Origin of the sequence: Novosphingobium sp. FSW06-99 (assembly GCF_001519065.1) — a bacterium.
In the GTDB taxonomy this organism is placed as follows: Bacteria; Pseudomonadota; Alphaproteobacteria; order Sphingomonadales; family Sphingomonadaceae; genus Novosphingobium.
In genome coordinates this window covers 167205-223837 of record NZ_KQ954257.1, presented here as the reverse complement: position 1 = coordinate 223837, position 56633 = coordinate 167205, and the positions used below count along the sequence as shown (strand labels likewise).

The window sequence follows — 56633 nt, the reverse complement described above, 5'->3', positions numbered from 1 at the left end:
GATCAGCCTGTTCCAGATCAGTGCGTCGCTGTCCCAATGGGCCGCGGCGCTGCTTGCGCTTGCCTTGTCCAGCGCGCACCCGGCCCCGCACCATGCCGCCCAGCATCACCACCAGCCGGTGCGCCTGCCCGAACTGGCCAGTGCCCGATCTTGACTCTGCCTGCTTTGCTGCTATTGGCCCGGCCCTGACCGGGGCGGCCTGCCGCTGCGGTCTTCCGTCCGAGACAGTTGGCGCCATCAACCGGTGGCTTAATCGTCCAGCCTAGGCGGGGAAAAGAGTTTCAACGGCCCCATGGTCCTGCGCGATGCGGATCAAGGTGCCCGCGCCTATGGCGCTTCTCCTTCCCTTGTCGATACGGACCCGCCCGCAATGGCGCGCCTTTGGCGTGTCCGGCGCGGACAAACGTAGCCGGCCGCCACGGGCCTTTTCCCGTTGCGGCCACATGTGAAGGAGTAAGGCATGGATCGTTCGCAAAAAGCCGATTCGGTCGCCTATCTTCGTGGCGTTTTCAGCGAGGCCGGCGCGGTGGTGATCACCCGCAACCTCGGCATGACGGTGGCCCAGTCCACCGCCCTGCGCACGAAAATCCGTGAAGCCGGTGCGACTTACAAGGTTGCGAAGAACCGTCTTGCCAAGCTGGCCATCCAGGACACCGATTATGTCGGCATTGGTGACTTGTTCACCGGCCCGACTGCGGTTGCAGCCTCTGCCGATCCCGTCGCCGCCGCCAAGGCGATCGTCGAGTTCGCCAAGACCTGCGACAAGATCGAAATCCTGGGCGGCGGGATGGGTACGCACGTGCTCGACGCCAACGGGATCAAGGCGCTCGCCTCGATGCCGTCGCTCGACGAGCTGCGCGCAAAGCTCATCGGCCTCATTCAGGCTCCCGCGACCAAGATCGCCCAGGTTGTGACCGCTCCGGCGGCCAAGCTGGCGCGCGTCTTTGCCGCCTACGCCGAAAAAGATGCCGCTTAAGACTGGTTCCAACACCATTCGCCCAAGCGTTTGGGCACAATCCCATCAGGAGTAACCATCATGGCCGATATCGCCAATCTCGTTGCAGAACTTTCGAAGCTGACCGTTCTCGAAGCCGCTGACCTTGCCAAGGCTCTGGAAGAAGCATGGGGCGTTTCCGCCGCTGCTGCCGTTGCCGTGGCCGCTGCCCCGGTCGAAGCCGCTGCCGCGGTGGAAGAAAAGACCGAATTCGACGTCATCCTGACCGGTGACGGCGGCAAGAAGATCCAGGTGATCAAGGAAGTCCGCGCGATCACCCAGCTTGGCCTGACCGAAGCCAAGGCGCTGGTCGAAGCCGCGCCGAAGGCCGTCAAGGAAGGCATTTCGAAGACCGAAGCCGAAGAAATCAAGAAGAAGATCGAAGAAGCCGGCGGCACCGTCGAAATCAAGTAATCCGCTGTGGCCTGTCCTTTGCGGGCAGGCCTGGATTGCGCAAAAAAGGGCGGCTCCGGCAACGGGGTCGCTTTTTTTTGGCGCGGATCAGCGCCGCAGCTTGTGCAGATCGAACGCCGCGCTGATCCCCGCCACCACCCGGCGCCGGTCATACCCGATGTCGATTTGCACCGTGTCGTGCCCCGGGGGAACCCACGCGACATAGAACGCGCCGTGCGCTGTGGTGTCGTAATAGACGGTCGGACTGAGCGTCAGGCGCGGGGTCGGGGTCAGGTTGAATTCGGCGGCATAAGTCTGCGCCGCGCGGGTCCAGATCACATCGGTGGTGACATAGAACAGGCTGTTCAGGACAACGCTGACCGGCGCCTCGAAGCCCGCCTTGCCGTGGTCGTCGATCGCCGCCTTGACCGACAGCTTGAACGCGGGATGCGCCACCAGCGCCAGTTTCGCGCCCGTGCTGTCCTGATCACGATCGATCTCGAAACCGGGCAGCAGGCCCAGCCGCGCTTCCTGTGTGTCGGTGCCAACCTCGGCTTGCAGCGTGAATTGCGGCACCACGTCGGGATCGGACCCCACGCCGGGCCGGTCGGCGGTGATCATCTGTGCCTGGGCACTGGTGCCGATCAGCACGACCAGGCACCAGTGCCAGCGCATATCAGCCCGGCAACAGCATGCACACCGCCGCCCCACCCATCAGCACCGTGGTCACCCAGCCCAGGCCAACCAGCCAGCGATTGCCGGTATAGGCCCCCATCACCGCCGGTTTGCGGATCAGCAGGCAGATCACCGCCAGCAAGGGCACCGCGACCACACCGTTTATCACCGCGCTCCAGAACAGCGCCTTCATCGGGCTGATCGGCGAGAACTGGATGCCCAGCCCCAGCAGAACGCTGACCGCGATCACCCCGTAAAACCCCGGTTCGCGCGAAAAGCTGCGCTCCAGCCCGGATTTCCAGCCCATCGCTTCGGCAGCGGCATAGGCGCCCGACCCGGCCAGCACCGGCACCCCGATCAGCCCCACCCCGATCAGCCCGGTGGTGAACACCAGAAAGGCAAACTGCCCGGCCAGCGGACGCAACGCGGTGGCCGCCTGCGCCGCGGTGGTGATATCGGTAATACCCTTGACGTGGAGCGTGACGGCTGTTGCCAGGATCACGAAGAACGCCGCAAGGTCCGAATAGAACATGCCCGTCCAGGTATCCCAGCTCATCCGCCGCAGTTCGGTCCGCGCCACACCCGCATCATGGCCGATCAACGGGCGGCCGCGCGCGCGGCGCATGTCTTCGACTTCTTCGGATGCCTGCCAGAAAAACAGATAGGGGCTGATCGTGGTGCCGAACACGCCGACGATCATGGCTGCCGATGTCGCATCAAGCGTGAATTGCGGCCACAGCGTGCGCAAGGCCACCTGCCCCCATGGCACATGCACCGTGAACAGCACGGCGGCATAGGCGAGCAACGACAGCGTCAGCCATTTCAGATAGACCACATAGCGGTGATAGGCGACGCCGATCTGCAACCCGAGCGTCAGCGCGACGAAAAGCAGCGTCATCACATGGCGGTTGATCCCCGTCACCAGCTCGCCCGCTTCGCCCATCGCCGCGACATCGGCGGCGATGTTGAGCGTGTTGGCAATCAGCAGCAGCACGACCACCGCGCGCAGCACCACCGGTGGAAACGCGGTCTTGATATTGGCGGCCAGCCCTTTGCCGGTAACCCGCCCGATCTGCGCGCACATCAGTTGCACCGCCGACATCAACGGATAGCACAGCGGCATCGTCCACAGCATGTTGAGGCCATACTGGGCGCCGGCCTGCGAATAAGTCGCAATCCCGCTGGGGTCGTCATCGGCCACCCCGGTGATCAGCCCCGGCCCCAACCGCGCCAGCGGATGATCGCGGATGGTGTGCCACAGCCGTGCCATAGCGCTGCCGGTCGGGTCCGTGCTGTCATCGGGCTGGGTCATGGTGGGCACCCTAGCCTGCCCTGTCCCGCCAAGACAGCGGCACGGCCGGTTTATTTTGCCGCCGGTTCGACCCTGCCCGACCCGGTCGCCACGCAAAAATTCAGGGCACCGCGAACGCAAACACCGCTGCGCCCGCCGCGCTGACCACGGCGGCAAATGCAAAGGCGCCCGAAAAGCTGCCGGTGGCATCGACGATCAGGCCGGTCACGATCGGGCCGATGATGCCCGACACGCTGCCGATCGCGTTCTGCACCCCGATCCACCCCGCCGCGTCGCGGGCCCCGGCATGGAACTGGCCCAGCGCATAGACCATCGTCGGCAGGCACCCGAGAAACACCCCGGTGACGATCAGCGCGACAAACAGCAGCGCCGGTCCATGCGCCAGCGCGATCGCTGCAATCCCGGCCACCGAGCCAAGTTCGGCCACCACGCACAGCCAGCGTTTCACCGCCGAAGGCGCGCCCCCGCGCCGCACCAGCCGATCGGCGAGCCAGCCCCAGCCGAGCGATGCAACCGCCTGTGCCGCATACGTCGCGGTGGCAAACAGCGTCATGGTCGAAATCGACAGGCCGCGCGATTTGACCAGATAGAGCGGCAACCACGCCGCCACGAAGAAAAAGCCATAATTGGCCAGCGCGTGCGCCGCGCCCATGACCCATAGCGTGCGCCGCGCCAGCAACTGCCGGATCGGCGACGGGCGATCGGGCTGGCCGCGCACGACCGCGACCGGCAAGCGCGCCACCAGCAACGCCCAGGGCCCGGTCCACGCCAGCGTCACCACGCCAAACCCGAAAAACACCCAGCGCCAGCCATAGTGCGCCAGAATCACCCCGCCCGCCAACGTGCCCAACGCCGGTCCGAGCGCCAGCCCCACCGCAATCACCGCATTGGCAAGGCCACGCCGATCGACCGGGACATAGGCGGCGATCAGCTTTGACGTCGCCGGAAACAGCGCCGCCTCGCCCAGCCCCAGCGCCAGCCGCAGCGCGATCAGCATCGACAGGCTGGCGGCCAGGCTGGTCAACAGCGTGGCCGCAGCCCACAGCGCAACCGCCGCCGCCAGCACGAGGCCCGCGCGCCAGCGATCGGCGACCATGCCGACAAACGGCTGGGCCAGACCATATGTCCAGAAAAACGCCGAAACCGCGACGCCGAACCGCGTGGCCGACAGGCCCAGCGCCTTGCTCATCAACGGCGCGGCAATGCCGATGGCACCGCGATCGACAAAATTGAGCATGACCACCAGCGCCAGCATCGCCACCAGCAGGGCAACGAACGAACGCGATGGCTGTGCGCTGTGTGTGATCATCCGGTTTCCCCAACCCGCCCGACGGTCAGTGCAGTGTCTTGAGATAGGCGATGATCGCCGCGCGCCTGGCCGGATCGGGTTGTCCGGCGTAGCCCATGCGGGTGCCCGGCACCATCGCCACCGGACTGGTCAGCCATTTGTCGAGTGTGGCATCGTTCCACACCAGCCCGGATGCCTTCAGATCGGGGGTGAACGCATAGCCGGGTACATCGCCCGCACGCGTGCCGTAGACACCGAACAGGCTGGGGCCGACCACGGTCACGCCCGGCTTGACCGAATGGCACGACAGGCAGATGCCGAACGCGACGGGCGCGCCGCCCAACGGCGATTGTGTTGCGCCGCCCGGCGGAGAGACCGGCGCCTCGGGCTGCGCTTTGCCACAGGCCCCCAGCATCATCGTCAGCGCCGCCACCATCAACCCGTGTTTGAAAACCATCGTCATTCCCGTTCCGACACCTTTGCCCGGTTTGCCTTTCTTCCGCGCGCGAACCTCCTTATGGCGCTGCCATCATGTTCGAAAGCCCCCCTCGCACTCTCTATGCCGAATGGCGCGCCACGCTGGGGCTGGCGGGGCCGCTGGTGGCGGCCAACTTGCTGCAGATGGCGGTGTTTGCGCTCGACGTGGTGTTTGTGTCGCGGCTGGGGCAAGTGCCGCTGGCGGCTTCGTCGCTGTCGGTTTCGCTGTTCGGGCTGTTGATCTGGAGCCTGAGCGGACTGGTCGGCGCGGCCTCGCCGCTGATTGCCGCCGAACTCGGGCGCCGCAGCCATGCCGTGCGCGAAGTGCGCCGGTCGATGCGCATGGCGGGTTGGGCCGGGCTGGCCGCCAGCGTTGCGGCGATGGCGATTTGCACGATGATCGGCCCCGTGCTGCGCCTGACCGGGCAAGACCCGGCGATTGTCACGCTGGCCGTGCCGTTCATGCATGTGCTGATGTGGGCGGCGATCCCGGCGGTGATGGGTGCGCTGCTGCGCGGCACGGTGGCCACACTCGGCCGCCCTGGCGTGGGCACCGCGGTCACCGCTTTGGCGGTGCTGCTCAACGGCATGGGCAACTGGATACTGGTGTTCGGGCATCTGGGCATGCCCGCGCTCGGCCTGACCGGCGCGGCGCTGGCCAGCGTGATCACCAGCACGATAACGCTGCTGGTCTATGTGCTGATCATCCTGGCGGACCGCCGCCTGCGGCGTTATCACCTGTTTGGCCGGTGGTGGCGCGCGGATTGGCAGCGCCTGCGCGATGTGTTGCGCATCGGCCTGCCGATGATGGCGACCATCCTGGCCGAAGCCGGGCTGTTCAGCGGCGCGGCCTTTCTGATGGGGCGAATCGGCGCGCTGCCGCTGGCGGCGCACACGCTGGCGCTGCAATTTGCCGCGCTGACCTTTCAGGTGCCGTTCGGGATTGCCCAGGCCGCCACCATCCGCGTGGGCCGGGCCTATGGCGCGGGTGACCGGCATGGCATCGCGGTGGCGGGCAATGTCGCATTGCTGACCGGGATCGGTTTCATGTCGCTGGCTGCCGCGCTGCTGCTGTTTGCGCCGCGCACGATCATCGTGCTCTATCTCGACCCGACTCTGCCGGCCAACGCCGCGCTGGTCGCGCTGACCGTGCGGTACATGAGCGTGGCCGCCGCGTTCCAACTGTTCGATGGCGCGCAGACAGTGGGCGCGGGGCTGTTGCGCGGCCTGCAGGATACCCGCGTGCCGATGGCGATCGCGCTGTTCGGATACTGGGTGCCGGGGATCGGCACGGCGGTCTGGCTGGGCCTGTTCACCCCGCTGGGCGGGCTGGGCGTGTGGTTCGGGCTGCTGATCGGGCTGGTGGTGGTGGCGGTGCTGCTGATGTGGCGCTGGTTTCGCCGCGAAGCGCTGGGGCTGTTGCCCGAGAATGGAGCGATCGGCGAAGAATCTGTTGCCACTGCCTCTTGACGGCCCCTCGCCGCTTACCCATATCCCGCTCGCTGGCACTCTCGATGCGTGAGTGCCAGAAAATTTCGCAACATCGATCCGGCTGATTCCGGCCGATCGTCGAAATGAGAGGCAAGCAACCCATGTCATTCCGTCCGCTGCACGATCGCGTGCTGGTGCGCCGCGTCGAAGCCGAGGAAAAAACCGCCGGCGGGATCATCATCCCCGACAGCGCCAAGGAAAAGCCGGCTGAAGGCGAAGTTGTCGCCATTGGCTCGGGCGCTCGCGCCGAAAACGGCACGATCACCCCGCTTGATGTCAAGGTTGGCGATCGCGTGCTGTTCGGCAAGTGGTCGGGCACCGAAGTCAAGGTTTCGGGCGAAGACCTGCTGATCATGAAGGAATCGGACATCCTCGGCATCATCGGCTGAGTGATCGACGAACGTCCAACCCGGTTATCAAAGGAATAGGTACAATGGCTGCCAAGGAAGTCCGCTTTTCGCGCGACGCGCGCGAACGCATTCTCAAGGGTGTCGACATTCTCGCCGACGCGGTGAAAGTCACGCTCGGGCCCAAGGGCCGCAACGTCGTAATCGACAAGAGCTTTGGCGCGCCGCGCATCACCAAGGACGGTGTGACGGTTGCCAAGGAAATCGAACTGAAGGACAAGTTCGAAAACCTCGGCGCGCAGCTGCTGCGCGAAGTGGCGTCGAAGGCCAACGACAAGGCCGGTGACGGCACCACCACTGCCACCGTGCTGGCCCAGGCGATCGTTCGCGAAGGTCTGCGCTCGGTTGCCGCCGGGATCAACCCGATGGATCTGAAGCGCGGCATCGATCTGGCCGTCCACAAAGTGGTCGCCGATCTGAAGGCGCGTTCGACCCCGGTCAGCGGTTCGTCGGAAATCAGCCAGGTCGGCGTGATTTCGGCCAATGGCGACGTCGAAGTCGGCCAGAAGATCGCCGAAGCGATGGAAAAGGTCGGCAAGGAAGGCGTGATCACCGTCGAGGAAGCCAAGGGCCTCGAGTTTGAACTCGATGTCGTCGAAGGCATGCAGTTCGACCGTGGCTATCTGTCGCCCTACTTCATCACCAACGCCGAAAAGATGATCGTGGAACTGGAGAATCCTTATATTCTCATCCACGAAAAGAAGCTTTCGTCGCTCCAGTCGCTGCTGCCGATCCTTGAAGCGGTGGTGCAGACCGGTCGTCCGTTGCTGATCATCGCCGAAGACATCGAAGGCGAAGCGCTGGCCACCCTGGTGGTCAACAAGCTGCGCGGCGGCCTGAAGATCGCCGCCGTCAAGGCGCCGGGCTTTGGCGATCGTCGCAAGGCGATGCTGGGCGATATCGCCACGCTGACCGCTGGTGAAATGATCTCGGAAGATCTGGGCATCAAGCTGGAAACCGTTACGCTGGCGATGCTTGGCCAGGCCAAGAAGGTCACCATCGACAAGGACAACACCACGATCGTCGATGGCGCCGGTTCGGCCGACGACATCAAGGCCCGCGTCGACCAGATCAAGGCACAGGTCGAAGTGACCACCAGCGACTATGACCGTGAAAAGCTGCAGGAACGTCTGGCGAAGCTCGCCGGCGGGGTTGCCGTGATCAAGGTCGGCGGCGCTTCGGAAGTCGAAGTGAAGGAACGCAAGGACCGCGTCGACGACGCGCTCCACGCCACCCGCGCTGCGGTTGAAGAAGGCATCGTCCCCGGCGGCGGTACCGCGCTGCTCTATGCCACCCGCGCGCTCGAAGGCCTGCAGGGTGTCAACGAAGCGCAGACCCGCGGCATCGACATCATCCGTCGCGCAATCAGCGCGCCGGTGAAGCAGATCGCCGAAAACGCCGGCTTCGACGGCGCCGTGGTGGCTGGCAAGCTGCTCGATCAGAGCGACGAAGCGATCGGCTTCAACGCTTCGACCGACATCTATGAAAACCTCAAGGCTGCCGGCGTGATCGACCCGACCAAGGTCGTGCGCACCGCGCTGCAGGATGCTGCCTCGGTGGCCGGTCTGCTGATCACGACCGAAGCCGCGATCGTCGAAAAGCCCGAAGACAAGGCAGCCCCGGCGATGCCCGGCGGCGGCATGGGCGGCATGGGCGGCATGGACTTCTAAGGTCCGCGCCAACCCTGCCGATCGGCACAGACAACGGGGCCGGAAAGGGAGACCTTTCCGGCCCTTGTCGTTTCCTCTGCCCGATCAGCCCGCGTGCCTGAACAAACCGATGGCGACCGTGCGATCGGCCGCGATGGCGCTGGCCGGGGCAGGTTTGCCGGTCAGATAGCCCTGCACCTTGCGGCAGCCTTCGGCTTGCAGAATGGCCATCTGGCGTTCTGTTTCGACCCCTTCGACCAGGATCGGAATGGCGAGGCTCCGCCCCAGTTCCAGCATCGCGTGCAGGATCGCCAGCGATTGCGGGTTGGTTTCGATATCCTGGACAAAGCTGCGGTCGAGCTTGATCTTGTCGAAACTGACATGCCGCAGCACGTCCATCGATGAATAGCCCGTGCCGAAATCGTCGAGCGCAAGTTTGACCCCCAGTGCGCGGATCCGGCCCAGAATGCTGATCGCACTGACGCGGTCATCGATCAGCAGCGATTCGGTCAATTCGATTTCCAGCCGCCCCGGCGACAGGCCGCCGCTGACCAATGCATCGAGGATCTGTTCGGGCAGATCGGGTTGCCGCAATTGCAAGGGCGACAGGTTGACCGCCACGCGCTGGTCATCCGGCCAACCGCTCGCCTCACGGCAGGCCGATCGCAGCACCCACGCCCCGATGTCGACGATTGCCCCGGTCTGTTCCGCCAGGGGAATGAATTCGTTCGGCGAAATCAGCCCGAAGCGCGGATGGTTCCAGCGCAGCAGCGCCTCGTACCCGATCACCGAACGATCGGCGATCCACACTTGCGGCTGATAATAGACTTCGAATTCGCCGTTATCGAGCGCTGCCAACAGATTGTCCGCCAGCACATGATGACGCTCAGCCAGCGCATCGAACGTTTCATCATAGACGCAGACCGGCTCCAGCGGGCTTTTGCGCGCACGTGACAGCGCCAGTCGCGAATGCTGCACCACGTTTTCGGCGCTGCTGCCGTCAGGGGAGAAGCAGGCCACACCCAGACGCGGATCAAGGAATATCTCGTGCTCGCCGAAGACCATCGGCGCGGCCAGCATCGACCGCCACAGATGTGCCCGCGATCGGATATCCTCATGGTCGCCAATCGGGCCGATGGCGGAAAATTCCGATCGCCCGGTTCTGGCGACAAAAAAGCCCGGTTGCCGTGCCCGATCGATCCGGTCGGCAGTCAGACGTATCGCGAAATCGCCAGCTTCATCGCCATAAATATCAGTTATATCATTCAAATGGCACAATTTTGTGGTCACAATCAGATAACGTTGACCAGGCTTGGGGTTGTTCAGCAGCAAGGCGAGCTGTTTTTCAAACAGCGGGCGTCGGGGCAGCCCGGTCTGGTCGCAGATCGAGGCAAAGGCATCGATCCGTGCCGAGGCATCCAGGCTGGTGATAGTGTCGAGCGCATGGGCGAATATCCCTGCGGCGATGATCATGCCGCCCATCAGCGCGGTGGCCAGCGCCAGCGCCGCGCGTGCATCTTCGGCACCGGGCGACCAGGCGGTCAGCGGGATGACCTGCAGCGCTGCCATGCCGGTGAAATGGAGCGAGACGATCGCCGCCACGAACAGCGCGGGTGCAAATCCGGCCAGCCGCGTGCCAAGTTGCGACCGGGCGGCCGCGAGCGCCAGCGCCGACAGCCCAACCGCCAGCAGGACCGACGCGACAACCAAATCCGGCCGCCAGCGCACCACACCGCCGATGCGAAAGGCCAGCATGCCGACATAGTGCATCGCACTGATCGTCAGCCCGATCACACACCCCGCCACGGCGGGCCATGCGCCGCCACGCGCGCGCACAAACAGCGCAAAACCGCCAAAGCAGCCGCCAATCACAATCAGCAGCGACGCCATGGTCAGCGCCGGATCATACGTGACGGGCGCGCCTGCCTGATAGGCCAGGATCGCCACGAAATGCGTGCACCACACCGAGGCCCCGGCGACGGTCGCGGTCAGCAACACCCACACCAGGCCAAGCGGCCAGGGTGCCCGCGCCGAGCGGGCCAGCAATTGCATCGTGGCCCCCGCACCGACACAGCAGATCGCCGCGGCCAACAGGACCAGCCAGGGATTGTGGCGTGTGCCGAGACATGTGAGGACAGTGATCAGCGGGATGACCAATCAAACGGGGACGATGTAATTGCAGCCTATTTCATGCCGCCTCATAACTTAAGATATAATTGCGCGGGCAATAGGCCGAATGCGGCAGATCTGCCGAAAATCTGCACCGCAGTGACGCGAAAATGGCGCATTTATCGTGCCATACTGTCTTGCAAGTCACGCAAATCGCGTGAATATTTGCAAGCGGGACGGGGGCGGTCGGCGCCACCCGCCGGGGTTTGGGGGAACAATGCGGGGATCACTTGCGGGCATGGTGCTGGCCTTGGCCGGGCTTGGGCAAACGGCATGGGCCGACACAGCGGCGGCGCCCCAGACCGGCGCTGCAATCCCGCCGCGTATCCCCACCGCCGATTTTGCGGCGCGCGCAGAGATGGCCGATCTGAAATTGTCGCCCGACGGCACGCACATCGTGGCGCGGGCGATGGTCGCCGGGGCGGAAAAGGTGGTGGTGTTCGATCTCGAGGGCAAGGACAAGCCCTTTGTCCTGGCCGAAACCAAGGATATCGACACCAACTGGTATCGCTGGGCAGGCAATTCCATGATCCTGATCGGCCTTGGCAAGACCGTGCCATGGGAAGGTGATGAAGCTTATGCCACGCGCCTGATCGCCTATGACCTGACAACCCACAAGAGCAAACTGATCGGGCAAACCGACGAAGGCCTGATGGGCGATGATGTCTTGTGGGTCGATCCCGAAGGCAAGCACATCCTGCTGTCCTATCAGAAATCGATCTACGACTATCCTTCTGTTTCGAACATCGAACTGACCACCAACAAATCGACCCAGGTCGTGTCCGCGCACGACGATATCTGGGACTGGTCGGCCGACGACGATGGCGTGGTCCGCTATGGTTTTGGCCATACCGACAACCACCACTGGATCGCGCTCTATCGCAAGACCGCTACCGACCGGTTCCAGACCATCGCCAAAGGCCACGACGACAAGGATACCAGTGCCGATTTCGACGTGATCCGCATCGTTACAGGCAGCGACGACGGGTTCATTTTCGACACCGACGAAAAGACCGGCCTGAAGGCGATCTTCAAGTTCAACTTTGCCACCCACAAGCGCGGCGATCTGGTGTTCGAGGCCCCCGCCAACGATATCGAGGGCGCCTATACCACCACCGATGGCAAGGCGATGGATTCGGCCTGGTACACCGACAGCCTGCCGCGCGTGCATTGGTGGGACAAGGATATGGCCGCGTTCCAGGCCGATCTCGACAAGGCCGTCAACACCGGCCATCCCGAGGGCGAGCGCATGGCATGGATCAAGTCGGAAAGCCGCAACCACGCCATCAGGGTGGTCTGGGTCGGGGCGGCCAATGATCCCGGCAGCTATTACATCTATCAGGATGCCACGGGCAAAATGGAACGCCTGGCGCGCGTCTACGCCCGCCTGCACCCGGAACAACTCGCCCGACCCGCCTATGTGCACTATACCGCGCGCGACGGGCTGAGCATCCCGGCCTATCTGACGCTGCCGGTGGGGCGGGCGCCCAAACATCTGCCGCTGATCATCATGCCGCATGGCGGGCCGTTCGATGTGCGCGACGCCGGTGGCTATGACGATGACGTGCAGTTCCTGGCCAACCGTGGCTATGCCGTGTTGCAGCCCGAATATCGCGGATCGGGCTCTTATGGCACGGCCTATCGCGACAAGGGCAAGGGCCAGTGGGGCCGGGCGATGCAGGACGATATCGATGACGGCATGGACTGGCTGGTCAAGCAGGGCATTGCCGATCCCGCCCGGACATGTCTGGTCGGGATTTCCTATGGCGGCTATGCCGCCATGTGGGGCGCCACGCGCAATCCCGAACGCTATCGCTGCGCGGTCAGTCTGGCGGGCGTGTCCGACATCGCCCGGCAGGTGAAATATTCCAACCACTTTGACGACGACAGGAAATCGCGCGACGACTGGCAACAGACCGTGCAGGGCGACAAGACGTTCGACCTCAAGACCGTGTCGCCGCTCTATACCGTCGACCGGCTGAAAGTGCCCGTGCTGGTGCTGCACGGCGAAAAGGACCAGCGCGTGCTGCCCAAGCAATCGCGCCTATATGTCGACGCGCTGAAGGCCGCCGGCAAGACCTATGAATACGTTTCGATCCCCGACGACGGCCATGGCTATACCACCACCGCCGCCGCACAGATCTGGTATGACAAACTCGACGCGTTTCTGGCCAAATACAACCCGGCCGACTGACGCCGACCGGGTCGGGGGCTTATCCCAGGCTGGCCAGCAGGGCCTGCGCGGCAGGCTCGCTGCTCGCCGGGTTCTGGCCGGTGATCAACTGTCCGTCGATGACCACATGCGGGGCCCAGTCGGCGGCCTTCTCATAATGCGCGCCTTGCGCGATGAAGGTGTCCTCGATCAGAAACGGCACCACCTCGGTCAGGCCGACAGCGGCTTCTTCGCTGTTGGTGAAACCGGTGACACGGCGGCCGTGGACCAACGGCGTACCATCAGTCCTGGTGACATGGCGCAACACGCCGGGGCCGTGACAGACAAAGGCGGTGGGTTTGCCCGCCGCGACAAACGCCGCAATCAGGTCAATCGACGTGCGCAGCTCGGCCAGGTCCCACAATGGGCCATGGCCACCGGGATAGAACACCGCATCGAACCCGTCGGCGGCCACGCTGTCGAGCCGAACGGTGTGGGCGAGCGCGGCCTGCGCGGCGGGATCGGCGGCAAACCGGCGCGTGGCATCGGTCTGCGCGTCGGGTTCATCGCTTTTGGGATCGAGCGGGGGCTGCCCGCCGGCCCGGCTTGCCAGCACCACATCGGCCCCGGCATCGCGAAACACGTAATAAGGCGCCGCGAATTCTTCGAGCCAGAAGCCGGTCTGTCTGCCCGTATCGCCGAGCGTGTCGTGCGAGGTCAGGACCATCAGGATCTTCATGCCATTTCCATTTGTCTGCTGCGCCCACACGCAAGCGCGCGGGCTTTGTTTGGGGGGCCCTCGATATAGGGTGGCCTTGCGCCGTTTTCAGGTGGTTGCCCGTTGGCGCACGGCATCAAAATCGTGCCGCACCAGCAAAGTCCCGTCGCGCCACACCGGCACCAGCAGATCGGCGCCGGGTGCTGCGTCTTCGCGGCGCACCGCGATCAGGCGGCCATCGCGGCGGATCACCGCCTGCCGCCCGGCCTTGCTTGCCTTGGCCGGGTCGGTGGCGGGTGCCTTGGCGACATCGTGCCACACGCCATGATCATCGCGCATGGCATTGGCCTTCATCGCAAAGCGCAAGGTGTCGCGGTTTACCTGTTGCAACAGGCCCCCGCCCATGCCGAACGCGATGTTGTCGATGGCAAAGCCCGCGTCGATCAATCGGTCGATCAGACGCGCGATCGTCGCCAGCGTCATGCCATCGCCCTGGATCACCCGCACATGCGGATCGAGCACGCGGAACCCCCGGCCATTGGTGGTGCCGCCAAACGCCTGCCACAACGCCTCGATCGCGCGCAGCGGGGTTTCCACCGGATCGCCGCTGTCGGGGCGCACCACCAGCATGCCCGCGCGCGCCAACACCGCATCGCGCAAGGTGCCGCCCCAGATGCCCGACAATGCGGCATCGAGATCATAGCTGTCGGACACCACCGCCACCACGCGGCCTTCGCCATCGAACGCGCGCAACAGCGTGGCATAGGCCTGTGTCTCGCGGGCGCGGCCCCAACTGGTGATCGTGCTGTGTTCGGCGGCGGGGATCGAAAAGCCCGCCATGTCTGCGCCATAGAACCGCCGCGCGGCAACCAGCGCCTCCATCGTGTCGGTGCCCCGGAAATTGACCAGATGCGCCATGCCGCCCAGCGCCGCGCTCTCCCCGCTCGACACCCCGCGCGCGCCGAAATCGTGCAGTTTGAACGGCAATTGCCCCTGCGGATCGTCGCTGCTGCGTTCCAGCCCGGCCAGGATCACCGCGCGGCACTGGCGGCCCAGCGTTGCCACCGTGGTGGGATACCACACCGCACGCAACAGCGCGGTTTCGACAAATGTGGTCAGCCACGCCATGCGCGGATCGGTGTTTTCCACTTCGACCAGCGGCACCCCGGTGGGCACCACCAGGCCTTCGGGCAGGGCGCGGATTTCGAGCGGCAGGAAACCGCCATGATCATCGACAATCGCCTGCCAGCCCGCGCGGTTGAACGGTTCGCCATGGGCCTGGCAGATCGCCGCCGCCTCTTCGATATCGGCAGCGGCAATAGGCCGCGACAATCCGTCGAGCAGATACGTCTGCAGGCCAAAGAACAGCACGTCGTCGGCAAACGGATTGGCCCGCGCCTCGACATAGGCGCAGATCGCGCGCGCCTCGGGCGGGTATTGCAGGAAATGGCTGTGCTTGTAGCTGTCGGTTGCCAGGATCGGATTGGTCATCGGGGGATGGTCTCGCGCGCTGGCGGCTCGCAATGGGCCGCCCCGGCCCGCTTACAGGCCTGCCGGGCGTTCGCCCAGCCCGCAAGCGGCCCGTTCAGGCAGGATAAAGTCGCCGTCGGATAGCGCAACGTCCATCGCATGAGTCGGACCGTTCCAGACCAGTACCGCGCCCTTTCGGGCCGCGCGGGACGGTGCGATGTCGTGCGCGATGCAGACAGGAGACCCATGATGAAAACGATCCCGGCCCTGCTGGCCGCCAGCCTTTGCCTCGCCCCGCTTTGCGCGCAGGCCGCCCAAATGGCCGATCCGGCGCAACAGGCGCGCGCCGCGCTGAACGCGCAACAGGCCGCACTGGCCCAGGCGCAACTCGACCAGGACGCCGCCAACTTACGCGCCTATCATCAGGCGCTGGCCGCCCGCGCGGCCACGATCCGCCACGAACGCGCCGCCTACAGGGCGCAAGTGCGCCAGTACCAGCAGGCGATGCAGGCCTGGCAGGCCCAGGTCCACGCCTGAGCAGGTCCGGGCGGCCTGAACAGGCCGCCCGGCCGCCGGTGTCAACCGATCAGAAGCCTGCGCCGAAGGTCAGGAACCACTGGCGCGGGGCAATCGGATAGGCGGAGTAGCTGTTGGTGGCCGAACCGATCGACAGCGTCGAGACGCCGGTTTCCTTGGTCAGGTTGGTCACGTTGAGGCTGAGGTCGGCCTTGGCGACATGCAGCGCCTCGGCCGGCAGCTTGATCCCGATCCGCGCCGAGGCGAGGAAGTACGACGGCACGCTGGTGTCGTTGACATACGTCGCATAGCGCTTGCCGACATAGTCACCGATCGCCTGTACTTCGATCGGGCCCAGGTTGAACGTGGCAACGGTCTTGTTCATCCAGGTGGGTGTGCCGGGGATGACTTTGCCGCATGTCGGGACCACGCCACCCTGCACGGTATAGCCGCCGATGCAGGTGCCGGTGGCCGCACCGATGCCCGTGGCGGTCTGCTGATAGTCGCTCTGATAAGTCGAACGGTTCCACGACACCGCGTTGTACAGCGAGGCGTGCGGCCCGAAGTGGAGCGTCAACGCGCCGTCGACGCCATCGGTGTGAACGCTGCCGACATTGACCAGGATCGAGGTGCCACCGGTGATCCCGCTGCCGGCGATGCCGCCGGGGTTGGTGTTGATCGCCAACTGACGGTTGTTGAACACCACGTGGTAGTAATTGACCTGGGCCTCGATCGCCGAGATCGGCGAATTGTCGAACGTGCGATGCGTGCGCAGACCCACTTCATAGGTCCAGCTTTCCTCCGGCTTGCCCTCGTCGGCAAAGGTGTTGAACGCCGCCTGGCTGCCGGTGAACCACGGCGACAGCGATGCGCCGCCGAGATAGGTCATGTACTGGCGCAAGTTCTTCTGCACGTTCAGGTAGACCTGTTCGTGCTCGGTCAGATCGTATTTCGCGCCGAACGCGGGCAGAAACCAGCGCAAAGTGTCGATGCGCCCTTGCGGCAGACCGCCCGACAGGCCCGACAGCGATGCGGTAATCGGCTGCACCGGATACCAGCCATTGGCCCATTGCGCGCTGGTCTTGATCCCGGCTTCGATGTTCAGGCGGTCGTTGACGCGCCAGTCGTCCTGCACGTGCAATTGCAGGTCTTCGACCCGCGCTTCGCCCTGGTACTGGGTGAACAGCGGATTGCTGGGGCGGATATAAGGGGTGAAGCTGGCCGGATCGGCCGCATCGGCGCCATACCAGCGGCGGAACTGCGTGGTGCTGTTGTGTTCGAACCAGCCGCCCACTTCGATCTTGTGTGCTCCAAGGTCGAGATGCAGCGCCGAGACAATGCCTTCGCGATCGATGCGGTATTCGGTGGTGCGGATCACGATCCCCGAACCGCCGGTCGCGGCGACCAGCGCGGCGCCAAGCGCGGCATTGCCCACGCCGTTGCCATTGGCGGCAAAATGGGTGTCAGTGGCATAGTTGGGATCGAGATAGGCCTGGATCGTGGTGATCGACTGGCCGAGCGCGCCCGCCACCACGCCGACGCCGTCGTCATGATGGAAATAGACCTGGTTCGACCAGTCGAGCTTGTCGGTCAGGTGCGCTTCGTACTTGAGATAGCCGAGATAGTCGGTGCGCTGCGCATCGGAATAATAGTTGTTGTAGTTGCTGCCCTGCGCCGCCGGGGTGTTGCCGTACTGGTCGAGATAGCCCTGATAGGCGCCATAGTTGGGATAGAAATAGGGCCGGGTATACGGCGTATAGCCCTGCGCCGCAGTCGTCGTGGGCACGCGATAGCTGGTGGCGTCCTCGTTCGGCTCGGTCTTTTGCGAATAGTCGAAATAGGCCGTCAGCTTGCCCGCGCTGTCGTCATGCACCAGCTTGGCATTGGCCTGCCAGCCGCCCTGGATGCCGTCAAAGTCCCACGCGCGCGACCGCTGGCGCACCGCGGCCAGCGTGATGTAAGTGTTCTTGTCGGGGCCGATCCCGCCAGTATCCACCCGCGCATAAGTCCGCGACGTGCCATAGCTGCCGACAGTCTCCGCCACGTCCATGCCAAGCGATTTCTTGGGGTCGAGCGTGAAGGTTTCAATCGCGCCGCCCAGGTTGCTGGTCGACGGGGTGCCCAGATCGCCTGCACCGGTCGACACCACCGAGCGGCCGACCAGTTCGGAAATCACCGCGCGCTGGGGCGACAGACCGTTGTAGTTGCCATAGTTCTGGTCGCCCAGCGGCAGGCCGTCGAGGGTGTAACCCAATTGCTGGAAGTTGAAGCCATGGATGAATATCTGCGCGTTCTGTTCGTTGTTACCCCAGGGGTCTGCGCTGATGTAAAGCACACCGGGCAGCGTTTCGATCGCCTTGAGCGGTGAAACACCGGGCAGGATCTTCTGGATTTCGACGGCGGTGATCGCCGTGGCCGACCGGGTCGGCTTGGCCGTGACGACGATCGTGTCGGCCACGTCGGCGGCAGGCGCGACTGCTGCCGGGGCGGCATCTTCGGCGCGGGCCAGACCTGCGTGCGAGGCCGCCATCAAGGCGACAAGCGAAAGCGACGCGCGAAGCGTGTGCGGAAAAGTCATGTCATGCTCCCTGGGGGGTATGGAGAACAAGCCATCTGGAGTGGCTTCCCCCGCGCCGTTAGGGCGCACCCGTGACAGAGCGACGACAGCGCTGTGACAGCGCCTGTCTTATTTGACCGGAGCGTTCACCCGCCGCGCTGCAGCAGGACCACCGGGCTGCCCTCGAACGCGTGTTCGCCATAGGCGACAAACCCGAGGCGCCCTGCCACAGCCAGCGAGGCGTGGTTGTCGGGATCAATCATGCAGACAACCCGGCGCGCGCCGTGCACGCGGTCGAACCAGTCGAGTGCCGCGCGCGCAGCCTCTGTCGCATAGCCTCGCCCCCATACGGTCTCGCCAAAGATCCAGCCCACTTCGGGCACATCGTCAAAGCCGTCGAACCCGCGCCAGGTGTGGAACACGCCGCAGACACCCACCACATCGGACTGGCCGTGTTCGCGCACGATGAAATTGCCATAGCCATAAAGCGCCCAACTGCCGGCATTGCGGGTCAGCCGCGTAAATTCGTCAGCCATGCCGGTCGGACGGTTGCCCAGATGGCGTCGCACCGCCTCGGGCGCGAGAATTGCGGCAAGGCCCGCCAAATCAGCCGCTTGGGGCCGCCACAGGTCAAGCCGGTCGGTGGTGAGGACAAGTGCGGTCATGGCAATCCGCTAGAGCAACCGTTCCAGCCCATGCAACGCCAAACCGACCAGTCCGCCGACCAGGGTGCCATTTATACGGATGAATTGCAGATCGCGCCCGACCGCGCTTTCGATCCGCCGCGTCACCGTGCGGGCATCCCAGCGCCGCACGGTTTCCGACACGATCCGCACGATGCCATCACCGTGGCGGCTGGCCAGCCCGGTCAGCGCGCGGCGGGCAAAGCGGTTGATCGTGGCGCGCGTTGCCGGGTCTTCACCCAGCGCGCGGCCAAATCCAGCCAGCCCCTTGCGCAGGCCGCCCATCCCCGAGGCACCGCGCAACTGCGCGATCAGGCTGGTGCGGCTGCGTTCCCACAGCGCGTCGAGCCAGGCGGCAAACGCCGGGTTGGCCAGCGCCTCGGCCTTTATCCGCGCCACGCGTTGCCCCATTGCCTGATCGTGGATCAGGTCGTGGGCCAGCGAGCCCAGCATTTCGTCGATTTTCTGCCGCAAGGGATGCACGGGATCGACCAGCGTTTCGGCCAGCAACGCGTAAAGCGCATCGAGCAGCGCATTGGCCAGCCGGTCGTCGAGCCGGGTCCAGCGCATCAGGGTGCTGGCCCGGTCATGGATCATCGTGCGCAGCGCCGCCTCGTTGGCTTCGAGCAGCGCGCCCGCGCGGCGCAACACGCTGTCGATCAGCGGACGATGCCGCCCGTCGGCGATCATCCCTGTCAACACCTGGCCCAGCAGCGGGGCCAGATCGATCCGTTCGATCTGCGTGCGCAGCAGCGCCTTGGCCGGGCGGCCGACTTTGTCGGGATCGAGCGCGGTCAACACTTCGGCCAGCAGGCTGGTCACCGAATCGCCGATCCGCGCCGCCTCGGGCGCGGGGCGGGCGAGATAATCACCCAGCACGCGGGCCACATCGAGCCGTTGCAGCCGCCGCGCCACCACTTGCGGAGTCAGGAAATTGGCGCGCAGAAAGGCCGCCATGCTGTCGGCAATGCGATCCTTGTTGACCGGGATGATCGCGGTGTGCGGGATCGGCAGGCCAAGCGGACGCCGGAACAGTGCGGTAACGGCAAACCAGTCGGCCAGACCACCGACCATCGCCGCTTCGGCAAAAGCCACCAGGTAGCCCCAGCCGGGCGCCCGCGTCGCCAAGTGGCGGGCCACCACGAACAGCAGCGCCATGGCCACCAGCAGACCGGTCGCCGCCAGCCGCATGCGCCGACCGGGATCGGCGGGGAACAGCCCGACCGGATGGCGCCGGGCGGCCGTCACTCCGCCGCGTGCAACCCGCTGGCGGGCACGACGTCTGCGGCTGCGACCGGGGTGTTCGCTTCAGGTGACAGGAACCGCCGTGCCAGCCATGGGCCGACCCGCTTTTCCAGCCCGTCGGCCAGGCTGAACCCGGCTGGGACGATCAGCAGCGTCAACAGCGTCGACAACGTCAACCCGCCGATTACCACGATCCCCATCGGGCTGCGCCAGCCACCATCGCCGCCCAGCGCCAGCGCGGTCGGTACCATCCCGGCGACCATCGCGACCGTCGTCATCACGATCGGCTGCGCGCGCTTGTGTCCGGCTTCGCTGATCGCGGTGTGCTTGGTCTTGCCCGCCGCCATTTCTTCCAGCGCAAAGTCGATCAGCAGAATCGAGTTCTTGGCGACAATGCCGAACAGCATCAGCATGCCGATGAACACCGGCAGCGAAATCGCGTTGCCCGTCACCGCCAGCAGCAGCAATCCGCCCAGCGGCGCCAGAAACAGCGAACCCATGTTGACCAGCGGCGAAATGAACCGGTGATAGAGCAGCACCAGCACCGAAAACACCAGCAATACCCCGGTACCCAGCGCGGCCGCGAAATTGCGCATCAGCTCCTGCTGAAAGCGGTCTTCCCCGGCCGCCTTGTTGAACACGCCATCGGGCAGATGTTGCATGATCGGCAAACGGTTGATCGCATCCATCGCGATGCCCTTGGGCAGGCCCGGTGGCAGATCGGCACCGACAAACACGCGGCGGCTCTGGTTATAGCGCTGGATGGTGGTCGGGCCCGAACCGAACGCAATCGTCGCCACGCGCGACAGGGGCACCGAATCCCCGGTAACGGTGGGCACCGGCAGGTTTTCCAGCGTGGTCAGATCGCGCCGCGATTGCACCGGCAGTTCAACCCTGATCGGGACCTGGCGGTCCGACAGCGAGAACTTGGCGCTGTTCTGGTTGATTTCGCCCTGGGTCGCGATGCGGATCACCTGGCTGAGCGTCTGGGTGGTGACGCCGAGCGAGGCGGCCAGATCGAAATGCGGGGTGATGACAATTTCGGGCCGGCGCAAGTCGGCGCTGATCCGCGGTGCCACCACCTGCTTGAGCCCGTTCATCTGGTTGACCAGCGTCTGCGCGGTGTGTTGCAGCAGATCGGGGTCCGATCCCGACAACATCACGCTGATCGCGCGGCCCGACCCGCTGCCCGGCCCCGACCCGTTCTGGTTGGCAAAGCTGATCCGTGCATCGGCCAGTTTTTGCAACTGCGGGGTCAGATCGCGCTCAAACCGCACCGAACCGCGCAAGTGATCGGGGTGAAACAGGTTGAACGTGTGGGGATGAAGCTGAATGTAGATATCGGCGTGGGCCTCGCGGATGTCTTCCAGCGCGATCGACACTTCGGGTTGGCGCTCGATCAACGCCAGCACCTGGTCGGTCTTGGCCTCGGTCTGGCGGATCGTGGTGCCGGGCACCATTTCGATCACCACCTGGCTTTCATTGATATCGGTATCGGGAAAGAACTGGGTCGGCAGCGCCGCCATCAGCACGACCGTCAGCACCAGCGCACCAAAACCGATGCCCATCATCCACAAGCGGTGATCGACCAGCCGCGCACGCACGCGCTGCACGATCCAGTCAAACCACACCGCCTGCGCCCCGCCGCCCAGACGCGCCAGCACGCCGCCCAGCACGACAATCGCGCCAGCGGCCAGCAGACCGCCGGCCAAGGCTGCCAGCGGTGCCACCAGGCCGGGCAATGTCATCGCCGACAACGGCTGATAGATGGCCATCAGCGCCATGCCGAAACCGACCAGCGCCGCCACCCCGATCGCGACCGGTACCAGCGGATACCACCAGGACGCGCGCCGAGCGACCATGCCCACGCGCCGCGCGGCGGCCTTTCTGGTGTCGAGCGACCAGTGCAGCACCACCATATAGCGGTCCATCCATGCGCCGCCGCCATGTTCGCGTTCGCCTTGCGCCGACAGGAAATAGGCCGCCACCATCGGCGTGATCATCCGCGCCACCAGCAGCGAAAACAGCACCGCAACGACCACGGTCATGCCGAAATTCTTGAAGAACTGCCCCGACACCCCCGGCATCAGCGCCACCGGCAGGAACACCGCGACGATCGAGAACGTGGTGGCCACCACCGCCAGCCCGATTTCGTCGGCGGCATCGATCGCGGCCTGGAACGGCGTCTTGCCCATATGGATATGGCGCACGATGTTCTCGATCTCGACGATCGCGTCATCGACCAGCACACCCGCCACCAGCCCGAGCGCGAGCAGCGACATCGTGTTGAGCGTAAAGCCCATCAACGTCATCACCCAGAATGTGGGGATCGACGACAGCGGGATGGCCAGCGCCGACACGATCGTCGAGCGCCAGTCGCGCAGGAAAAAGAACACCACGATCACCGCCAGCACGGCGCCTTCGACCATCGCCGACATCGAGCTGTGATACTGGTCGCGGGTATATTCGACCGAATTGAACAAGTTGGTGAAACGGATGCGGTGGCCCTGTTCGGCTTCCAGCTTGTTTAGTTCAACGACGGTGGCGTCATAGACCGAAACATCGGATTCGCCGCGCGCGCGCGCGATGCTGAAGGTCACCACCGGCTTGCCACGGAACTTGGCGATCGAGGTCACTTCGCTGAAACCGTCGCGCACATCGGCCACGTCGGCCAGTCGCACGGTGTGCCCCATCGCCAGCCCGACCTCGACCTGTGACAGGTCGAACGCGGTGTGGGCATTGCCCAGCACGCGCACGGCCTGGCGCGATCCGGCAACTTCGGCCTTGCCACCGGCGGCGTTGATATTGACCTGGCGCAGCGCCGCGTTGATCTGCGTGGCGGTTACCCCCTGGTCCATCATCCGCGCCGGATCGAGCGTGACGGTAATCTCGCGATCGACCCCGCCCGACCGTTTGACTTCGGCCATGCCCGGAATCGCCAGCAACCGCTTGGCCACCGTGTCGTCGATGAACCATGACAACTGTTCCATCGTCATGTCGTCGGCCGACACCGCGAAATAGGCGATCGGGTCGGATGATGTTTCGGCCTTGAACACTTGCGGTTCGAGAATGCCTTCCGGCAATTCGCCACGCACGCGATCGACCGCGTTCTTCACTTCGTTGACTGCCGCGTTGATGTCCTGCCCGATCTTGAACTGGACCTGGGTGGTCATCTGGCCTTCTTCGGCGGTCGAGGTCAGCGTATCGACCCCGGCGATCGAGCGCAGGCTGGATTCGATCTTCTGGGTGATCTGGTTTTCAATCTCGGTCGGCGCGGCGCCGGGCTGCGAGATCGACACGATCACCACCGGGAATTCGATATCCGGCTGATTTTGCACTTTCATCGTCAGAAACGAGAACACGCCGATCACGGTCAGCCCGAGAAACAGCACGATCGGCACCACCGGGTTGCGGATCGACCAGGCGGACAAGTTCCGGAAATTCATGGCCTGGGTCCAATCAAGGTGCGGACGGGGCGGAACCGCCCTGGCCGCTGTGGTCGGACACCGGTTTGACTTTGTCGCCGGGGTTGAGGAACCCGCCCGCACGCAGCACGACGCGTTCGTTGCCGCTCAGCCCCTTGGTCACGGCGATACCGGCAGGCGTCACTTCACCGGTGGCGACCGCCCGGCGTTCGACTTTGTTGCCGGACCCCACCACATAGACATAGGCGCCGTTGGCATCCGACAGGATCGCCGAAGCCGGCAGCACCGGCGCGGTGACCGAGCCCGAACGCAGCGTCGCGGTGGCAAAGCCCCCCGGCCGCAGCGCCTTGTCGAACGGCAGCGCGATCCGCGCGATGCCCTGGCGCGAGGTGGCATCGATCACCGGGGCCAATTGCCAGATATGCCCGGTGAAATGCTGCGTGGTGCCCACCGGGATCACGTCGGCGGGATCGCCCACCGCCATCCGCGCCAGACTGCTTTCGGACAGGCGCGCCTGCATTTCGAGTTCGCCGTCGCGCGCAATACGGAACAATGTGCCGCTCGCCGAACTGACGATCTGGCCCGGTTCGACCTGTCGCGTCAGCACCAGACCGGCCTCGGGCGCGGTGACATCGAGCCGCGCGGCGCTGGCGCGCAATTGCGCGAGCGAGGCGCGCGCAACGCGCACCTGGGCCACGGCGGAATCGCGCGTGGCCACCAGTTGTTCGATATCGGCGGTGGAAATGAACCCGTTGGCGACCAGCTTGAGCGAGCGATCGAGCTTGCTCTGGGCCAGCCTGGCATTGGCCTCCTGCACTTCGACCGTTGCAGCCTGACTGGCGATTTCCTGGGCCTGGACCGAGCGGTCGACCACCGCCAGAACCTGGCCCTTGTTCACCCAGCTTCCGGCATCGACCAGCACTTGTACCACCCGGCCACCTTCACCGGCGATGCCGACGGGCAGATCGCGCCGCGCGGCGATTGCGCCGCTGGCGGTCACGGTGCCAGCCACGGTAACCTGGCCCGGCACGATCACGGTCACGGTCTGGGCATTGCTGTCGTCGGATGGGGCGGCGGCCGGCGTCAGCCAACGATCGAGCGCATACCAGCCAAGCAGCAGCAGCATCGCGGCGGCCAGCCCGGCCAGCAGCAGTTTGCGCGAGACACCGGCCGGCGGAACTTCGGTCGGGCGATCGACCGGTGTCGCCGTGGCCGTCCGGGGCGCACCCGTTCTGCTCGTTCCCGTACCGGTCGTGATCGTATCCACCTACCCAAACCCCAATTCGTTTGCCCCGATCGGCGCAGCGCACAACGCATGCCGACAGCGCCTGCACGCAAGACACCCGCCCGCACCAGCCTGGCCCGATCCAAAGCCTGCGTTACCAAGTCCCGCGTGACTTTAGAGCGCCAACCGACAAGCTGCAAATCGCGCTCTACGAACAACTTGTGACCAAAATAACCGCGCTTTTTGCACGCGCAAACTGGCGCAATCATCGCGCCAATGCAACAGGGCCGCCGGTCGTTCACGACCAGCGGCCCGTTTTGCAGTCCAGCCCGACCAAACCCGGCCCGGACCCGTCAATATTTCTGCTGACGCTCGTAGAGTTCGCGGTAATGCTGAATGCGCGTTACGCGCAGACCCTGCATCCCCGACCGATCGACCGCGCGTTGCCACGAGGCGAATTCTTCGAGCGTCAGGTTGTAGCGTTCGCACACTTCATCGATGGTCAACAGCCCGCCATTGACGGCGGCCACCACTTCTGCCTTGCGGCGCACCACCCAGCGGGTCGTGCTTGGCGGCGGCAGGCTGTCGATCGTCAGCGGCTCGCCCAGGGGTCCGATCACCTGGGAAGGCCTGATCTTCTGGTTTTCAATCATGGCAGTTCTCGTCGGCTTGGCGCGTCGTGCGCTCGATCAGCGGGGTTTCGCGGCTGTCACCATCTGTGCCTTGATTGTCTTTTCGATAGGTTGAATAGGTTGGGTTAACGAGATGTTGCGATCCATCATGGTGTTCGAGCATCTGCGCCGCGCCCCCGTGAAAACTGCCGGGTGGCAAGCGCGCACCGGTCGCGCGTGGCTGGCCCGTGCCCGTCTGCAATCGTCGCAAATCCTGAGCAGCCACCAGCCGGGCGCACAGTTCGCCCCATTCCAGGGGCCGCAGCGCCTGCGTCCCATCGCCCGTATCGAACGTGCGAGAATCGGAAAATGCCATGTTCATGAGGGTCTGTTACCCCCAACGTGGATAAAGGACGGTAAAGGCGCCCTTTACCTGTGATTAGGCATGATTAAGCCGAGGAAACCATAACGCGAGGGCGTTCCCGCCCCCAAACGTCGAGACCATGGCGCGCGCAATCAAAAGCGCCTATGGGGCGCCGATGACAGCCTCCGACACCCCGGTCGCCGATCCGGCGCGCCTGTTCGACTTGCCGCGCCCCGCGCGTGAATGCCGCATTGTTGTTGCCATGTCGGGCGGCGTCGACAGCTCGGTGGTGGCCGCACTCGCGGCCGCCAGCGGCGCCGAAGTGATCGGCGTTACGCTGCAGCTCTATGATTACGGCGCGGCGACCGGGCGCAAGGGGGCCTGTTGCGCCGGCGATGATATCCGCGATGCGCGCGCCGTGGCCGATCGGCTGGGCTTTGCGCACTATGTGTTCGACCACGAATCGGATTTTCGCGCCGCCGTCGTCGAACGCTTTGCCGACGACTATCTGGCAGGCCGCACGCCGATCCCGTGCATCCGCTGCAACATGGGGCCAAAGTTCACCGACTTGTTGCGCATGGCGCGCGATCTGGGGGCCGATTGCCTGGCGACAGGGCATTATGTGCGCCGCGTGGCGGGGCCCGAGGGCATTGCGTTGCACCGCGCGCTCGATCCGGCGCGCGACCAGTCCTACTTTCTTTATGGTACGACCGACGACCAACTGGCCTATCTGCGCTTTCCGCTGGGTGGCCTGCCCAAGAGCGACGTGCGGGCGATTGCCGCCGCGATGGGGCTGGGCGTCGCCGCCAAGCCCGACAGCCAGGACATCTGTTTCGTTCCCGATGGCGACTATGCCCGCGTGGTCAGCGCCATTCGCCCCGAAGGGACGCGGCCCGGCGAGATCGTCCATGCTGCCACCGGGGCGGTGTTGGGCACCCACAAGGGGATCATCCACTACACCGTCGGCCAGCGCCGCGGGCTCGACATCGGCGGTCTGGCCGAACCGCTCTATGTCGTCGCGCTCGACGCAGGGCAGGCGCGCGTGCTGGTGGGGCCGCGCGCCATGCTGGCGGTGGCGCGCGCAAGACTGGGCGATACCAACCGGATCGGCGCGCTGCCCGACGGCGCAACGCTGACCGCCAAAGTGCGCTCGCTGGCCAAGCCCGTGCCGATCACGCTCGAAGGCCCGCTGGGCGAAGGCGCGGCCACCACCATCCGCTTTCGCGATCCCGAACTGGGCGTCGCGCCCGGGCAGGCGGCCGTGCTCTATGCCGGTGAACGCGTGGTCGGCGGCGGCTGGATCGAACAGACCGAGGCCGCCGCCTGAACGATCTTTCCGATTGCTGACATTCATGTCATTATCTCCCAAACAGAAATGGGAGAGACACGATGGCCAGCCTTGCAGCGGCGGATGCCAGACCGGGCGCCACCGGCGATATCCAGACCGATCGCGGCAATCCGCACTGGACCCGCTATCCCGGCGATGCCGCGCTCGATGCGATACCGGGTGAAGATGGCTGGCCGGTGATCGGCACCACGTTCATGCAACTGGCCGATCCCGACCGCTTTGCCCGGCGCATGGTGGCCACGTATGGACCGGTCTATCGCACCCGCAGCTTTGGCCAGCGCGGGGTCGAACTGATCGGGCCCGAAGCCAACGAGCTGGTGCTGTTCGATCGCGACCGGCTGTTTTCCAGCGAACAGGGCTGGGGCCCGCTGCTCAACCTGCTGTTTCCGCGCGGACTGATGCTGATGGACCACGAGGCGCACCGGATCGACCGGCGCGCACTGTCGGTGGCGTTCAAGCCCGAACCGATGAAGGCCTATTGCGACTTGCTGGGCCGCGACATCGCCGCCACCGTGCAGGGCTGGGGCAATGGCGCAGACCGTTTCACCTTGCGCATGTACGACGCGATCAAGGCGCTGACCCTGCAGACCGCCGCCACCAGCTTTCTGGGCATTCCGCTGGGGCCCGAGGCGGACCGGCTGAACCAAGCGTTCACCGCGATGGTCCAGGCGGCGGTCGCCCCGATCCGGCGCCCGCTGCCGTTCACCGCGATGGGGCGCGGCGTGGCCGGGCGTCGGCTGATGGTGGACTGGTTCACCCGCCTGCTCGAAACCCGCCGCGCCGACCCCGGCCAGGACATGTTCAGCCAGTTTGCGCTGGCCACGCGCGAGGATGGCACGCTGCTGCCGCCCGACGTGGTGGTCGATCACATGATCTTTCTGCTGATGGCCGCGCACGACACGATCACGTCGTCGTTCACCACGCTGATCTGGCAACTGGCGCAAAATCAGGACTGGCAGGACCGGTTGCGCGCCGAGGCGCTGGCCACCACCGGCGGCACGGTGCGCGCGCTGGCGCATGGCGATCTGGCGCGGATGGAGCTGACCGACCTGGCGTTCAAGGAAGCCTTGCGCATGATGCCCCCGGTCCCCGCGCTGCCGCGCCGGGCCTTGCGCGATTTCACCTTCATGGGCCACCCTATCCCGGCGGGCACCAATGTCGGCATCAACCCGGCGCTGGTCCATACCGACCCCGGGCTGTGGCCCGATCCCGACCGGTTCGACCCGTTGCGCTTTACCCCCGACAAAGTCGCCGCACGGCACAAATATGCCTGGGTTCCGTACGGCGGCGGGGCGCATATGTGCCTGGGGCTGCATTTTGCCACGATGCAGACACGCATTCTGGCCTATCACGTGCTGACCCGCTATCGCATCGAGGCCGCACCGGGCTATGCCCCGCGCTGGCAGGCCTGGCCGATTCCGCGTCCGCGCGACGGGTTGCGGCTGGAATTGCGGCGAATCTGTTGACGCGCCCGCCCACTGTCGATATGGGCGCGCCTTTCCTGCGGGCTTGCCCGCCTGTTCCGTCGCGCCGGTTGGCCGGGCTTTGCCGCCCAGTTATCCGGACCCACGCACGGGGCATGAACCGGATCAACACTGGCACAAACCCGAGATTGTTCGGCCGCCCCCTGGTTCCGGGGTAACCGAGCGGACCGCACAGGACGAGAAACGAACAGACATGGCCAACACGCCGCAAGCCCGCAAGCGCATCCGTCGCAATGAAAACCGCGCCGCCATCAATGGCGCGCGCCTCTCGCGCATCCGCACTTTCGTCAAGAAAGTCGAAAGCGCCATCGAAGGCGGCGACAAGTCGGCCGCCGCCGAGGCGCTGAAGGCAGCGCAGCCCGAACTGGCGCGTGGCGTGGCCCGTGGCGTGATGCACAAGAACACCGTGGCGCGCAAAGTGTCGCGCCTGTCGAAGCGCGTCGCCGCGCTCTGATTCGCATCGCCCTGGCAGGTCCACTATGGACCTAGTCCCAGGTGATTATGACGAGTGGTGCCTGTCGGGCACCAGCCATGAGGCCGGCGTATTGCACGTCGGCCTTTTTGCTGCCCGTTCGATGACAGATCGGTGACACGGCCGCGCGCGCTAAATGGCGGATTCATCGCGATTCGCGAGGGTCTATAAAATTAATCTTTTGTTTTCATAGCTTTAGAAAATTTCCAAGCTGTCACTTGAGTCAAGGCGATTTATTTCAGATTCTTTGCGCAGTTCCGCTTGCGAATCCCGCCCACTCGCCAATAGACAGGTTGCGACACTCGCCGCGTGGCCGTCTGGCAGAGACAGCTTTCGCGGGCGGGGATCACAGAACTTAAGCAATCAATCGGTCGGTTGGACACATGTCTGATCGGGTGGGGACTTAGTTGCTGTCGCACCAGGGGCTTGGTGTGGCGCGCTCGACATGCGGGACCATAACGTAGTGAAGATCGACGATTACATGACTGGCGCGACCCCCGGACGTGGCCAGCCGCAAGGTGCCAATGCGCGCGGTCTCGGCCAGATGGCGCATGGGCAGACCGACGGACGCAAACCGCGCGATCATGCCCCTGCAGACGACAGCGAAGCGGTCGGCCTGGCCGCCGACTGGGCCGACATCAGCCAAGGCCTGAAAAAGGACCTCGGCCCGCAGCTTCACAGCCAGTGGATCAAGCCGATCCAGGTCGGCACGTTCTGCAAGGAAACCGGCACGCTGGACTTGTTCCTGCCGACCGAGTTTTCCGCCAACTGGGTGTCGGACCGCTTTGCCGATCGCCTGTCGCTGGCCTGGAAGATCGCCCGTTCAGAAGTGCGCCAGGTGCGCATCAGCGTGCACCCGCGCCGCCGTGCGATGCCCGACCTGCGCCTGCCCGGCGAAAGCCCGGCCACCGCGCCGCGCGCGCCCGCCCCGGTCAGCGCGGTCGAGGCGCTGTCGGGCGCCAGCGCCGGGCTCGATCCCTCGCTGACGTTCGCCGAATTCGTGTCGGGCGCGGGCAACGTGCTGGCGGTCAATGCCGCGCAGCGCATGGCCGCGATCGAACAGCCCCAGTTCTCGCCGCTCTACCTCAAGGCCTCGACCGGCCAGGGCAAGACCCACCTGCTCCACGCCATCGGCCACGCCTATGCCGCCGCCCGTCCCGGCGCGCGCATCTTCTACTGCTCGGCCGAACGCTTCATGATCGAATTCGTGCAGGCCATGCGCAGCCACGAAATGATCGAATTCAAGGCGCGCTTGCGCGGATTCGACTTGCTGCTGGTCGATGACATCCAGTTCATCATCGGCAAATCGAGCACCCAGGAAGAATTCCTCCACACCATCGATGCCCTGCTGGGCGCTGGCAAACGCCTGGTCGTCGCCGCCGATCGTGCGCCCCAGGCGCTCGACGGGGTCGAACAACGCCTCCTGTCGCGCCTGTCGATGGGCCTGGTCGCCGATATCCAGCCCGCCGACATCGATCTGCGCCGCAAGATCCTCGAACACCGCCTGACCCGCTTCGGTTCGACCGCAGTGCCCGCCGATGTCATCGAATTCCTTGCCCGCACGATCAATCGCAACGTGCGCGAACTGGTCGGCGGACTCAACAAACTGATCGCCTATGCCCAGCTCACCGGCCAGCCGGTTTCGCTGCAACTCGCCGAGGAACAACTCACCGATATCCTGTCGGCCAATCGCCGCCGCATCACCATCGATGAAATCCAGCGCGCGGTGTGCCAGTTCTATCGCGTCGACCGCACCGAAATGGCCTCCAAACGCCGCGCCCGCGCGGTCGTGCGCCCACGCCAGGTCGCCATGTACCTCGCCAAAGTGCTCACCCCCCGCTCCTACCCCGAAATCGGCCGCAAGTTCGGCGGCCGCGATCACTCCACCGTGATCCACGCCGTCCGCCTGATCGAGGAACTGCGCACCCGCGACGCCGAAATGGATGGCGATGTACGGACACTGTTGCGGCAACTGGAAGACTGAGCGGAGGCTGAAACATGCCTCCGGCGGTTGTTTGAAGATGCCTCCGGCGGGCGTTTGAAGTATGCCTCCGGCGGGCAAGGGCCATCGCCCTTGCATCCCGTTATCGTCATAACCTGTATGCCGCCGCGCTGTTGCGCCCCGCCGCGAAGCGGCAGGATTGTCTCCCGGCGACAGGTCGAACCAAGACCAAACTCAGGGGATGCAAGGGCAATAGCCCTTGCCCGCCGGAGGCCGTTGACGCCCGCCGAAGGCCCTTAAAACGCCCCCCGATCAGACGTCGAGATTGGCGACGTTCAGCGCATTGTCCTGGATGAATTCGCGGCGGGGTTCGACGACATCGCCCATCAGGCGGGTCAGGATTTCGTCGGTCACGTCGGCGTCTTCGATCTTGACCTGCAGCAGCGTGCGGTGGTCGGGATCGAGCGTGGTCTCCCACAATTGGTCGGCGTTCATTTCGCCCAGGCCCTTGTAGCGCTGGACGGCCAGGCCCTTGCGCCCGGCAGCGAACACCGCGTCGAGCAACTGGCTGGGGCGGCCGATGGCATCGCCGGTGGTGGAGGCGCGTACGGGGGTCGCAGCGGCGGTATCTTCATCATCGCCGGTCGGGGCCTCGACGGGTTCGGCGGCGGCGGCGCTGGTGCGCACGAGGCGGGCCTTGCCGTCATAGACTTCGGCCTGTTCGGCGGCGAGGCGGTGGAGGCGGCGGGCTTCCTGGCTGACCAGGAAGCCGGGTTCGATCACGTGGTGGTCGGTCACGCCGCGCCACAGGCGCTGGATCAGGTATCCGCCTTCGGCCGCAATCTGCGCGCTCCAGCGGGCTTCGGGATCGCCACGATCGAGCCAGGCGGCGCCGCGCGCCAACGCGGCGGGGCGGGTTTCGTCGGTCAGCGCGGGATCGAACGCACCGGCCAGGGCCAGCGCCTCGACAATGGCGGGGTCATAGCGGCGCGGGACAAAGGCCATCAGGTCGCGCAGTTTGAGCGCGTGATCCATCAGCGTGACCAGGTCGGCGCCGGTGCGCGCGCCGCCGGCGGTTTCCAGCACCCGCCCGGCCAGGCCGGCATCGACCAGATAGCGGTCGAGCGCGGCGTTGTCTTTCAGATAGACTTCGCTGCGACCCTTGGAGACTTTGTACAGCGGCGGCTGGGCGATGAACAAGTGGCCCTGGCGGATGATTTCGGGAAGCTGGCGGTGGAAGAACGTCAGCAGCAGGGTGCGGATATGCGCGCCGTCGACATCGGCGTCGGTCATGATCACGATCTTGTGGTAGCGCAGCTTTTCGATGTTGAAATCGTCGCGGATGCCGGTGCCCATGGCCTGGATCAGCGTGCCGACTTCCTTGGAGCTGATGATGCGGTCAAACCGCGCGCGCTCGACGTTGAGGATCTTGCCCTTGAGCGGCAGGATCGCCTGGATCGTGCGGTCGCGACCCTGTTTGGCCGAGCCGCCGGCCGAATCGCCTTCGACCAGGAACAGTTCGCATTTGCTGGGATCGCGTTCCTGGCAATCGGCCAGCTTGCCGGGCAGGCTCGCGATATCCATCGCGCCCTTGCGCCGGGTCAGTTCGCGGGCCTTGCGCGCGGCTTCGCGCGCGGCCGCGGCGTCGATCACTTTGTGGATGACGGCCTTGGCATTGGCGGGGTTTTCTTCCAGCCACTGGTTCATTTTGTCGGCCATCAGGCTTTCAAGCGGCTGGCGCACTTCGGAACTGACCAGCTTGTCCTTGGTCTGGCTGGAAAACTTGGGATCGGGCAGTTTGACCGAGACGATCGCGGTCAGCCCTTCGCGCATGTCGTCGCCCGACAGGGTGACTTTTTCCTTTTTGAGCAGGCCCGAGCGTTCGGCATAGCCGTTGATCGTGCGGGTCAGCGCGGCGCGGAACGCGGCGAGGTGCGTGCCACCGTCGCGCTGTGGGATGTTGTTGGTGAAACACAGCACGTTTTCATAATAGCTGTCGTTCCACTGCAACGAGACATCGATGCCGACACCGTCGCGATTGGCCGAGATGGCGATCGGATCGGGCACCAGCGGCTGTTTGTTGCGATCGAGATATTTGACGAACGCCGCAATACCGCCTTCGTAATAGAGATCGTGTTCCTTGACTTCGGCATGGCGCTTGTCGCGCAGCAGCACGCGCACGCCCGAATTGAGGAACGCCAGTTCCCGATAGCGGTGTTCCAGCTTGTCGAAATCGTACTCGGTGACGTTCTTGAAGGTGTCGTGGCTGGCAAAAAAGGTCACGCGCGTGCCCTTTTTCATCTTGCCATCGATCACCGGCGCGGGTCCGCGTTCGATCAGCGGGGCAACGGCATCGCCATGCTGAAAGCGCATCCAGTGTTCCTTGCCGTCGCGCCAGATCGTCAGTTCCAGCCATTCGGACAGCGCGTTGACCACCGACACGCCCACGCCATGCAACCCGCCCGAAACTTTGTAGGCATTGTCGTCGCTGGTGTTTTCGAATTTCCCGCCCGCGTGGAGCTGGGTCATGATCACTTCGGCGGCGGAAATGCCTTCTTCGGAATGGATGCCGGTGGGAATGCCGCGCCCGTTGTCTTCGACCGAAACCGACCCGTCGGGGTTCAGTTCGATCAGCACCAGATCGCAATGCCCGGCCAGCGCTTCGTCGATGGCGTTGTCGGACACTTCAAACACCATGTGGTGCAGGCCCGATCCGTCGTCGGTGTCGCCGATATACATGCCGGGGCGTTTGCGCACCGCATCGAGCCCCTTGAGGACTTTGATCGAATCCGCGCCATAGGCATTGGTGTTGGGGATGTTTTCGTTGGTACTGGCCATCGTTTCGCCATAGCACCTGTCACAGGAATCCCAAGCTAAACCGCCACGTTTTGCACAGTGGCAAGCACGATGTCATCGATCGGCGGCGCGGGATTGTGCTTGGCCGGGATCATGGCACAACAGGGGCGATGCACCACGCTCTTGCCTCGCTGATTCTCGCCGCCGCGTTGATCGCCCCCGTGGTTCATGCCGCGCCCGATGCGGATGAGACCGCGTTTCGCCAGACTTATCGCACGCTGGTCGAAACCGACACCACGCTGGCGCATGGCGATTGCACGCTGGCGGCATCGCGCATGGCCGAAGTGTTGCTGGCGGCGGGCTTCACCCCCGATCGGCTGATCGCTTATGCCGCGCCCGGGCATCCGCGCGAAGGCGGGCTGGTGGCAATCTGGCCGGGGCGGTCGACCACGCTCAAACCGCTGTTGCTGATGGCGCATATCGATGTGGTCGAGGCACGGCGCGAAGACTGGCCGCGCGACCCGTTCGCGCTGGTCGAGGCGGATGGCTATTTCCACGCGCGCGGCGCCTATGACGACAAGGCGCATGCGGCAATCTTTGTCGATGCCATGGCGCGGCTGGCGCACGACCATGCCCGCCCCAAACGCACGATCAAGCTGGCGCTGACGTGCGGCGAGGAAACCAACGGCGCGTTCAACGGCGCGCAGTGGCTGGCCGAAAACCGCCGCGATCTGATCGATGCCGCGTTTGCGCTGAACGAGGGTGGCGGCGGGCGCACCAATGGCAAGCCGGTCATGGCAGGCGGCAAGATCATCGCCCAGACCATCCAGGTGGGCGAGAAGACCTTTGCCAATTTCCGCCTGGAAACGCGCAATCGCGGCGGGCACAGCTCTGCCCCGCGCCCCGACAATGCGATCTATCAATTGGCGCACGCGCTCGACCGGATCGAGGCATACCGCTTTCCGGTCGAATTCACCGACACCACGCGCGCCTATTTCCGCAGCGTTGGCGCAGCGCGTGGCGATGCCACCGGGCGCGCGATGGTCGCGCTGGCCGCGGACCCGACCGACAAGGCCGCGTTGTGGCAGGTGGATACCGACGCGTTCCTGCATGCCAATATCCGCACCACCTGTGTGGCCACCATGCTCGATGCCGGGCATGCCCCCAACGCGCTGCCGCAGCGGGCGGGCGCCACGGTCAATTGCCGCATCTTTCCCGGCCACAGCGTCGAGGAGATCGGGCATCAATTGGAGCGCGTGATCGGCGATCCCGAAGTGAGCGTGACCGCGCTGGCGCCCTTGCGCCCCGCGCCGCCACCGCCGCCGCTCGACCCCGCCGTGCTCGATCCGGCGCGGCGGCTGGTGGCGCAATACTGGCCGGGCGTGGTGCTCGCGCCCCAGATGGCCAATGGCTATACCGATGCGACATTCCTGACCGCCGTCGGCATCCCGACTTATGGCGTGCCGGGGCTGTGGAGCGATCCCGACGGCAATGGCGTCCACGGCCAGGACGAACGCATCGAAGTGCAATCGCTGCTGACCGGGCGAAAGTTTCTGAACGCGTTGATCCGCGTTTACGCATTCTAGTATTTGGGGGAGAACATCGATGATCGCACGCATTCTGGCCGGGGTGGCGCTCGCCACGCTGGCAAGCCAGGCCGCCCATGCCGAACAGGACCCGACCGAGACTGCGTTTCGCGCGACCTACAAGGAACTGGTCGAAACCAACACCACGCTGTCGAGCGGCAGTTGCACGCTGGCCGCGCAGCGGATGGGCGCGCATCTGAAGGCGGCGGGCTTTTCCGACGACCAGATCACCTATTTCGCCACGCCGGAACATCCCAAAGAGGGCGGGCTGGTCGCGGTGCTGCCCGGCACGTCGAACGCCGAAAAGCCGATCCTGCTGCTGGCGCACCTCGACGTGGTGGAAGCCAAGCGCGCCGACTGGACCCGCGACCCGTTCACGCTGATCGAGGAAGGCGGCTATTTCTGGGCACGCGGCACTCTGGATGACAAGGCGATGGCTGCAATCTGGGTCGATACGCTGGCGCGGCTGAAGGCGGGCCAGGTCAAGCTGCGCCGCACGGTCAAGCTGGCGCTGACCTGTGGCGAGGAAACCAGCGGCGCGTTCAACGGCGCCGAATGGCTGGCGCACAACAAGCGCGATCTGATCGACGCCGCCTTTGCCATCAACGAGGGCGGCGGCGGCCGCACCGACGGCAAGGGCCTGTCCGAAGGCGGGCATCTGGTGGCGATGTCGGTGCAAGTGGGCGAAAAGGCCAGCCAGGACTATCGCGTCGAAACGCGCAACGCCGGGGGCCACAGCTCGATCCCGGTGCGCGACAACGCGATCTACGAACTGTCGGATGCGCTGCTGCGGCTGCGCGATTATGATTTTCCCGCGGAACTGAACGACACCACGCGCGCGTTCTTTGCCAGGGCAGGTGCCGTCTATGGCGGGCCGGCGGGCCAGGCGATGCAGACCGTGGCCAGCGCCGCACCGGGCAGCGATGCCTTCAAACAGGCGGTGGCGCTGCTCGATCACGATCGCAGCTTTCACTCGACGCTGCGCACCACCTGTGTTGCCACCATGCTCAATGGCGGCCATGCCACCAATGCGCTGCCCCAGCGCGCCGATGCGATCGTCAATTGCCGCATCTTTCCCGGCCACAGCTTTGCCGAAATCAACACCGAGCTGACCAAAGTGTTCAACGATCCGGGCGTGACCGTCACCACCACCGACCCCGATCACCCGCTGGCCAAGGCCCCGCCGATGGACCCCACGGTGATCGGCCCGATCGAAACGCTGAGCGCGAAATATTTCCCCGGCGTGCCGCTGGTGCCGACGATGTCGACCGGCGCCACCGACGGCATCTATCTGGAAGCCGTCGGCATCCCGACATATGGCGCGCCGGGCATCTGGGCCAACCCCGACCTCAACGGCATCCACGGGTTGAACGAACATCTGGAAGTGGCCGCGCTGCTGAAAGGCCGCGCGTTCCTCTATGACCTGGTGCTGGCCTACGCGAAGTGAGATAAGCCCGGTTTAGCCCAAAAACCCGGCCAGCACGTCGGCGACGGCGGTCATGCCCGCCGCGTTGGGGTGGTAATAGGTGCCGTCATTGTTCGCGCGGTCGGCGTGGTTGCCGTTGACCCACGGCGTGGCAGAACAGATGGCGTGGGCGCGCGACAACGCGTCAACCGGTGCGATTTCGGCATGGGTATCGTGCGCGGCGCGGGCGGTGATGTCGGACAAGTGCGCGGCGACGCCCCGCAAGGCCTGCTGTTCGGGCTCGGTCAGGCCGGTCTGCGTGCAGGTCTCGCCCGGCGCGAACAGCGTGAAATACTGCACCAGGATCACCCGGGCCTGTGGCGCGCGGGTGTGAATCATGGCGATCGCGGTGTGCAGCGTCTGCGCCAGATGGGCCTCATCCTCGGCGGTGGGCAGCTTTACCGGCGGGCACGGGCCCTGAAAGATCGCCCGCGCCTGCTCGGGCGGGATGCGCGGGCAGGTCATCGCCATGACCGTGCCCAGATAGTTGAGATCGTTGCCGCCGACGGTGATGGTGACCAGCCGGGTCTGCGCGGTCACCGCATCGATCTGCGCAGGCACTTCGTCCCAGGCCTGCAGGATGTGCACGGCCCTGGCCCCCGAACAGGTGACGTCGGTCAGGGCCAGGTGCAGCCGGCCGGCGAGCAAGTGGGCATAGTTGGCGTCTGATCGCGCGCAGCGGTTGGGCGGCGTGTCGGCACTTTGCGCGATCCACGGCCCGGCCGCATAGGAACTGCCCATCGCGACATAGCCGCTGCCGGGCGCAAGGGATTTCGCCACAGCAAAGGCAGGGAACAGCAGGGCAAGCATGGCCCAGGTCAAGGCAGTGCGCATGGCAGTATCCTCTCGCCGCGGAAACACAGACATAGGCAATTCATCCAGTCGGCGTAAAGTGCGGCCGTATCGATCGGGAAAGGTGCGCGATGAAGCGGGTGTTGCTGGGGCTGGGCGTGCTGCTGCTCGTGCTGGCGGGTGGCTGGCTGTGGGTGTCGCCGCTCGGCGCGATGCACGCGCTGAAACTGTCGGCGCAGGCGGGCGATCGCGAAGCGCTGGCGCAAGAGGTGGATTTTCCCGCCGTGCGCCAATCGTTGAAAGACCAGTTGAACGCGGCGCTGCTGCGCGGCGGGGATCATTCGGGCGGGCTGGGCGCGATCGGCGCGCTGTTCGTGGCGGCGATCGGCGACCGGGTGGTCGATGCGGTGATCAGCCCCGACGGGATCAGCACGCTGGTCGATGCTGGCAAGCTGCGCAAGTCGGGGCAGGATGACGATCACGGCACGCGCGCGCATTGGGTAATCACCCGCCAGGGGCTGAACCGGTTTACCGCGCAGCCGGTGCGCGGCACCGACGACCGCCCGCCGACACTGGTGTTCACGCGCACCGGGCTGTCGTGGCGCCTGACCGATATCGTGCTGCCGGTGGATGCGGCGAAATAGACGCTATTTCAGGAAATCGCGGATCGCATCGTTGAGGAACTTGCCGTCGCCCGGCCCGGCGGCGGCGCCCGCCGGGTGGCCCCACAGGCTGGGGATCGGTTTGAACACCACATGGCGGATGAACCCCGCCTCGTAGCGGGCATCGCCGACCGGAAAATAGAGATCGGTGGCACCGGGCATATAGAGCACCGGGGCGGTGATGCTGCGCAGCGCGTGTTCGATATTGCCGTCGTGTCCGGGCGTGGTGCCGACATCGTGGCGTTGCCAGGCACGGGCCTGCAGGATCAAGTTGTTGGCATCGGCGCCGGGGATGAATTTTGTGCGATAATCGGCCAGGACTTGGGTAAAAGTCGTGCCTGCGGGCGCGCCCTGGCGCCACAGTTCGCGGCGCCACCATTCCTGCGAATAGAGCCAGGCGGTCCACACCAGATTGAACGCCTCGATCCCCTTGGCCGGCTGCACGATGTAATCGCCCCCGGCAAACACCGGGTCGGCGGTGATCGCGGCAATCTGGCTTTCCAGCCGGACCACGCCGTGGCCATAGGTTTTGGCGGTGGCGGCGGTGACCACGATGCGGTCGGCAAAGTCGGGATGGCTGACCGCCCACTGGAACGCCTGTTGCCCGCCCATCGAAAAACCGATCACCGCGCGCACATGGGTCACGCCGAATTCATGCGCCAGCAACTGGCGCACCGCTTCGACATTGTCGCGGATGGTGGTGACCGGAAAACGCGGTCCGTGGAACGGTTCGGGGGTGTTGCTGGGCGAGCTTGAGCGGCCATTGCCGAACATTTCAGTGGCAACGATGAAATACCGGTCGGGATCGAGCGACAGCCCTTTGCCGATCAGCCATTCATAGCCGTGCCAGTCGGCCATATAGTGCGACGGGACCAGGATCACATTGTCCTTTGCCGCATTCAGGCGTCCGTACGTGCCATAGACGATCCTGGCCTCGGGCAGCACCGCGCCGGATTCGCTGGCGAAATTGCGGATGGCAAACACGTGTTCGGCGCCCTGCGGCGCGGCGGGGGTTTGCGCCGACACGCTCGAAGCCATCAGCATCAGGATAAACAGGCCACCAAGGCGCAGCAGGGGCATCGGCTTGACTCCGCATCGGGCCTGCCAACGGGCCCGTTGCGACAGCGTGGCGCAATGACCCCCGGGGCGCAATGTCCCCGAAGGTCATTGCCCGGATCATCCGACGTAGGGCGTCAGCACGATTTCCACACGGCGGTTGGCGGCGCGTCCGGTAATCGTGGCGTTCGATGCGATCGGTTCGGTCTTGCCGAACCCTTCGACATGCATGCGCGCCGGGATCACCGCGCGCTCCGACAGGTAATCGGCGACCGAAAAGGCGCGTTTTTCCGACAGGGTCTGGTTGTAGGCCATGCTGCCGATCGCATCGGTGTGGCCATCGACATCGATATAGGTGGCGGAATATTTCGACAGCGTCTGCGCCACGGCATCGAGCACCGGGCGGAAACGGGGTTGGATATCGTATTTGTCGAACGCGAACGTCACGTCGCTGGGCATTTCCAGCACGATCTGTTGCCCGCGCCGCACCACATCGACCCCGGTTCCGCGCAAGTCGTTCTGCAGCACCTGGTACTGCGTGTCGATATAGGCGGGAGCGTCGGCATAGGCGACCGGCACGATACCGGATTCGACGATCGCGGTGTGGCGCACGGCATAATCGGGAATGGCAGGCACAAACATCACGCGCGACACGCCTTGCACCACCACGCGATCGGCGCCGGTCGCGACCCGTTCGCCCGCCCGCATCGTGCCATTGGCGACCGGCGTGGCCGACAGCGACGCCGCGTGCGCCGCGCCGTTGACCGGTGCGGTCAACCCGGCAGGCTTTGCGGTCGTGGCCACTTTGGCCGGCTTTGGCGTGCGCGGGGCAGCATGATGCGTGGTGTTGGCGGTGCTGGCCGCGCCGTCGATGCCGACATTGCCGTCAACCGACAGACCGCGCCCCAATCCACCGCCGAAGCCGCCGCCCAATCCGCCACCGAGCCCACCGCCCAGCCCGCCACCCAAACCACCGCGCAACTGGGCATGGGCGGGGCCGCACAGCGCAACGGCCAGTGCGAGCGAGATCGTCGTGGTCAGGACTTTGGTCATCGTTCGTCTCCTTGATCGCTGCCGGGGGTAATCCGCACCGGCTTGTGCTGGAGAGACGGATGGGCCGCGCGGTTTGATCCACGCGGCCGAAAATTTTTTCAAAGGCCCTGTCGGCATGCCGCGCACAAGATGCCCCGCCCGGTGCGCGCACCCGCGTGCACCGCCTCCTGATCGGCGCGGCGCAGCGTGGCGCGCACGTCGTCGTCGGTCGACAACGCGGCCAGCCGTGCCGCCACCAGCGGCGCGGCGAACGATGTGCCGCGCAAGGCATGCGCGCGCCCGTCGAGACCGATCGCGGTCAGGTCGGCGCCCGGCGCCGCGTAATCGAGATGCGAGGCGTGGCCCGCCTCGAACAACACGCGGTTGTGACCATCAACAGCGGTGACCGCGACCACGCCGGGATAGGATGCCGGATAGGCGGGCGGCGCTGCGGCGCCGTCGTTGCCGACCGCCGCGACCACGATCATGCCATGCGTCTGCACGATCGCCACGGCATGCGCCAGCAGCGGATTGGCCGGCCCCACCAGGCTGATCGAGACGACGCGTTGCCCACGCGCCTGCATCCAGCCGAGCGCGCGCACGATCGCCAGCGCATTGCCCCCGGCGGGATCGGTGCCATAGACATCGGCGACCGCAATATGCCCGATTCCGGCACCGGCCAGCAGCGACACGATCGCACGGGCATGGCCATCGGGATGCGGGGCACCGCTGGCAAACCCGGCCTGCGCGGTCAGGCCCGGATCGGGCGGCACCCCCCCGTCGATCACCCCGACCGAGGCGCCCTGCGGCACGGCGGGCAGCGCCGCACCGGCCGCCGCGCGACCCGATGCACCGGCGGGGAAATGAAGGCTGTCCGACGTGATCGTGTGGCCGGGCAGTGCATGACGCAAGGCACGGATGGCCGACCCGAGCGCCTTGCCGGGCGGGGTCTGCAGCCGGGCATAGGCGATCCCCAGCCCGCCCGCATCGCCCTGTTCGACCACGGTGAACCCGGCCTGCGCGGCCAGACGCAGCGCCGCCGGATCGGGATCGAGCAGCAGCACTTCGTGCGCGCGCGCAGGCGCTCCGGTGTCGTCGCGTTCGACGCTGTCGCGGTGATCATGCACAAACCGGTCGATCCGATCGATGCGGATCGTGCCGAGATTGCCAACCGTCTGATCGAGCGCGGCCGTGGTGGTGTGCAAGGTATCCTGGACCGCGCCATCGACCCGGCCCAGCACGCCATCGACCACGGGCAGGACGCGGATCTGCGCTGTGGCGGCGGCGGGGATCAGCGCAGCCAGCAGGCCGGGCAGGACATATCGCAAGGTCTGGGCGTTCATGGGCTTGTCCGTTCCAGGAAAAAGTCGCAACTGTCCGGATTAAACGTTGATGCCCGTCCGTTTCTCTCAGCGAAAGGCACAAATAGGTGCATCCGGCCGTTTTCGGTGAAGAGCTGGTGACATTGCTGCCGCGCATGCGGCGGTTTGCCCGCAGCCTGACCCGTGATGCGACCGATGCCGACGATCTGTGCCAGATGACCATCGAACGCGCGCTGAAATCCTGGCAACAGTGGCAGGGTGGTTCGCGGCTTGATGCCTGGGTGTTTCGGATCATGCGCAATATCTGGATCGATGAAGGCCGCGCCCGCACGCGGCGCAAGCAGACCTTCGCGCCCGAAGCGGATGGCGACGCCGTCGGCGATCGCGGCGATGCCGCAATCGAGGCCCATGCCGAACGCGGCAATGTGGACCGCGCGATGGCGCGACTGCCCGCCGACCAGCGCGAGGCGGTCATGCTGGTGCTGGTCGAAGGGTTTGCCTACAAGGAAGCGGCAGAGATCCTGGGCTGCCCGATGGGCACGCTGACATCGCGGCTGGTGCGCGGGCGCGAAGCCTTGTTGCGCGAACTGGGAGAAGCGCGATGACCGTGACCGCCGAACAGATTGCCGCCTTTGTCGACGACGAACTCGACGCCACCGCGCGGGCGCAAGTGGCCGAAGCGGCGCTGCGCGATCCCGCGATTGCCGCACGGATCGCCGCTGAACGCGATCTGCGCGAAACCTTGCGCGCGCATTTCGCGCCTATGGCCGACCTGCCCGTGCCCCAGGACTGGGTCGATACGATCCGCCAGGCGCGTGCCGATCCGGTGGTCACCAGTCTGGATGCGATGCGCGCGCGGCGCAGTTGGGGGCGGGGCTGGGCCGGCGCGGCGATGGCCGCATCGCTGGTGATCGGCGTGGGCATCGGCGCGCAATTGCACCGCGACGGGCCGCTGGTGGCCGGGCCCGGCGGATTGATCGCCGCGGGCGATCTGGCGCGGACGCTCGACCGGCAACTGGCATCGGCGCAAGACGGCGCGCCGATCCGCATTCTCGGCACATTCCGGCGCCAGGGGGGCGATCTGTGCCGGGTGTTTGCAGGGGCGGTCGCCTCGGGCATCGCCTGTCATGGCCATGCGGGCTGGCAGATGGAACAAGTGCGCCCCGGTGTCGCGCCCGAACGCGGCGCCTATGCGCAGGCCGGTTCGGGCGAGGGCGATCTGATGGCGGCGGCGCAGGCGATGGCGACGGGCGACCCGCTCGATGCCGATCACGAACGCACCGCGCGCGAACACGGCTGGCAATGACCAATTGTGCAAAAAGCATCGCCGGAACGACTCGGTGCTTGACGAGCGAGTCACTGATGTGGTGCAACCTGCGCATGCGTCATGAAGTGGTCATGCGGTTATCCCATTGCTTCCCCAGCCGGGGCAGCGGAGCCCCCGCATGGAATGGCCGGACCGGAGCATGCTTCACAAGGCGTTGATGGATAGGGCGGCTGCGGCCAGGCCCCACGGTGGCGATGCCACCGAACGGTTTGATATTGCGCGTTATGTGGGCGATACGGGGTTTGCCGGACACGGCAGCAGCCGGCATCTGTCAAACTGTCCGGCGCTGGTGCTCAACGCCGATTACACGCCGCTCAGCTATTACCCGCTCAGCCTGTGGCCGTGGCAGACCGCGATCAAGGCGGTGTTCCTCGAACGCGTGGACATCATCGCGACGTATGAGCGCGCGGTGCACAGCCCCTCGCTCGACATGAAGATCCCGTCGGTGATCGCGCTGCGCCAATATGTGCGGCCCAGCGAATTTCCGGCGTTCACCCGGTTCAACTTGTTCCTGCGCGACAAGTTCATGTGCCAGTATTGCGGCAGCCATGAACACCTGACTTTCGATCATGTGGTGCCGCGTCGGCTGGGCGGGCGCACGACATGGGAAAACGTCGCCGCCGCCTGTGCCCCGTGCAACATGAAAAAGGGCGGACGCACCCCCGAACAGGCGCATATGCGGCTGATCGAGGAACCGATCCGCCCGACCACCTGGCAATTGCAGGACAAGGGCCGCGCGTTCCCGCCCAATTACCTGCACGATAGCTGGCGCGACTGGCTCTATTGGGATGTCGAGCTGGAAGGGTGAACCCCATCCAGCTTTGACGCGCCGATCAGGAACAGCGCCAGCGCCACCAGACCGATCAGGGTCGCCAGCACCATCGGCATTGTCGGCAGATAGATCCAGGCATCGGGCCCGCTGCAATGCGCCAGCGCCTGGGCATAGAGCGGCGGGCCGATGATCTGCGCGATTGCGCCGACCGATTGCACCGCACCCTGCAATTCACCCTGGCTGCGCGCATCGACGGCCTGGCTGTTCAGCCCCGCAATCGAGGCCTGCACAAAGCCTTCAAGCGAACCGACGGCAATCGCCAGATAGACCATCCAGGTCGCCGTGGCGGTGGTGTAGAGCACGGTCGCCGCGACCAGCCCGGCGACGCCCAGCATGACCGCGCGGCGTTCGCCCAGCAGCGGCAGCACCCGGCGCAGCCCGAGCCCCTGCACCAGCGCCGAGCTGAGCCCGACCATTGCCAGCGCCAGCCCGACCTGCCGCGCGGTAAAGCCATAGGCGGCAATCGCCATATAGGACCACACCGCCGGATAGACGATGTGCGACAATTGCCACACGCCCAGCGCCGCGACAAACCACAGCACCGTCTCATTCTGCCCGCGCAGCGCGCGCAGCGATGCCAGCGCATTGGCCTGGCGCCAGTCGAACGCACGGCGGTTTTCAGGGGCCAGCGATTCCTGCAGAAAAAACAGCCCGAACGCGAAATTGGCCAGCGCCAGCAGCGCGGCGGCCAGGAACGGCAGGCGCGGTTCGATCGTGCCCAGAATGCCGCCAAGCGCCGGGCCGATGACAAACCCCACCCCGAACGCCAGCCCGACCAGGCCAAAGCTGGCGGCGCGCTTTTCGGGCGGCGTGATATCGGCGATATAGGCATAGGCGGCGGAAAAACTGGCCCCGGTCACCCCCGCCAGCAGCCGCCCGACGATCAGCCAGCCGAACACCGGCGCGCCCCATTGCAGCAGGTAATCGAGCCCGAGCGCCAAGATTGCCACCAGCATCACCGGGCGGCGCCCAAACCGGTCTGACAGATTGCCGATCACCGGCGCGCAGACGAACTGCATCATCGCATAGCCCGCGCTCAGCCACCCGGCATAGCCCGCCGCCACGCTGATCGGTACACGGGCCAGATGCATGATCAGCCCGGGCAGCACCGGAATGACAATGCCGAACCCCAGCATGTCGATCAGCACGACGACGAACACAAATCCAAGCGAAGCGCGATGCAGCATGCGGTGTCGTCCCGTGTGTGGGGCGGTGGGCGGTACTTTCGAACCAGCGCTCAGGCCACTTTCAGGCGTTTGCCCAGTGCGGCTTCACATTCGTCGAGCAGATTGCCGATGATCGTCGCGACTGGCAACTCGGCAGTGACCAGCCCGACCGATTGCCCGGCCATCACCGATCCGCGTTCGACATCGCCATCGATCACCGCACGGCGCAACGCACCTGCCCAGAAATGTTCAATTTCCAGTTGCGCGGCGCCCATGTCGAGACTGCCGTCATTGAGTGCCCGGGCAACCTCGATCTGTTTGGCGGTGAATTCCTCGGTGCCTTTGTTCTTCAGCGCACGCACCGGGATCACCGGCAGACGCGGATCGACCTGGACCGAGGTGATGGCATCGCGCGCGTTGGCGCGAAAGAACGCCTTCTTGAAATCGGGATGGGCAATCGATTCGGTGGCGGCGGCAAACCGCGTACCCAATTGCACCCCGGCCGCGCCCATTTCCAGATAGCTGGCCATCGCCTCACCCCGGCCGATCCCGCCAGCCACGAACACCACATGGTCTTCGGCCAGCGCGGGCAGGAATTCCTGCGCCAGCACGCCGGTCGACACCGGGCCGATATGGCCGCCCGCTTCGCTGCCTTCGATCACCAGCGCATCGGCGCCGCTGCGGAACAGTTTTCTGGCCAGCGCGATGGTCGGGGCAAACACCAGCACTTTGGCGCCAAACGCCTTGATCGCCTCGATGCTGCCCTTCGGCGGAATACCGCCTGCCAGCACGACATGGCTGACCCGGTGCCGGGCGGTCACCGCGATCAGGTCAAACAGCATCGGGTGCATGGTAATCAGGTTCACCCCGAATGGCCGATCGGTCAGCGCGCGGGTGGCGGCAATTTCGGCATCAAGCAGTTCGGGCGTCATCGCGCCGCATGCGATCACGCCGAACCCGCCGGCATTGCTGATCGCGGAAACCAGATTGCGTTCGGACACCCAGCTCATCGCACCGCACAGGATGGCATGGTCGCTGCCAAGAAATTCGGCGCCACGTGCCATAAGGGCCGCTGTCTTTGGATAGGCGGTCATGGTATTTGTTATCCCCGATGTCCTGGATTTTGTCCCGATCCGGCGTTCCTGCCCCCGGACAGCCGCCTGGCGCCCCTTTAGGGTGGGTCGTCGGGCTCGGCAAGCGTCGCGGCATCGCGCGGGCATTGATCGTCCAATGCGATTTCTCTGACAATTTTATAGCATTTTGTCGATCAACCACGGGTTGCTAGGCCATCGTCATCACTCACGCAAAGGGGACCACCATGAACGCCGAAAGCAAATGTCCGTTCCACGCCGGAACCAGCCGCGCCGCCAGTGCCAACAGCCAGTGGTGGCCAAACCGGCTCGACTTGTCGGTGCTGGCGCAACATTCGTCGCTGGTCAGTCCGCTGCCGGGTGATTTCGATTACCGCGCCGCATTCAAGGCGCTGGATCTTGACGCCGTCAAGGCCGACCTGTTCGCGCTCATGACCGACAGCCAGGACTGGTGGCCGGCCGATTTTGGCCACTATGGCCCGCTGTTCATCCGCATGGCCTGGCACAGCGCGGGCACCTATCGCATTTTCGACGGGCGCGGCGGCGCGGGCACCGGCAACCAGCGGTTTGCCCCGCTCAATTCCTGGCCCGACAACGTCAATCTCGACAAGGCGCGGTTGCTCCTGTGGCCGATCAAGCAGAAATATGGGCGCGCGCTGAGCTGGGCCGATCTGATGATCCTGACGGGCAATTGCGCGCTTGAATCGATGGGCCTGCCGACGGCCGGGTTTGGTGGCGGACGCGAAGACGTGTGGGAACCGGAAATCGACATCGACTGGGGCCCCGAAGCACAATGGCTGGGCGATGAACGCTATAGCGGGGATCGCGAACTGGCCGATCCGCTGGGCGCGGTGCAGATGGGGCTGATCTATGTGAACCCCGAGGGGCCCGATGGCACCCCCGATCCGCTCGCGTCGGCGCGCGACATCCGCGACACGTTTGCGCGCATGGCGATGGACGATGCCGAAACGGTGGCGCTGATCGCGGGCGGACACACTTTTGGCAAGGCGCATGGCAACGGCGATGCCGCGCTGCTGGGCCCCGAACCCGAGGCCGCGCCGATCGAGGCGCAAGGGCTGGGCTGGATCAGCGCCAATCGCACCGGGCGCGGGATCGATGCGATCACCAGCGGGCTCGAAGGATCGTGGACGACCGATCCCGTCCGCTGGGACAATGGCTATTTCGACATGCTGTTCGGCCACGAGTGGGAACTGACCAAAAGCCCGGCCGGCGCGCACCAGTGGAAACCCAAGGGCGATGCCGGGGCAGGCACCGTGCCCGACGCGCACGATCCGTCGCTGCGCCACCAGCCGATGATGTTCACCAGCGACATCGCGCTGCTGGCCGATCCGGCGTACCGCGCGATTTCCGAAGATTACCACCGGAACCCCGACAAGCTGGCCAAGGCCTTTGCCGAAGCCTGGTTCAAGCTGACCCATCGCGACATGGGCCCGATCACCCGCTATCTGGGCAGCGAGGTGCCGACCACCCCGCGCATCTGGATGGACCCGGTGCCCGCGCCCCAACACCCGCTGATCGATGCCAACGACATCGCCGCGCTGAAGGTGCAGATCCTGGCCAGCGGGCTGTCGGTGTCGCGGCTGGTGGCAACCGCGTGGGCCTCGGCCTCGACCTTCCGCCATTCGGACAAGCGCGGCGGCGCCAATGGTGCGCGCATCCGGCTGGCCCCGCAAAAGGACTGGGCGGTCAACGATCCAGCCGAACTGGCCGAGGCCCTGGCAGTGCTCGAAGGCGTGCAGGCCACGTTCAAGGCCTCCGGCAAGCATGTCAGTCTGGCCGATCTCATCGTGCTCGGCGGGGCGGCGGCGGTCGAGGCGGCGGCGCGTGCGGCAGGACACGTCGTGACGGTGCCGTTCACGCCGGGTCGTACCGACACGGACCAGGCGCAGACCGATGTGGCTTCGTTTGCGGTGCTGGAACCCAAAGTCGACGGGTTCCGCAATTTCCGCAGTGGCACCTTGCGCCTGTCGGAGGAAGAACTGCTGGTCGACCGGGCGCAATTGCTGGGGCTGACCGCGCCGGAAATGACCGTGCTGGTCGGCGGCCTGCGCGTGCTGGGCGCCAACAGCGCCGACAGCCCGCTGGGCCTGTTCACCGATCGCCCCGGGGTGTTGAGCAACGATTTCTTCCGCACCCTGCTGGCCGCGAGCACCAGCCATGTCTGGCGCGAAACCGCGCCCGGCGTGTTCACCGCGCATGATCGCAAGACCGGTGCGGCGTCGCTGCAGGCCAGCCGCGTCGATCTGATCTTCGGATCGAATTCGCAATTGCGCGCGCTGTCCGAAGCTTATGCCACCGACGATGCCGAAGCCGCCTTTGTGGCCGATTTCATCAAGGCCTGGACCAAAGTGATGGACGCCGACCGCTTCGACCTGGCGTAACCAAAAATCCTCCCCAGAATGGGGAGGGGGACCACCCGAAGGGTGGTGGAGGGGCTTCGCCTTGGGCACGCCATCTCGGGCATGGCGCAATCCGGTGACGCCCCTCCACCACCCTTCGGGCGGTCCCCCTCCCCGTGCCGGGGAGGATTTACAACGGCTTATTCAGCGTCGAGGCCGTAGGCGGTGTGCAGCACGCGCACCGCCAACTCGGTTTCATCCGAATCGATCAGCACCGAAACCTTGATTTCCGACGTGCTGATCGCCTGGATGTTGATGGCGCGATCGGCCAGCGCCTTGAACATCGTCGCGGCCACGCCCGCATGGCTGCGCATGCCGACGCCGACCACCGAGATCTTCGACACTTTGGGGTCGGTGCTCAGCTTTTCATAGCCGATGTCGGCCCGGTTCGATTCAAGCACCGCCTTGGTGCGTTCCAGATCGGCCTGCGGCACGGTGAACGTGACGTCGGTGTCGGTATCGGCCCGCCCGACATTCTGGATAATCATGTCGACGTTGATGTTCGCCTCGGCCAGCGGGCCGAAAATCAGGGCGACCGCACCCGGACGGTCGGGCACTGCGGTCAGGATGACTTTGGCGTCGTTCTTGTCGGCGGCGATGCCGGTGATCAACTGGCGTTCCATATCGAGGCCCTCAAGTTCTTCGTCTGACACGATCATCGTGCCGGGCAGGGTGTCGGCGGCAGGCGCGGTCTCGTCGATGAACGAGGACAGCACTTGCACGCGGACCTTTTCCTTCATCGCCAGGCTGACCGAGCGGGTCTGGAGCACTTTCGAACCGACCGAGGCCAGCTCGAGCATTTCTTCATAGGTCACGTTCTTCAGCTTGCGCGCCTTGGCGACGATGCGCGGGTCGGTGGTATAGACCCCGTCGACATCGGTATAGATATCGCAGCGATCGGCCTTGATCCCCGCGGCCACCGCCACTGCCGACGTGTCCGATCCACCCCGACCCAGCGTGGTTATGCGATTGTCGCCCGACAGGCCCTGAAACCCGGGAATCACCGCGATTTCGCCCGCCGCCATCGAGGCCAGCAGCGCATCGGTGGTGATGCCCTCGATCCGCGCCTTGGATGCGGCATCGTCGGTGTGGATCGGCAATTGCCAGCCCAGCCACGACCGCGCCTTGCACCCCAGCGCCTGCAAGTGCAGCGCGAGCAGGCCCGAGGTCACTTGTTCGCCGCTGGCAACCACCACGTCATATTCCGCCGGATCGTAGAGCGCGCTGGCTTCGCGGCAAAAATTGACCAGGCGGTCGGTCTCGCCGGCCATCGCCGACACCACCACTGCCACTTCGTGCCCGGCGGCCTGCTGGCGCTGCACGATCCGCGCAACGCGGCGGATGCGCTCGGTTCCGGCCATCGAGGTGCCGCCGAATTTCATCACGATGCGGGCCAAGGGGCTGCTCCAACCAGTGAAAGATTATTTCCCATACGGCCCATGGACCGCGTTCGCGGGGCGCTTTAGGGGTGGGCAATGAGCAATGCAACACCGATTCCGGCGACGATCCGCCCCGATGAAGCCGCCCACTTCGGGCGATTGGCCGATGACTGGTGGGACCCGGCCGGGTCTTCGGCCATGCTCCACCGACTCAATCCGGTGCGGTTGGGCTTTATCCGCAGCGCGATCGACGCGCATTTCGGTGCCGAACGCCGCACGATGCGGCCTTTGGCGGGCCGCCGCGCGCTCGATGTGGGCTGCGGCGCGGGGCTGTTGGCCGAACCGCTGGCACGGCTGGGCGCCGAAGTGAGCGGGGTTGACGCCGCGCCCGACAATATCCGCGTGGCCGCCGCACATGCTCAGGCGGGCGGCCTGGCGATCACCTACCGCTGCGGTGATGTGGCGGACCTGGGCCTGACCGGGTTCGATCTGGTGACCAGTATGGAGGTGGTTGAACACGTTGCCGACAAGGCCGCGTTCCTGGCCGCGCTGGCACAGGCGCTGGCCCCGGGCGGACTGATGATCCTGTCGACCCCCAACCGCACCGCCGCCTCGCGGCTGTTGCTGGTCGAAGGCGCCGAACGGTTGGGCATGGTGCCGCGCGGCACGCACCACTGGCACGATTTCGTCACGCCGATCGAACTGCACGATCTGCTGGCCGGGGCCGGGCTGACCATGGGCAACCCGCAAGGCATCGCGTGGAGCCCCACGGCGGGTCTGCACCTGTCGGACAATCTGGCGCTGAACTACATCGTCACGGTGACGCGCGGCGCCTGATCATTTGCCGCCGGGCAGGAACTTTTCGATCAGTTCGCGCGCCAGTCGCGCGGGCCGCAGTGTTTCGGCATCGATGCAGCACCAGCTCGATTGCACTTCGGCCAGCACGTCCTCGCCGCGCTTGATCACCGTCTGGTACATCGCGCGCGCGCCCTGCACTTTTTCCAGCACGACATGCGCGATCGGCGCGTCGTTGAGGAAGGTCGGGCGGCGATAGGTAATCTCGTGCTTGAGCGCGACCCACAAGTGCGCCGCGACCGCCTCGGCCGGCGCGAGCGCACGCCAGTGGTCGATCACCGCATCCTGCACCCATTTCAGGTAGGACGCGTTGTTGACATGACCCATGAAGTCAATGTCGGCAGGATCGATGGCGATCGCGAAAAGATGGGGAATGGCAGGGCTCACCCATACGTCATACCACGCCGTCAAGCCCCCCGCCAGAAAGGATCTGACGCAGGGCTGCAACATGCGCTTCAAGGGTGGCGCGGCCCTGCCGCGTCAGGCTGGCCCAGGTCCGGCTGCGCCCGTCCTGCGCCGCCTTGCGCAGGCGGATCAGCCCGGCCTCCGCCAGCGCCGACAGATGTTTGGACGTGACCGAATCGCTGCACCCGGTGACATCCTTCAACCGCTGGAATTCGGCATCTTGCGCATGGCTGAGCAGTGCGACGATCTGCAACCGCGCCGGCGCCTGCAGCAGCGGCGAAAACCCGGTGGGCTCGGCGGTCATCGCAGGCGGATCAGAGACCGAGTTCACGCCGAAACACCTGCTGCCAGATCATGCTGCCGAAATAGCAGGCCGGGAACGTGATCGCGGCACAGACCACACTGATCCAGGGCATGTGCCATTCGAGCGCGGCCAGCGAGCTCAGGACATAGAGCCCGATCACCACCATCAACAACGGCATGACCACCAACCGGGTCCGCCCCCGGCGATAGCCGTTGACGAACACGCCCAGCCGCCGCCGGTCCGACCGCACGATCAGGATAATCCCGACAAACAGCGCCGCCAGAATCGCATAGCGCCCACCGACCGGAACCAGGGGTGAGCATACCAGCGCGGTTTCCAGCACCGCAAACGCGGCATGCCGCCACGGCGGGCACGTCGCGATGCGCGCAAGATCCTGTTCGGCAAGGGTCTTGGCGGCAAGCGCGGCGCGGGCTTCTTCGTAAGTCATCGACATGGCACGACTCCACTAACTTTCCACTATGGAAAGACAATGCGCGTGACTTTCCAAGTTGGCAAGTCAAAACTTTCCAAGATGGAAAGTCACGTCAGGGCCTCGGCCCAAGCCGCGTCCTTGAATCCCACCAGCAGCCCGCCCGGATATTCGACGATCGGCCGTTTGATCAGCGACGGCTGCGCCACCATCAGCGCCACCGCCCTGGCCACATCGAGCCCCGCCTTGTCGGCATCGGGCAGCTTGCGAAACGTCGTGCCCGCGCGGTTGAGCACCGTATCGAGCCCGGCGCGCTCCACCCAGCCCGACACTTGCGCGGCATCGGCCCCGGCCTTCTTGTAATCGTGAAAGGTATAGGCGATCCCGCGCCCGTCGAGCCAGACGCGCGCCTTTTTCACCGTGTCGCAATTGGGAATTCCATAAACCGTCACTGCCATGCCCTGCTCCTCAGCGGGAATCTTCCGTTGCGATCAGATGCGCCAGCCGGTGGCGAAAGCGCAAGGGGCCGGCGTCGGTGGCGATCGAGATGGGCGGTTGGGGGCAGGCGTCCATGCCGCGTTGTACTTCGTTCAGCACCGCCAGGTCTTCGGAAAACGCGGCGAGCACGGCGGCCGACATCGCTTCGGACAGCGCGGCATCGTCGGGGCGGACATTGCGCAACTGGAACCAGTAATAGCGGCTGCGGCCTTCGGTTTCGGGGGTGATGAAATTGTACGAATCCATCAGGAAGGCATCCTGGCCCCAATCACTGCGGGTATCATCGCCACCTTGTCCGGCGGGCACGAACACTGCCTTGATCACCGCCAGCGCGGGATAGCGCACTTCGTAATGCTGCAAGCGGTCCGCATGGCCGGTGAACGGCACCAGGTCGCGATAAAACGGGGTGACCGGTGCATCCAGAATCCAGCGCGACACGGTATAGCCCGAGGCCGCCTCACGGATGCGCATCGGCACCGCCTCGCACGACGATCCGCCAAAGCTGGTGGGGTGGACCCAGGCAACATGGCTGGGATCGAGCAGATTGTCGGTGATCAGCAGGTAATTGCAGTCATAGACCATTGCCGCGCCCCGGTTGTACCCCCAGGCGGGCGATCCCCATTCCGCGATCGTGATGATATTAGCGGGATCGGCCAGCGCGGCCTCGCCCATCCAGATCCACACCAGGCCATAGCGTTGCACCACGCGATAGGCGCGCAGATCGGCGCCCTTTGGCACCGCATGCTGGCACGGCACATGAACGCACGTGCCATCGGCGGCGAATTCCAGCCCGTGATAGCCGCAGACGATGCGGTCACCCGCCACGCGGCCCCTGGCCAGCGACAGCCGCCGATGCGAACAGAATGCCACCACCGCCGCCGGTTCGCCATTGTCCTGGCGCCACAGCACCACTGCCTCGCCCGTGATCATGCGCTCGATCGGGCCATCGGCCAGTTCGTCGGCCCAGGCGGCCACATACCAGGCGTTCTTGAGCATTGCGTTCCCCCGCTGTCGGTGCGGGGAACCTAGGCGCAATCGTCGGCGACGTCGATTGCGACAATCTCGACCGCATCGGGCTTGCCCGCAAAATCGAGGCGCTCGCCCGCTTCCGCGCCGATGATCGCGCGGCTGAGCGGCGCGGTGAACGCCACCAGACCGGCGGGCGGATCGGCCTCGTCATCGCCGACCAGCGTGATCGTGCGCAAGGCGCCGCCGATCCGCACCGTCACCGTGCACCCGAACGCCACCGCCTGCCCGTCGGGGCGCGGCATCAGTTCGGCGGTGGCCTGACGCGTGCTCCAATAGCGGTGGTCGCGGCGCGCGGCCTTGAGCGCGGCTTCGTCGGTCAGCGTGGGAATCAGGGCCTCGATCGCGGTCAGGCGCTGCGCGATCAGCACCAGTCCGCGCGGGGTGACGCGGTTGGGGCCGGGCGGGATCGGCAGTTCGAATTTGGGTTCAAGATGTTCGTCATCGCCTTCGCGGCGGAATGCAACGCTCATGTCAGGGGGCTGTCTGTCCGGAAGTGACGCGCGCGGGGTGGATCAGCGCCATCAGCCGCAGATCCACCCAGCGCCCGGCGATGAATTGCGCCGCCTGCTGCACGCCTTCGGTCACAAAGCCAAGCTTTTCATAGAGCGCGATCGCCGCAGCGTTGTCGCCATGCACCGCCAGGCTGAGCCGGGTCAGGTTGAGGTGATCGCGGCAGAACCGGATGGTCAGGTCCATCGCCTCGCGCCCCAGCCCCCGCCCGCGATCCTCGATCCGGCCGATCAGGATGCCCAGATTGGCGCTGCGGTGGATCGGCTCGATCGCGGTGATCTGTACATATCCGGCAATTTCGCTGCGCCCGATGCGGCGCACCGCCATGAAGATGCGGCGCGGGTCGCCCGTCGGATTGAGCCAGAATTCGCGTTCCCGGTCGAGATTCTTGGGCAGATAGGGTTCGTTGAGCCGCGCGATTTCCGGATCATCACCCCACACGAACAGGCGCGGCAAATCTTCGGGCAGGATGGGACCGATGGCGACGTGGCGTCCTGTCAGCATGGGCGGTCTCCGTTCGGCGTGGGGTCAGTCGCCCTGCCGGAAATGGTGCACCCGGTTGGGCGTACCGGCAAACAGGCTATAGCTTTCATAATAAACCCGGCGGCCCTTGTCCTGCATCGCGGCATGGTCTGCGACACGGCGCCAGGCACGCGCCGCCGCCTCGTCGACCCATTCCGAGATTGCCACGACTTCGCCATCGTCGGCGGCATAGCTCTTGAACGCCAGAAAGCCGGGCTGGCGTTGCGCCAGATCGTGCATCCGCGCGGCATCGGCATCATAAGCCGGACCGTCGATATCGGCGCGTTTGCGATTGCGGAACACCACCAGGTACATCGCCATGGTCATAGCCCGCGCCGGGCATGCCGCAACAGTGGACTTTTGATCCGGAATGGGGAATGGGCCAGTGCCATGAGCCGCAACACTTTTGGACACGTGTTCCGTTTCACCACCTGGGGTGAAAGCCATGGGCCCGCGCTTGGCGCGGTGGTCGATGGCTGTCCGCCGGGGCTGCCATTGGGTGAAGCGGATATTCAGCCCTTTCTCGATGCCCGCCGCCCGGGCCAGTCGCGCTTTACCACGCAGCGGCAGGAACCCGATGCGGTGCGCATCCTGTCGGGCGTGTTCGAAGGGCGCACCACCGGCACCCCGATCAGCCTGATGATCGAAAACGTCGATCAGCGCTCGAAAGACTATTCCGAGGTCGCGCGCGCCTATCGCCCCGGCCATGCCGACTATGCCTATGACGCCAAGTACGGCTTTCGCGACTATCGCGGTGGCGGGCGGTCATCCGCACGCGAAACCGCCGCGCGGGTAGCGGCGGGCGCGGTGGCGCGGCTGGTGATCCCCGAAGTGGCGATCCTGGGCTATGTCAGCGCGATCGGCGGCGATGCGATCGACCCGGCAAACTTCGATGCAGATGAAATCGCGCGCAACCCGTTCTTTTGCCCCGACCCTGTCGCCGCCGCCCGCTGGGAAGCGCTGGTCGATACCGCCCGCAAGGCCGGGTCCTCGCTGGGCGCGGTGGTCGAATGCGTGGCCACCGGGGTTCCAGCCGGCTGGGGCGCGCCGCTCTATGCCAAGCTCGATGCCGAACTGGCCCATGCGATGATGGGCATCAACGCGGTCAAGGGGGTCGAGATCGGCGATGGCTTTGCCGCCGCCGCCAACACCGGCGAAGGCAATGCCGATCCGATGCGGCCCGGCAATTTTGCTCCGGTGTTCACCGCCAACCACGCCGGCGGGATTGCCGGGGGGATTTCGACCGGGCAACCGGTGGTGGTGCGCGTGGCGTTCAAGCCGACATCATCGATCCTGACCGCGATGCCGACAATCACCCGCGATGGTCAGGCGACCGACTTGTTGACCAAAGGGCGCCACGACCCGTGCGTCGGCATTCGCGGCGTGCCGGTGGTCGAAGCGATGATGGCAACCGTGCTGGCCGATCAAAAGCTGTTGCATCGCGCGCAATGTGGTTGATCAACTGATCCGTTCAAAACGGTCGGGGGCATTGTAACGTGGCGAGACGGCTGACTCTCTTTATCCTGATCGGCATGTTTGCCGGTATCGCGCTGGGCGCGGCGCTGCACGCGGGCCTTGGCACGCAGGCCAAGACGCTGACCGATGTGGCGGGCTATCTCGATCTGTTGCCCGCGGTGTTTCTGCGGCTGATCAAGATGATCATCGCGCCGCTGGTGATGGCCACGCTGATCACCGGGATCGCCGCGATGGGCGACAGCAGCGCGCTGGGCCGGATCGGCGGCCGCGCGCTGGGCTGGTTCATCGCGTCGAGCCTGGTGTCGATCGGCATGGGCCTCGTGCTGGTCAATCTGTTCCAGCCGGGACACGGCTTGCAATTCACCGCGGTCAGCCAGGTCGGCGCGCTGTCGACCGCCGATTTCACGGTTCGCCACTTTATCCTCGAAATCGTGCCGACCAGCGTGATCGGCGCGATGGCCGAAAACAACGTGCTGCAGATCCTGGTGTTTTCGCTGTTTGCCGGGGTCGCGCTGTCGGCACTGGGCGACAAGGGCGCGCCGCTGTTGCGCGGGGCAGAGGCGCTGGTCGATCTGATGCTGGTGATGACCGGCTATGTGATGATGGCCGCG

Annotated in this window: 52 protein-coding genes (2 of these 52 cut by a window edge); 22 read left to right on the top strand and 30 right to left on the bottom strand. The window is 65.4% G+C overall.

Going from position 1 to position 56633, the window contains the following annotated elements; genetic code table 11:
- The 3 genes from AQZ49_RS13595 to rplL form a co-directional block, all read left to right on the top strand.
- On the top strand, positions 1-154 hold the 3' portion of the coding sequence (locus AQZ49_RS13595; protein ID WP_067616516.1) for a hypothetical protein. The gene continues 26 nt to the left of window position 1, outside the view; only the last 154 of its 180 coding nucleotides appear in the window; the start codon falls outside the window, past its left edge; its stop codon occupies positions 152-154.
- Between the two features lie 306 nt (positions 155-460).
- Positions 461-976 (top strand): 50S ribosomal protein L10, encoded by a 516-nt coding sequence (gene rplJ, locus AQZ49_RS13590; protein ID WP_067616514.1) that lies wholly within the window; start codon positions 461-463, stop codon positions 974-976.
- Positions 977-1036: 60 nt separating this feature from the next.
- Positions 1037-1408 (top strand): 50S ribosomal protein L7/L12, encoded by a 372-nt coding sequence (gene rplL, locus AQZ49_RS13585; protein WP_067616511.1) that lies wholly within the window; start codon positions 1037-1039, stop codon positions 1406-1408.
- 87 nt (positions 1409-1495) lie between these two features.
- On the opposite strand, the gene AQZ49_RS13580 is transcribed toward rplL, so the two are convergent.
- The 4 genes from AQZ49_RS13580 to AQZ49_RS13565 all read right to left on the bottom strand — a co-directional run bounded on the left by AQZ49_RS13580 (position 1496) and on the right by AQZ49_RS13565 (position 5119).
- Positions 1496-2062 carry a hypothetical protein gene (locus tag AQZ49_RS13580; protein ID WP_067616509.1) on the bottom strand — a complete coding sequence of 189 codons (567 nt, stop codon included), beginning with the start codon at positions 2060-2062 and terminating at the stop codon, positions 1496-1498.
- Position 2063: 1 nt separating this feature from the next.
- Complete coding sequence (locus AQZ49_RS13575; protein ID WP_067616507.1) at positions 2064-3374, bottom strand: NRAMP family divalent metal transporter; 1311 nt, start codon at positions 3372-3374, stop codon at positions 2064-2066.
- Between the two features lie 100 nt (positions 3375-3474).
- Entirely contained in the window at positions 3475-4683 is a 1209-nt protein-coding gene (locus AQZ49_RS13570) for an MFS transporter (RefSeq protein ID WP_067616505.1), read from the bottom strand.
- Positions 4684-4708: 25 nt separating this feature from the next.
- Positions 4709-5119, bottom strand: a complete 411-nt coding sequence (locus tag AQZ49_RS13565) for a c-type cytochrome (protein WP_231739228.1) — start codon at positions 5117-5119, stop codon at positions 4709-4711.
- Positions 5120-5193: 74 nt separating this feature from the next.
- Between AQZ49_RS13565 and AQZ49_RS13560 the strand changes: the two genes are divergently transcribed.
- From AQZ49_RS13560 to groL, 3 genes are all read left to right on the top strand, one after another.
- On the top strand, positions 5194-6609 hold the full coding sequence (locus tag AQZ49_RS13560) for an MATE family efflux transporter (protein ID WP_067616503.1): 1416 nt from the start codon (positions 5194-5196) through the stop codon (positions 6607-6609).
- A 122-nt stretch (positions 6610-6731) separates the two neighbouring features.
- Positions 6732-7019 (top strand): co-chaperone GroES, encoded by a 288-nt coding sequence (gene groES, locus AQZ49_RS13555; RefSeq protein WP_067616502.1) that lies wholly within the window; start codon positions 6732-6734, stop codon positions 7017-7019.
- A 44-nt stretch (positions 7020-7063) separates the two neighbouring features.
- Positions 7064-8707 (top strand): chaperonin GroEL, encoded by a 1644-nt coding sequence (gene groL, locus AQZ49_RS13550; protein WP_067616500.1) that lies wholly within the window; start codon positions 7064-7066, stop codon positions 8705-8707.
- 84 nt (positions 8708-8791) lie between these two features.
- Here groL and AQZ49_RS13545 read toward each other — a convergent pair whose 3' ends face one another.
- Positions 8792-10777, bottom strand: a complete 1986-nt coding sequence (locus AQZ49_RS13545) for a putative bifunctional diguanylate cyclase/phosphodiesterase (RefSeq protein WP_231739227.1) — start codon at positions 10775-10777, stop codon at positions 8792-8794.
- A gap of 295 nt (positions 10778-11072) precedes the next feature.
- On the opposite strand from AQZ49_RS13545, the gene AQZ49_RS13540 reads away from it, so the two are divergent.
- Positions 11073-13049, top strand: a complete 1977-nt coding sequence (locus tag AQZ49_RS13540) for an alpha/beta hydrolase family protein (RefSeq protein WP_082701773.1) — start codon at positions 11073-11075, stop codon at positions 13047-13049.
- Positions 13050-13068: 19 nt separating this feature from the next.
- On the opposite strand, the gene AQZ49_RS13535 is transcribed toward AQZ49_RS13540, so the two are convergent.
- The gene (locus tag AQZ49_RS13535) at positions 13069-13746 is read right to left on the bottom strand and encodes a type 1 glutamine amidotransferase domain-containing protein (protein WP_067616493.1); all 678 of its coding nucleotides are present in this window, start codon (positions 13744-13746) and stop codon (positions 13069-13071) included.
- Positions 13747-13833: 87 nt separating this feature from the next.
- Entirely contained in the window at positions 13834-15216 is a 1383-nt protein-coding gene (locus AQZ49_RS13530) for a nicotinate phosphoribosyltransferase (protein WP_067616491.1), read from the bottom strand.
- A gap of 225 nt (positions 15217-15441) precedes the next feature.
- On the opposite strand from AQZ49_RS13530, the gene AQZ49_RS13525 reads away from it, so the two are divergent.
- Entirely contained in the window at positions 15442-15732 is a 291-nt protein-coding gene (locus AQZ49_RS13525; RefSeq protein ID WP_197411034.1) for a hypothetical protein, read from the top strand.
- A gap of 49 nt (positions 15733-15781) precedes the next feature.
- Here the strand turns inward: AQZ49_RS13525 and AQZ49_RS13520 are convergent, their stop codons facing one another.
- The 7 genes from AQZ49_RS13520 to AQZ49_RS13490 form a co-directional block, all read right to left on the bottom strand.
- A complete protein-coding gene (locus AQZ49_RS13520; RefSeq protein WP_067616488.1) occupies positions 15782-18289 on the bottom strand; it encodes a TonB-dependent receptor in 2508 nt (835 codons plus the stop codon).
- Between the two features lie 125 nt (positions 18290-18414).
- Positions 18415-18933: a GNAT family N-acetyltransferase gene (locus AQZ49_RS13515; protein ID WP_067616486.1), complete on the bottom strand. Its 519-nt coding sequence runs from the start codon at positions 18931-18933 to the stop codon at positions 18415-18417.
- 9 nt (positions 18934-18942) lie between these two features.
- Positions 18943-20142, bottom strand: a complete 1200-nt coding sequence (locus tag AQZ49_RS13510) for a DUF445 domain-containing protein (protein WP_197411042.1) — start codon at positions 20140-20142, stop codon at positions 18943-18945.
- A gap of 53 nt (positions 20143-20195) precedes the next feature.
- Positions 20196-23642 carry an efflux RND transporter permease subunit gene (locus AQZ49_RS13505; RefSeq protein WP_067616485.1) on the bottom strand — a complete coding sequence of 1149 codons (3447 nt, stop codon included), beginning with the start codon at positions 23640-23642 and terminating at the stop codon, positions 20196-20198.
- Positions 23643-23655: 13 nt separating this feature from the next.
- The gene (locus AQZ49_RS13500) at positions 23656-24888 is read right to left on the bottom strand and encodes an efflux RND transporter periplasmic adaptor subunit (protein ID WP_067616483.1); all 1233 of its coding nucleotides are present in this window, start codon (positions 24886-24888) and stop codon (positions 23656-23658) included.
- Positions 24889-25199: 311 nt separating this feature from the next.
- Complete coding sequence (locus tag AQZ49_RS13495) at positions 25200-25499, bottom strand: CtrA inhibitor SciP (RefSeq protein WP_067616481.1); 300 nt, start codon at positions 25497-25499, stop codon at positions 25200-25202.
- Positions 25492-25839: a hypothetical protein gene (locus tag AQZ49_RS13490; protein WP_067616479.1), complete on the bottom strand. Its 348-nt coding sequence runs from the start codon at positions 25837-25839 to the stop codon at positions 25492-25494. The genes AQZ49_RS13495 and AQZ49_RS13490 overlap by 8 nt, the downstream gene beginning before the upstream one ends.
- A 157-nt stretch (positions 25840-25996) precedes the next feature.
- Here AQZ49_RS13490 and mnmA point away from each other — a divergent pair, with 157 nt between their 5' ends.
- From mnmA to dnaA, 4 genes are all read left to right on the top strand, one after another.
- Positions 25997-27148, top strand: a complete 1152-nt coding sequence (gene mnmA / locus AQZ49_RS13485) for a tRNA 2-thiouridine(34) synthase MnmA (RefSeq protein ID WP_369819132.1) — start codon at positions 25997-25999, stop codon at positions 27146-27148.
- A gap of 62 nt (positions 27149-27210) precedes the next feature.
- A complete protein-coding gene (locus AQZ49_RS13480; protein WP_067616476.1) occupies positions 27211-28635 on the top strand; it encodes a cytochrome P450 in 1425 nt (474 codons plus the stop codon).
- A 211-nt stretch (positions 28636-28846) separates the two neighbouring features.
- Positions 28847-29107 (top strand): 30S ribosomal protein S20, encoded by a 261-nt coding sequence (gene rpsT / locus AQZ49_RS13475; RefSeq protein ID WP_067616474.1) that lies wholly within the window; start codon positions 28847-28849, stop codon positions 29105-29107.
- A 562-nt stretch (positions 29108-29669) separates the two neighbouring features.
- Complete coding sequence (gene dnaA, locus AQZ49_RS13470; protein ID WP_231739235.1) at positions 29670-31109, top strand: chromosomal replication initiator protein DnaA; 1440 nt, start codon at positions 29670-29672, stop codon at positions 31107-31109.
- Positions 31110-31379: 270 nt separating this feature from the next.
- On the opposite strand, the gene gyrB is transcribed toward dnaA, so the two are convergent.
- Positions 31380-33905: a DNA topoisomerase (ATP-hydrolyzing) subunit B gene (gene gyrB / locus AQZ49_RS13465; protein WP_067616470.1), complete on the bottom strand. Its 2526-nt coding sequence runs from the start codon at positions 33903-33905 to the stop codon at positions 31380-31382.
- A gap of 128 nt (positions 33906-34033) precedes the next feature.
- Here gyrB and AQZ49_RS13460 point away from each other — a divergent pair, with 128 nt between their 5' ends.
- Together AQZ49_RS13460 and AQZ49_RS13455 are read left to right on the top strand one after the other, a co-directional pair.
- Positions 34034-35449, top strand: coding sequence for a M20/M25/M40 family metallo-hydrolase (locus AQZ49_RS13460; protein ID WP_067616468.1), 1416 nt, complete (start codon positions 34034-34036; stop codon positions 35447-35449).
- A 19-nt stretch (positions 35450-35468) separates the two neighbouring features.
- Positions 35469-36896, top strand: coding sequence for a M20/M25/M40 family metallo-hydrolase (locus AQZ49_RS13455; RefSeq protein WP_067616466.1), 1428 nt, complete (start codon positions 35469-35471; stop codon positions 36894-36896).
- A gap of 12 nt (positions 36897-36908) precedes the next feature.
- Here the strand turns inward: AQZ49_RS13455 and AQZ49_RS13450 are convergent, their stop codons facing one another.
- Positions 36909-37748: an SGNH/GDSL hydrolase family protein gene (locus tag AQZ49_RS13450; protein ID WP_067616464.1), complete on the bottom strand. Its 840-nt coding sequence runs from the start codon at positions 37746-37748 to the stop codon at positions 36909-36911.
- Between the two features lie 89 nt (positions 37749-37837).
- Between AQZ49_RS13450 and AQZ49_RS13445 the strand changes: the two genes are divergently transcribed.
- The gene (locus tag AQZ49_RS13445) at positions 37838-38350 is read left to right on the top strand and encodes a DUF2939 domain-containing protein (protein ID WP_067616462.1); all 513 of its coding nucleotides are present in this window, start codon (positions 37838-37840) and stop codon (positions 38348-38350) included.
- A 3-nt stretch (positions 38351-38353) separates the two neighbouring features.
- Here the strand turns inward: AQZ49_RS13445 and AQZ49_RS13440 are convergent, their stop codons facing one another.
- The 3 genes from AQZ49_RS13440 to AQZ49_RS13430 all read right to left on the bottom strand — a co-directional run bounded on the left by AQZ49_RS13440 (position 38354) and on the right by AQZ49_RS13430 (position 41799).
- Entirely contained in the window at positions 38354-39448 is a 1095-nt protein-coding gene (locus AQZ49_RS13440; protein ID WP_082701771.1) for an alpha/beta fold hydrolase, read from the bottom strand.
- Positions 39449-39544: 96 nt separating this feature from the next.
- Positions 39545-40477 carry an OmpA family protein gene (locus tag AQZ49_RS13435; RefSeq protein WP_067616460.1) on the bottom strand — a complete coding sequence of 311 codons (933 nt, stop codon included), beginning with the start codon at positions 40475-40477 and terminating at the stop codon, positions 39545-39547.
- Between the two features lie 98 nt (positions 40478-40575).
- A complete protein-coding gene (locus AQZ49_RS13430) occupies positions 40576-41799 on the bottom strand; it encodes a S8 family serine peptidase (protein WP_067616458.1) in 1224 nt (407 codons plus the stop codon).
- 86 nt (positions 41800-41885) lie between these two features.
- Here AQZ49_RS13430 and AQZ49_RS13425 point away from each other — a divergent pair, with 86 nt between their 5' ends.
- From AQZ49_RS13425 to AQZ49_RS13415, 3 genes are all read left to right on the top strand, one after another.
- The gene (locus AQZ49_RS13425; RefSeq protein ID WP_255355426.1) at positions 41886-42383 is read left to right on the top strand and encodes an RNA polymerase sigma factor; all 498 of its coding nucleotides are present in this window, start codon (positions 41886-41888) and stop codon (positions 42381-42383) included.
- Complete coding sequence (locus AQZ49_RS13420; RefSeq protein WP_067616456.1) at positions 42380-43084, top strand: hypothetical protein; 705 nt, start codon at positions 42380-42382, stop codon at positions 43082-43084. Before AQZ49_RS13425 ends, AQZ49_RS13420 begins: the two co-directional genes overlap by 4 nt.
- A 160-nt stretch (positions 43085-43244) precedes the next feature.
- Positions 43245-43913, top strand: coding sequence for an HNH endonuclease (locus AQZ49_RS13415; RefSeq protein WP_082701784.1), 669 nt, complete (start codon positions 43245-43247; stop codon positions 43911-43913).
- Here the strand turns inward: AQZ49_RS13415 and AQZ49_RS13410 are convergent.
- Together AQZ49_RS13410 and AQZ49_RS13405 are read right to left on the bottom strand one after the other, a co-directional pair.
- Entirely contained in the window at positions 43886-45124 is a 1239-nt protein-coding gene (locus AQZ49_RS13410) for an MFS transporter (protein WP_067616454.1), read from the bottom strand. The two genes, AQZ49_RS13415 and AQZ49_RS13410, sit on opposite strands and share 28 nt — an antisense overlap.
- A 50-nt stretch (positions 45125-45174) precedes the next feature.
- Positions 45175-46197: an NAD(P)H-dependent flavin oxidoreductase gene (locus AQZ49_RS13405; RefSeq protein ID WP_067616452.1), complete on the bottom strand. Its 1023-nt coding sequence runs from the start codon at positions 46195-46197 to the stop codon at positions 45175-45177.
- 224 nt (positions 46198-46421) lie between these two features.
- On the opposite strand from AQZ49_RS13405, the gene katG reads away from it, so the two are divergent.
- On the top strand, positions 46422-48596 hold the full coding sequence (katG, locus tag AQZ49_RS13400; protein WP_067616450.1) for a catalase/peroxidase HPI: 2175 nt from the start codon (positions 46422-46424) through the stop codon (positions 48594-48596).
- A gap of 158 nt (positions 48597-48754) precedes the next feature.
- Here katG and AQZ49_RS13395 read toward each other — a convergent pair whose 3' ends face one another.
- Entirely contained in the window at positions 48755-49996 is a 1242-nt protein-coding gene (locus tag AQZ49_RS13395) for an aspartate kinase (RefSeq protein ID WP_197411041.1), read from the bottom strand.
- Positions 49997-50089: 93 nt separating this feature from the next.
- On the opposite strand from AQZ49_RS13395, the gene ubiG reads away from it, so the two are divergent.
- A complete protein-coding gene (gene ubiG, locus AQZ49_RS13390) occupies positions 50090-50830 on the top strand; it encodes a bifunctional 2-polyprenyl-6-hydroxyphenol methylase/3-demethylubiquinol 3-O-methyltransferase UbiG (protein ID WP_067616446.1) in 741 nt (246 codons plus the stop codon).
- Here ubiG and AQZ49_RS13385 read toward each other — a convergent pair whose 3' ends face one another.
- The 8 genes from AQZ49_RS13385 to AQZ49_RS13350 form a co-directional block, all read right to left on the bottom strand.
- Positions 50831-51235: an acyl-CoA thioesterase gene (locus tag AQZ49_RS13385; RefSeq protein WP_067616444.1), complete on the bottom strand. Its 405-nt coding sequence runs from the start codon at positions 51233-51235 to the stop codon at positions 50831-50833. It abuts the gene before it with no gap.
- 7 nt (positions 51236-51242) lie between these two features.
- Positions 51243-51584 carry a transcriptional regulator gene (locus tag AQZ49_RS13380; protein WP_231739226.1) on the bottom strand — a complete coding sequence of 114 codons (342 nt, stop codon included), beginning with the start codon at positions 51582-51584 and terminating at the stop codon, positions 51243-51245.
- Positions 51568-52011 (bottom strand): hypothetical protein, encoded by a 444-nt coding sequence (locus AQZ49_RS13375; RefSeq protein WP_067616440.1) that lies wholly within the window; start codon positions 52009-52011, stop codon positions 51568-51570. The genes AQZ49_RS13380 and AQZ49_RS13375 overlap by 17 nt, the downstream gene beginning before the upstream one ends.
- Positions 52012-52097: 86 nt before the next feature.
- Positions 52098-52445, bottom strand: coding sequence for an arsenate reductase (locus tag AQZ49_RS13370; RefSeq protein WP_067616438.1), 348 nt, complete (start codon positions 52443-52445; stop codon positions 52098-52100).
- Positions 52446-52455: 10 nt separating this feature from the next.
- Complete coding sequence (locus AQZ49_RS13365; protein ID WP_067616436.1) at positions 52456-53481, bottom strand: aromatic ring-hydroxylating dioxygenase subunit alpha; 1026 nt, start codon at positions 53479-53481, stop codon at positions 52456-52458.
- A 29-nt stretch (positions 53482-53510) separates the two neighbouring features.
- Positions 53511-53984: a GreA/GreB family elongation factor gene (locus tag AQZ49_RS13360; RefSeq protein WP_067616434.1), complete on the bottom strand. Its 474-nt coding sequence runs from the start codon at positions 53982-53984 to the stop codon at positions 53511-53513.
- Position 53985: 1 nt separating this feature from the next.
- Positions 53986-54528 carry a GNAT family N-acetyltransferase gene (locus tag AQZ49_RS13355; RefSeq protein WP_067616432.1) on the bottom strand — a complete coding sequence of 181 codons (543 nt, stop codon included), beginning with the start codon at positions 54526-54528 and terminating at the stop codon, positions 53986-53988.
- 24 nt (positions 54529-54552) lie between these two features.
- Positions 54553-54867, bottom strand: coding sequence for an antibiotic biosynthesis monooxygenase family protein (locus AQZ49_RS13350; RefSeq protein ID WP_369819130.1), 315 nt, complete (start codon positions 54865-54867; stop codon positions 54553-54555).
- Between the two features lie 69 nt (positions 54868-54936).
- On the opposite strand from AQZ49_RS13350, the gene aroC reads away from it, so the two are divergent.
- Both aroC and AQZ49_RS13340 read left to right on the top strand, forming a co-directional pair.
- Positions 54937-56004 carry a chorismate synthase gene (aroC, locus tag AQZ49_RS13345; protein ID WP_067616430.1) on the top strand — a complete coding sequence of 356 codons (1068 nt, stop codon included), beginning with the start codon at positions 54937-54939 and terminating at the stop codon, positions 56002-56004.
- A 38-nt stretch (positions 56005-56042) separates the two neighbouring features.
- Positions 56043-56633, top strand: the 5' portion of a protein-coding gene (locus AQZ49_RS13340) for a dicarboxylate/amino acid:cation symporter (RefSeq protein ID WP_082701768.1). Its footprint extends 711 nt past the window's final position; 591 of the gene's 1302 nt are visible here — the first part of the coding sequence; it begins with the start codon at positions 56043-56045; its stop codon lies off the right edge, out of view.

Excerpts from the sequence above, each read along its gene's own strand:
- rplJ (WP_067616514.1), top strand. The coding sequence starts at position 461 with ATGGATCGTTCGCAAAAAGCCGATTCGGTCGCCTATCTTCGTGGCGTT.
- rplL (WP_067616511.1), top strand. The coding sequence starts at position 1,037 with ATGGCCGATATCGCCAATCTCGTTGCAGAACTTTCGAAGCTGACCGTT.
- AQZ49_RS13580 (WP_067616509.1), bottom strand. The coding sequence starts at position 2,062 with ATGCGCTGGCACTGGTGCCTGGTCGTGCTGATCGGCACCAGTGCCCAG.
- AQZ49_RS13575 (WP_067616507.1), bottom strand. The coding sequence starts at position 3,374 with ATGACCCAGCCCGATGACAGCACGGACCCGACCGGCAGCGCTATGGCA.
- AQZ49_RS13570 (WP_067616505.1), bottom strand. The coding sequence starts at position 4,683 with ATGATCACACACAGCGCACAGCCATCGCGTTCGTTCGTTGCCCTGCTG.
- AQZ49_RS13565 (WP_231739228.1), bottom strand. The coding sequence starts at position 5,119 with ATGGTTTTCAAACACGGGTTGATGGTGGCGGCGCTGACGATGATGCTG.
- AQZ49_RS13560 (WP_067616503.1), top strand. The coding sequence starts at position 5,194 with ATGTTCGAAAGCCCCCCTCGCACTCTCTATGCCGAATGGCGCGCCACG.
- groES (WP_067616502.1), top strand. The coding sequence starts at position 6,732 with ATGTCATTCCGTCCGCTGCACGATCGCGTGCTGGTGCGCCGCGTCGAA.
- groL (WP_067616500.1), top strand. The coding sequence starts at position 7,064 with ATGGCTGCCAAGGAAGTCCGCTTTTCGCGCGACGCGCGCGAACGCATT.
- AQZ49_RS13540 (WP_082701773.1), top strand. The coding sequence starts at position 11,073 with ATGCGGGGATCACTTGCGGGCATGGTGCTGGCCTTGGCCGGGCTTGGG.
- AQZ49_RS13535 (WP_067616493.1), bottom strand. The coding sequence starts at position 13,746 with ATGAAGATCCTGATGGTCCTGACCTCGCACGACACGCTCGGCGATACG.
- AQZ49_RS13530 (WP_067616491.1), bottom strand. The coding sequence starts at position 15,216 with ATGACCAATCCGATCCTGGCAACCGACAGCTACAAGCACAGCCATTTC.
- AQZ49_RS13525 (WP_197411034.1), top strand. The coding sequence starts at position 15,442 with ATGATGAAAACGATCCCGGCCCTGCTGGCCGCCAGCCTTTGCCTCGCC.
- AQZ49_RS13520 (WP_067616488.1), bottom strand. The coding sequence starts at position 18,289 with ATGACTTTTCCGCACACGCTTCGCGCGTCGCTTTCGCTTGTCGCCTTG.
- AQZ49_RS13515 (WP_067616486.1), bottom strand. The coding sequence starts at position 18,933 with ATGACCGCACTTGTCCTCACCACCGACCGGCTTGACCTGTGGCGGCCC.
- AQZ49_RS13510 (WP_197411042.1), bottom strand. The coding sequence starts at position 20,142 with ATGCGGCTGGCGGCGACCGGTCTGCTGGTGGCCATGGCGCTGCTGTTC.
- AQZ49_RS13505 (WP_067616485.1), bottom strand. The coding sequence starts at position 23,642 with ATGAATTTCCGGAACTTGTCCGCCTGGTCGATCCGCAACCCGGTGGTG.
- AQZ49_RS13495 (WP_067616481.1), bottom strand. The coding sequence starts at position 25,499 with ATGATTGAAAACCAGAAGATCAGGCCTTCCCAGGTGATCGGACCCCTG.
- AQZ49_RS13490 (WP_067616479.1), bottom strand. The coding sequence starts at position 25,839 with ATGAACATGGCATTTTCCGATTCTCGCACGTTCGATACGGGCGATGGG.
- mnmA (WP_369819132.1), top strand. The coding sequence starts at position 25,997 with ATGACAGCCTCCGACACCCCGGTCGCCGATCCGGCGCGCCTGTTCGAC.
- AQZ49_RS13480 (WP_067616476.1), top strand. The coding sequence starts at position 27,211 with ATGGCCAGCCTTGCAGCGGCGGATGCCAGACCGGGCGCCACCGGCGAT.
- rpsT (WP_067616474.1), top strand. The coding sequence starts at position 28,847 with ATGGCCAACACGCCGCAAGCCCGCAAGCGCATCCGTCGCAATGAAAAC.
- dnaA (WP_231739235.1), top strand. The coding sequence starts at position 29,670 with ATGGCGCATGGGCAGACCGACGGACGCAAACCGCGCGATCATGCCCCT.
- gyrB (WP_067616470.1), bottom strand. The coding sequence starts at position 33,905 with ATGGCCAGTACCAACGAAAACATCCCCAACACCAATGCCTATGGCGCG.
- AQZ49_RS13460 (WP_067616468.1), top strand. The coding sequence starts at position 34,034 with ATGCACCACGCTCTTGCCTCGCTGATTCTCGCCGCCGCGTTGATCGCC.
- AQZ49_RS13455 (WP_067616466.1), top strand. The coding sequence starts at position 35,469 with ATGATCGCACGCATTCTGGCCGGGGTGGCGCTCGCCACGCTGGCAAGC.
- AQZ49_RS13450 (WP_067616464.1), bottom strand. The coding sequence starts at position 37,748 with ATGCGCACTGCCTTGACCTGGGCCATGCTTGCCCTGCTGTTCCCTGCC.
- AQZ49_RS13445 (WP_067616462.1), top strand. The coding sequence starts at position 37,838 with ATGAAGCGGGTGTTGCTGGGGCTGGGCGTGCTGCTGCTCGTGCTGGCG.
- AQZ49_RS13440 (WP_082701771.1), bottom strand. The coding sequence starts at position 39,448 with ATGCCCCTGCTGCGCCTTGGTGGCCTGTTTATCCTGATGCTGATGGCT.
- AQZ49_RS13435 (WP_067616460.1), bottom strand. The coding sequence starts at position 40,477 with ATGACCAAAGTCCTGACCACGACGATCTCGCTCGCACTGGCCGTTGCG.
- AQZ49_RS13430 (WP_067616458.1), bottom strand. The coding sequence starts at position 41,799 with ATGAACGCCCAGACCTTGCGATATGTCCTGCCCGGCCTGCTGGCTGCG.
- AQZ49_RS13420 (WP_067616456.1), top strand. The coding sequence starts at position 42,380 with ATGACCGTGACCGCCGAACAGATTGCCGCCTTTGTCGACGACGAACTC.
- AQZ49_RS13415 (WP_082701784.1), top strand. The coding sequence starts at position 43,245 with ATGCTTCACAAGGCGTTGATGGATAGGGCGGCTGCGGCCAGGCCCCAC.
- AQZ49_RS13410 (WP_067616454.1), bottom strand. The coding sequence starts at position 45,124 with ATGCTGCATCGCGCTTCGCTTGGATTTGTGTTCGTCGTCGTGCTGATC.
- AQZ49_RS13405 (WP_067616452.1), bottom strand. The coding sequence starts at position 46,197 with ATGACCGCCTATCCAAAGACAGCGGCCCTTATGGCACGTGGCGCCGAA.
- katG (WP_067616450.1), top strand. The coding sequence starts at position 46,422 with ATGAACGCCGAAAGCAAATGTCCGTTCCACGCCGGAACCAGCCGCGCC.
- AQZ49_RS13395 (WP_197411041.1), bottom strand. The coding sequence starts at position 49,996 with ATGAAATTCGGCGGCACCTCGATGGCCGGAACCGAGCGCATCCGCCGC.
- ubiG (WP_067616446.1), top strand. The coding sequence starts at position 50,090 with ATGAGCAATGCAACACCGATTCCGGCGACGATCCGCCCCGATGAAGCC.
- AQZ49_RS13375 (WP_067616440.1), bottom strand. The coding sequence starts at position 52,011 with ATGTCGATGACTTACGAAGAAGCCCGCGCCGCGCTTGCCGCCAAGACC.
- AQZ49_RS13370 (WP_067616438.1), bottom strand. The coding sequence starts at position 52,445 with ATGGCAGTGACGGTTTATGGAATTCCCAATTGCGACACGGTGAAAAAG.
- AQZ49_RS13365 (WP_067616436.1), bottom strand. The coding sequence starts at position 53,481 with ATGCTCAAGAACGCCTGGTATGTGGCCGCCTGGGCCGACGAACTGGCC.
- AQZ49_RS13360 (WP_067616434.1), bottom strand. The coding sequence starts at position 53,984 with ATGAGCGTTGCATTCCGCCGCGAAGGCGATGACGAACATCTTGAACCC.
- AQZ49_RS13355 (WP_067616432.1), bottom strand. The coding sequence starts at position 54,528 with ATGCTGACAGGACGCCACGTCGCCATCGGTCCCATCCTGCCCGAAGAT.
- AQZ49_RS13350 (WP_369819130.1), bottom strand. The coding sequence starts at position 54,867 with ATGGCGATGTACCTGGTGGTGTTCCGCAATCGCAAACGCGCCGATATC.
- aroC (WP_067616430.1), top strand. The coding sequence starts at position 54,937 with ATGAGCCGCAACACTTTTGGACACGTGTTCCGTTTCACCACCTGGGGT.